Below are 56219 nucleotides of genomic sequence, written 5' to 3' on the forward strand. Positions count from 1 at the left end.
AAAAAAAATTATAAAACATAAAACAAAAAAAGGAACCACAATCTATAAAAAAAATACTCTAAAACCATGAACAAAGATAAATGCTACGCAGGAAGAACCCTGGCCGAGACTGAGTGCAAAGAGCAGGAAAAATTCTTGTAGATGGTTGGATCGAAATTCAACATATCGTGTAGAGATTCTCAGTGACACAAGCAGCACAGTGGCGCCACCTTAACCCTTTTTCCGGAACGTGCCAATGCTTCCTGCGAAGGTTTCTCTGTTTTCATGACTGACGGTGCACCGGATTGCGGCGAAAGCCCAGATATCACAGGGGATCGGCGAGAATTACGTCCCGGACTTTGAACCCGGAGCGCGCGCCCGGTAAGATGCCGGACAGAATTTTTCCACCTCGCTATTCAGGACACCCGCCATGAGCATCAAATCGGACAAGTGGATTCGCCGCATGGCGCAAGAGCACGGCATGATCGAACCCTTCGTAGAGCGCCAGGTGCGCGGTGAAGGCGCCGAGCGCGTGATTTCCTACGGTGTTTCGAGCTATGGCTACGACGTGCGCTGCGCCGATGAATTCAAGGTGTTCACCAACATCAATTCGGCGACCGTCGATCCGAAGAACTTCGACGAGAAGAGCTTTGTCGACGTCAAAAGCGATGTCTGCATCATCCCGCCCAACTCCTTCGCCCTGGCGCGCACCGTGGAATTCTTCCGCATTCCGCGCAACGTGCTGACCATCTGCCTGGGTAAAAGCACTTACGCCCGTTGCGGCATTATCGTCAACGTGACGCCGCTTGAGCCCGAGTGGGAAGGCCACGTGACCCTGGAGTTCTCCAACACCACCACTTTGCCGGCGAAGATCTACGCCAACGAAGGTGTGGCACAGATGCTGTTCTTCGAATCCGACGAAGAGTGCGAAGTCTCCTACAAGGACCGTGGCGGCAAGTATCAGGGCCAGCTCGGCGTCACCCTGCCGCGCACCTGAGCCATTCATCTGGCAGGTCGCGGGAATTCTTGAGCGGGTAGACACTCTATTGGGTGTACTGCCCGGTTCGCGTACAGCGGACGGGGCCATCGCTCAGGAGTGCTTTATGAAGATCGATCCGCGAATAAGTGCCGAACTGGCAAGGCTTGAGCCCAATCAGATTGGCGTCTTGGCCTGGTCCTTGTTGGCACATCCAGCCATCAGCATGGCAGGGGGCATCCCCGGCCAGCCTGATCCCGATACCCCCAACGAACAGCCTACCGAGCCCGGTGAACCCACCCTGCCGGATGAGCCGCCTCCCGCGCCCGTAGCCTGATCAGCGCAAAGATCTGTAGGAGCGAAGCTTGCTCGCGAAGGCGGTGTGTCAGCCAACATCATCCTTACCTGACCACCGCCTTCGCGAGCAAGCTTCGCTCCTACACGCTGACTGGCCATATTTCGTTGTCGCCGATGACAAATATCCTGCAGCTGTCGTCCCGTCCGACCTGATAACCACCGGTAAACGCGCCGAAGGCCGGGAGCAGGCTGATGTCCTCTCCCAATCTGAAACACGCCAGGCGCAAACGCTGCCGACCTTTGCCGTTCAGCCGATACACCGGATGCACATGCCCGGCGAGTACATGCCGGTGCGGATGCGGGTCGGGCTCATGCTGCAAGGCGAACGGCCCGAGCAACAACGGCTCAGGCACCACGCGTATGTTTAACGACGCCGGCGGGTCCCCGGCGCGTTTGTCGTGGTTGCCGCGGATCAGCGTCATCGGCAGATCCGGGTGCCGCGCTCGCCACTCAGCCAGGGCGCTTAACGTGCTGGAGGCATGGGAGCCAGGCGCGTGCAGAAAGTCCCCAAGGAAAATCAGCTGCCGACAGGGCAGGGCGGCCAACAACCCGTCCAGTACAGCGACATTGCTGGCGGTGGTGCCATGGGGCACTGGTTGGCCCAGGCTTCGATACGCCGCCGCTTTACCAAAATGCACATCGGCGACCAGCAGGGCTTGTTGCGCCGGCCAGTAAATGGCTTTTTCCGGCAGCAGCCACAGTTCTTCACCGGCCAGTCGCACGGGATAGGGCGTACTCATCAGGTTTTCCCGGTTTCAGCGGTTTTCTCAAGGTCGGTGACCATGCGTCGGATACGGTCCGCGAGTTTTTCCGAACTCATGCTTTCCCGCATGCGCTCAACCAACAGGGGAAATCCCAGCGGTGTAGGACGTTTGATCTGATGCAGGTCCAGTTTCAGTCGATTGATGCGCGCCAACGTCTGTTCCAGACGATGAATATCCAGTTCTTCCCGTAGGACTTCTTCCCCGGCCTGGGCCAGCAACAGATTCCCGGCGTCGTACTGCTTGAACACCTCGAAGAACAGTCCGCTGGAAGCTTGGACCTGTCGTGTGCTTTTCGGTGCGCCGGGGTAGCCGGCAAACACCAGTCCGGCAATTCGCGCGATTTCCCGAAAGCGCCGAAGCGCGAGTTCGCCGGCATTCAAGCTGGCGAGTACATGGTTCAACAAGTGCTCGGGACTCAGCAGGCCAGGGTTCAACACCTGCGACCAATCCACTGATGTGGCGCTGAGCAACTCCAGCCCGTAGTCGTTGACCGCAATGGAAAACGTCACCGCCTGCTGCTGGCTGACCCGCCACGCCAGCAAACTCGCCAATCCCAGATGCACCTGACGCCCGGCAAAGGGGTACAGGAACAGGTGCCAGCCTTCGCGGGATTTCAGTGCTTCGGCCAGCAACGAATTTGAGGTCGGCAACCCGGACCAGCGTTGCTGCACCTCCAGCAGCGGCCGCAGTGCGCGCATTTCCGGGCCGATAAACTCGCCTTGCTCCGCCGCACTGAAACGCGCGACCACCGCCTGCGCCAGTTCGTTGGAAAGCGGCATCCGTCCGCCATTCCAGCGCGGCACCGCGGCTTTTTTCGCGGTGCTGCGTTTGACATAAGCGGTCATGTTTTCCACCCGCACCAACTCCAGCAAGCGGCCCGCGAACAGAAAACCGTCGCCCGGTTTGAGTCGCGCAATAAAACCTTCCTCGACACTGCCCAGCTGCTTGCCGCCGCCGCCCTTGCTCCAGAACTTCAGCTGAATGCTCGCATCGCTGACGATGGTGCCGATGCTCATGCGATGTCGCCGCGCCAGCCGCGCATCCGGTACACGCCAGACGCCAAGCTCGTCAGGCTCGACCCGGCGGTAATCCGGATAGGCTGTCAGAGAAAGCCCTCCGTGGCGTACGAAAGCCAGTGCCCAGGTCCAATCCTCCACGGTGAGGTCTCGATAGGCCCAGGCTCCACGGACTTCTTCATACAACTCATCGGGTAGAAACCCACCGCCCAACGCCATGCTGACCACATGCTGAACCAGCACATCCAGCGGTTTGTGCGGTGACTCGCGGGGCTCGATACGGCGTTGCGCCACGGCGTCTTGAGCCGCCGCCGCTTCGATCAGCTCCAGGCTGTGAGTCGGCACCAGCGTCACCCGTGACACACGGCCCGGCGCATGACCGGAACGCCCGGCCCGCTGCATCAGGCGCGCCACGCCTTTGGCCGAGCCGATTTGCAGCACCCGTTCCACCGGCAGGAAATCCACCCCCAGGTCCAGGCTTGAGGTGCAGACCACGGCTTTGAGTTGGCCTTCCTTCAGCGCTCGCTCGACCCAGTCGCGGGTGTCGCGCGACAGTGAGCTGTGGTGCAAGGCGATCAGCCCGGCCCAATCGGGGCGCGCGTCCAATAAAGCCTGATACCAGATCTCGGATTGCGCACGGGTGTTGGTGAACACCAGGCTGCTGGGGCTGGAGTCTATTTCGGCGACGACTTGCGGCAACATCGTCAACCCAATGTGCCCGGCCCAAGGAAATCGCTCGATGGCGGGCGGCAGTAGGGTGTCGACTCGCAGTTCCTTGGAGGTCTGGCCTTGAACGCTGATGCCGCCACCCTGTGGGATCAATACCTGTTCGGCGTGGGTCTGATTACCCAGCGTTGCGGAAACGCCCCACACGATCAGATCCGGATTCCATCGGCGCAAACGGGCGAGGGCCAGTTGCAGCTGCACGCCACGCTTGTTGCCGAGCAGTTCGTGCCATTCGTCGACCACCACCATGCGCAAGGTCGATAGCGCTGTTTGCGCATCGGCGCGGGCGAGCATCAGGGTCAGGCTTTCGGGGGTGGTGATCAGCGTGGTGGGCAGGCGCCGGCTCTGTCGCGCACGTTCGCTGCTGCGGGTGTCGCCGGTGCGCAGGCCGACGCTCCAGGGGATCTGCAGGTCGTGCAGCGGCGCTTCCAGGGCGCGAGCGGTGTCGGCAGCCAAGGCACGCATCGGCGTTATCCACAGCACCGTCAGCGGTTCTGTCAGCGGTTTTCGTTTGCGAGGGTTTTCAACGGGCGCAATCGACGTGGCGAAGCGATTGAGCGCGGCAAACCAGACTGCATAGGTTTTACCGGCACCAGTGCTGGCGTGCAGTAATCCGGACTCACCGCGCTTGACGGCCGTCCACACTTGTTTCTGAAAGGCGAATGGCTTCCAGTCGCGGGCGCTGAACCATTGTGTTGCGTAGTCGGTGGAGGATCCCATGCCGGCGGTGTGCGCTCTGAAAGTCTTCTTTCAGTGACCGCGACGCGGGTGAACAAGTTTAATTGCAGTACTGCCGATCGACACCTGAACCCTGTAGGAGCGAAGCTTGCTCGCGAAGGCGGTGTGTCAGCCGACATCATCGTTGTCTGACACACCGCCTTCGCGAGCAAGCCTCGCTCCTACAGGTTTTGCTGTGTTACTTGAGGTTGCCGCTGAGGAACTGCTTCAGCCGCTCGCTCTTCGGATTGCCCAGTACGTCTTCCGGCGCGCCTTCTTCCTCAACCAGGCCCTGATGCAGAAACAACACCTGGCTCGACACTTTGCGGGCGAAGCTCATTTCGTGAGTCACCATGATCATGGTCCGGCCTTCTTCAGCCAGGCCCTGAATCACTCGCAGCACCTCACCCACCAGCTCCGGGTCGAGTGCCGAGGTCGGTTCGTCGAACAGCATGACTTCCGGTTCCATGGCCAATGCGCGGGCAATCGCCACGCGTTGCTGCTGACCGCCGGAAAGAAACGCCGGGTATTGATCCGCCACCCGCGCCGCCAGCCCGACCTTGTCGAGGTAACGCCGCGCGCGGTCTTCGGCTTCCTCTTTGCTGCAACCCAGCACCCGGCGCGGGGCCATGGTGATGTTTTCCAGCACGGTCATGTGGCTCCACAGGTTGAAGTGCTGGAACACCATGGCCAGGCGGGTGCGGATTTTCTGCAGTTCATCGGGGTTGGCCACGTGCATGCCGTGGCGATCCTTGACCATGCGGATGTTCTGGCCATCCAGGGTCATGGCGCCGTCGTTGGGTTGTTCGAGAAAGTTGATGCAGCGCAGAAAGGTACTTTTGCCCGAGCCGCTGGCGCCGATCAGGCTGATGACGTCGCCGGTGTTGGCCTTGAGTGAAACGCCTTTGAGCACATGATGATCGCCATAGCTTTTATGCAGGCCTTCGATGGTCAGTTTGTACATGGGGCATGCATCCTCAAGGCGAAAGTAGGTAGCCGCTGCGATAGGCTTCGGTGCCCGCGACATGCGCGATCACCATGCCGGCAGTGGCCATGCGCCGCAGCGAACGGGCGTACATCAGGCCGGCGGCGGTGCAATGAACGGGGGTGACGCGATCGTTGATCGGGTCAATGATTTCGGCGATCAGCTGCCCGGCTTCGAGGTATTCCCCCGGCAGCGCGGTGAACACCAGCAGGCCGCCCACCGGTGTCGACACCGGCTCGACGCCGGCCAACGGTGTGGCCGGGTAGGGCAGCTCGGGCAATGGCGCCGCTTCGCCGGCAATGGCGCCGAAGTGAATCAGGTAATCGATCAGCGCCTGGCAGTCGAGGCTGGCCAACGGGTGATTGACGTCACCCTGGCCGCGCAGTTCGACGGTGACCGAGAAACTGCCGAGCGGAATGTCGAATTGTTCGCCGAAGCGTTCTTTCAACTGCCACCAGAGCAAGGTGAAGCATTCATCGAACGACTGCCCGCCAGAATCGGTGGCCAGCAGGCTGGCTTCGGCACCGATGTACCGCGCCAGAGGTTCGACCTGGGGCCAGGCTTCGGGTGTGGTGTAAAGGTGGGCGACCGCTTCGAAATCGCAGTGCAGGTCCAGCACCATGTCCGCATCACAGGCCAGTCGTTGCAGGGTCAGGCGTTGGGATTGCAGTTGCGTGCTTGCGGTCTGCCTGGCGAGGGCGTTGCGCAGGCTTTCGCGGATCAACTCGAGGTTGCGCTGCGGATCATCGCCGAGCTGGCCTTCGAGCTCGTTGCCGACCGCTTCGCTCAAATCAACGAACCAGCGATTGAAGTTCTGCCCGCTTTCCAGCTCGTAGCGGCCCAGCGGCACATCCATCAGCACCTGTTCCAGGCCGACCGGGTTCGCCACCGGCACCAGCACGATTTCGCTGCGCAGGCGGCCAGCGGCTTCAAGTTCCGCCAGACGCTGCTTGAGGTGCCAGGCCACCAGCATGCCGGGCATTTCATCGGCGTGCAGTGACGACTGGATGTAGATCTTGCCTCTGGCCGACGTTGGGCCGAAGTGGAAGCTGTGAATCTGTCGTGCGGTCCCCGGCAGCGGGGCCAGCAAGTCATGTATCTGGTGGCGCATGTTTGTCTCTTTATCCCTGAAAGCGGGTCCTAGTGGGTCGGCCCGAGGAAGGCCAGCCATCGGCGTTCGGCGAGGCGGAACAGGCCGACCAGCGCAAAGGTAATGGTCAGGTAGATCAGCGCGGCGATGCCGAACGACTGGAAGGTCAGGAAGGTCGCCGAATTGGCGTCCCGGGCGACTTTCAGGATGTCGGGGATGGTCGCGGTGAAGGCCACGGTGGTCGAGTGCAGCATCAGGATCACTTCGTTGCTGTAGTAAGGCAACGAACGGCGTAAGGCTGACGGCATGATCACGTAGGCATACAGCTTCCAGCCTGTCAGCCCGTAAGCCTTGGCCGCTTCGACTTCACCGTGGGCCATGCTGCGGATCGCCCCGGCGAAAATCTCCGTGGTGTAGGCGCAGGTGTTCAGGGCGAACGCCAGGATCGTGCAGTTCATCGCATCGCGAAAGAACGCATCCAACACCGGTTGGGCGCGCACGGCGGCCAGGCTGTAGATGCCGGTGTAGCAAATCAGCAACTGGATATACAGCGGCGTGCCGCGGAACAGGTACGTGTAGAACTGCACCGGCCAGCGAATGTAAAAGTGCGGCGAAACCCGAGCGATGGACAGCGGGATCGACACCAGGAAACCGATGAAGATCGAGGCGCTCAGCAGCCACATAGTCATGGCCAGCCCGGTGATGTTGTAGCCGTCGGTATAAAGGAAGGGTCTCCAGTATTCCTGCAAGAGTTCGATCATCGTACAGCCTCCCGGGAACCGGCGGCGTAGCGGCGTTCGAGCCAGCGCAGGACGAAGTTCGAGGCACTGGTGATCACCAGGTAAATCAACGCAGCAAGCACCAGGAAGTAAAACAGCTGATAAGTGCTTTTACCGGCATCCTGGGCCGCCTTGACCAGGTCGGCGAGGCCGATGATCGAGACCAGCGCGGTGGCCTTGAGCATCACCATCCAGTTGTTACCGATACCCGGCAGGGCGAAACGCATCATTTGCGGGAACACCACGATTCGAAAGCGCTGGCCACGTTTGAGGCCATAAGCGGTGGCAGCTTCGACCTGACCCCGAGGCACGGAGAGAATCGCCCCGCGAAAGGTTTCGGTGAAGTACGCGCCATAAATGAAGCCCAGGGTGATGACCCCGGCACTGAACGGGTTGATCTCGATGTATTCCCATTCCATGAAATCGGTAAACGACGTCAACCAGGTTTGCAGGCTGTAGAAAATCAGCAGCATCAGCACCAGGTCCGGTACGCCGCGAATCAGCGTGGTGTAGATCTGGGCCGGAACCCGCACCAGTTTGACTTTTGACAGTTTGGCAGTGGCGCCGAGCAGGCCGAGCAATACGGCCACCAGCAGCGACAACGCCGATAATTTGATGGTCATCCAGGTGCCTTCCATCAGCAACGGACCGAAGCCCTTGAGGCTGAAGGCTGAGAGCCCCAGGTTTTGTAATAGGTTTTCGAACATAAATCAGCAACCTGATCGGATGAAAAAAGCGCCCATCGCGAGATGGGCGCCGGGCATTATTTGCCGCTGTACAGATTCAGATCGCCAAAGTGTTTCTTCTGAATGGTGGCGTAGGTGCCATCGTCGTGTAACGCTTTGATACCTTTATTCAAAAGCTCTTTGAGGTCTTTGTTACCTTTAGAGATACCGATAGCTGTTTTGGCTGGCAGCAATTCGCTGTCAACCGGCTTGCTGACTTCGTAGCCTTCGCCCTTTGGCGACTTCAAGAAGCCCAGTTCGGCTTGCAGCATGTCCTGGATCGCAGCGTCGAGACGACCCGACATCAGGTCGGAATACACCTGATCCTGGTTCTGATAGGCCTGGGTTTTCACGCCAGCCTTGTCCAGCACGGCCTTGGCGTAGGCTTCCTGGATGGTGCCTTGCTCGTAACCGACAGTCTTGCCTTTCAGCGAAGCGGGGTCTTCGCTCAGGCCGGAACCTTTCTTGAATACGTAGGCGGTTGGGCCGGAAAACAGCTCTTCGGAGAAGTCGATGACTTTTTCGCGGGCCGGGGTGACGGTCATCGAAGAGATCACACCGTCGAATTTATTGGCCTTGAGGCCCGGAATCATGCCGTCGAAATCGCTTTCGACCCATTTGCACTTGACCTTCAGCTCGGCGCAGATCGCGTTCCCCAGATCGATGTCAAAGCCCACCAGGCTACCGTCGGCCGCTTTCGACTCGAACGGAGCATAGGAAGGGTCAACGCCAAAACGCAGTTCTTTGTATTCCTTTGCCATGGCGGAGCCAGCAGCCATGCACAACGCCAGTGCAGAAAGGGTCAGCAATGCTTTTTTCATTATTCAATCCCTAAGAACCAATATGAGCGCTTGTGGCGCAGAATTATTGTTACTGGAAAGCGTAAGACCCATTGAAAGTAGCAATTTCCGAACCAGAGTCCCGAACAAGCGTTTTAAAAGGTGATACAAGAAGTGGCAACAGGGGATTTGTGCACGAAATCGGGCGTCGGAAAAAAGGTGCACCAACTTGGTTCAGATTGGCACAAATCCATGTGGGAGTGAGCCTGCTCGCGATAGCGGTGTATCAAGAAACACGTTACTGCCTGACACTCCGCTATCGCGAGCAGGTTCACTCCCACAGGGAATTTGGTTAGCCCAGTAAATCCTGCAACGTGCCGAGGTTGTCTGCTTCTTCCACCGACTTGTCCTGCCGCCACCTCAACATCCGTGGAAACCTCACGGCAATCCCGCTCTTGTGGCGTTTCGACAGGGCAATGCCCTCAAACCCCAGCTCAAACACCAGACTCGGTTTCACGCTGCTCACCGGCCCGAATTTTTCTACCGTGGTCTTGCGCACGATGCTGTCGACCTGGCGCATTTCCTCATCGGTCAGCCCTGAATAGGCTTTGGCGAACGGCACCAGGGTTCGTTCGCTGGCGTCCGGCGGGCCGTCCCAGACCGCGAAGGTGTAATCACTGTAGAGACTCGCCCGGCGCCCATGGCCGCGCTGCGCATAAATCAGCACCGCATCGACGCTGAAGGGGTCGACTTTCCATTTCCACCAGACGCCCATGTCCTTGGTCCGGCCGACGCCATACAGCGCATCCCGGGCCTTGAGCATCATGCCTTCGACGCCGAGGCTGCGGGACGCTTCGCGTTGCCGGGCGAGGTCGAACCAGTCTTCGCCGGTCAGCACCGGTGAAGGGAGTAACACCGGGCTGTTGCAGGTGGCGATGAGCTGATCCAGCTGAGCGCGGCGCCTGGCCTGAGGCTGGCTGCGCCAGTCTTCGCCTTGCCATTCCAGCACATCGTAGGCGAGCACCACCACGGGCACTTCTTCGAGAATTTTCTTGTCCAGGGTTTTGCGGCCGATTCGCTGCTGCAACAGCGCGAACGGCAGCACCGCTGGAGCGGACGGCGATTGCGGGTTGAAAGCATCGTCAGTGCCGGGTCGAGGGGCTTTCCAGGCGACGATTTCGCCATCGATCACTGTCCCGTCAGGCAGGCCGTGCAAGAGGCTGTCGAGTTCGGGAAAGCGCTCGGTCACCAGTTCTTCACCGCGCGACCAGATCCACAGTCGCCCTTCACGCTTGACCACTTGCGCGCGGATGCCGTCCCACTTCCATTCCACTTGCCACTGGCTCGCCGGGCCGAGCACGGCTTCGAATTGCTCGACCGGTTGGGACAGGGCATGGGCCAGGAAAAACGGGTAAGGCTGGCCACCTCGCTGGGCATGTTCGTCGGACGATTCGGCGGCGATCAATTTCAGGTAACTGGCGGCGTTCGGGCGATTGGACAGGTCGGTGTACCCGACCAGCCGCTGGGCCACGCGTTTGCTGTCGAGCCCGGCCATGGCCGCCAGGGCTCGCGTCACCAGCAGCTTTGAGACGCCGACGCGGAAACTGCCGGTAATGAGTTTGATGCAGAGCATCAGGCTGTGACGGTCCAGTTGTGCCCAGAGTGCGGGCAATCGCGCTGCGAGGACTTCCAGGGATTCGCCACGCAGTGGCAGCAGCTTGTCTTCAATCCACACCGCCAGTCCGTCGGTGGAGCTGTGCAGGGTTTCGGGCAGTACCAGCGAAATGGTTTCCGCCAGATCGCCGACCGCCTGGTAACTTTCTTCGAACAGCCAGGGCTCAAGGCCGGAAAACTCGACGGCCAGTTCACGCAGTACGCGCACCGGCACCAGCTGCCGAGGTCGCCCACCGGACAAAAAGTACACCGCCCACGCCGCATCTTCGGGTGCAGCCTGGGCAAAGTAGGCCTGCATCGCGGCAAGTTTGGCATTGCTTGAAGTGGTGGCGTCGAGTTCGGCATACAGCTCGGCGAAGGCCTTCATGACGCCACCTCGAGGGGCTCGGGTTCGGCGGCGTTGTCTTCCTCATCGTCGCCGTATTCGGTGCTGAAACCCATGGCATCAAGGCCCTGTTCGCGCAGATGCCGCACCAGCACGGCCACCGAACTGTGGGTGACCATGACCCGTTCGGCGCCGGTCTGCTCGATGGCCCAGAGCAGGCCGGGCCAGTCCGCGTGGTCGGACAGTACAAAGCCACGGTCCACACCGCGTCTGCGCCGCGTGCCGCGCAATCGCATCCAGCCGCTGGCGAAGCCGTCGCTGTAGTCGCCAAAGCGGCGCATCCAGGTGCTGGCGCCAGCCGAGGGCGGGGCGATGACCAGCGCCTTGCGCATCATCGGGTCGCTCTTTTGCACGTCGCCGACATAGATCGTCGGCGGTATATAAACGCCGCTCTCGCGATACACCCGGTTCAGCGGTTCCACCGCACCATGCACCAAAATAGGGCCGAGACTGGCGTCGATGCCGTGGAGAATCCGCTGGGCTTTGCCGAAGGAATAGCAGAACAGCACGCTGGTTTTGTCGGCGGCGGCATTGGCCTGCCACCACTGATTGATCTCGTCAAAGATCTGCGCCTGGGGTTGCCAGCGATAGATCGGCAGGCCAAAGGTCGACTCAGTGATGAAGGTATGGCACTGCACCGGTTCGAACGGCGCACAGGTGCCGTCCGGCTCGATCTTGTAATCCCCCGAGGCGACCCAGACTTCGCCGCCGTATTCCAGGCGCACCTGGGCGGAGCCGAGGACATGCCCGGCGGGGTGAAAACTCAGGGTGACACCGTGGTGCCGCAAGCGCTCGCCATAGGGCAGGGTTTGCAGGTTGATGTCCTGGCCCAAACGCGCCCGCAAAATCCCTTCGCCGGGCGCGGCTGCCAGATAATGCTGGTTGCCGGTGCGGGCATGGTCGCCGTGGGCGTGCGTGATGACCGAACGCTCGACTGGCCGCCACGGGTCGATATAAAAATCGCCGGCGGGGCAGTACAAACCTTCAGGACGCGCGATAACAAGATCCATGTTGTTACCAAAATGGGGGGACTTGTTAGCTATGAGGTTTGCGGCAGGCGAGAAGTTCTATCGATTTTCGCGCGCTGATCGTTCCCATGCTCCGCGTGGGAATGCAGCCCGTGACGCTCCGCGTCACTGGACGCGGAGCGTCCCTAGAGGCATTCCCACGCAGAGCGTGGGAACGATCAGTAGCGAAAGGGGTTACTTGCCAGGTGTCAGGGTCAACCGCGTCTTGCCGTATACCTTGTCAAAGTTTTGCGGTTGCATCGGCAAACTCATGTATTGCCCCTTCAGCCATGGATCAATGCTGTCGAGGTAGTGCGGGCTCGCCGGGTTGCCGGACTGGCCGGTGCTGTTCTGCCCCATCAGCGGTTCCGTCTGGCTGAAGTCAACGATAAAGCGCATGGCCGGCGCCAGCGTGGTGTTGAAGTCCTGGCCCCAAGTGAAGGCCGCAGTGTTCAGCGTCGTGTGATCGCCGCCGGCTGCGAGCGGACCGCGAACGGTCTGGCCGCTGGCATTCTTCCATTCATAGCGGTGCAATTTGCCCCACTGCCAGGCTTTGTGATCGCCGCCCAATTGACTGTCACCGGCGCTGATCGCTGCCGCCAGACTGCGGGCGAGGATCGCCGGCTTGTCTTCTTTTTGCGACGTGCGAGCGTCATCCCAGAACGGACTGTCCTCGCGGCCCAGCAAGTGATCGGCCTGAGCCGCGTAAGACAACTTGCCGTTGGCGATAAAGGCTTTCCACGCCGGGCTGCTTTCCGGGCCCAGTTCGTCGAGGAAAATCTGTTTGGTGCTTTCCTGCAGGAACAGCTCGTAGATCGCCGCATCCGCGGAGGTCGGGCTGAGTTTGCCGTCGAACGCCATCAAGCGGGTAAACGCCTCGCGAGCCTTGCCGCGATCGGCCACCGGCAACGCTTCGATGGCCTGTTTGAGCGGCTGGGCCATGCCCGGCGCTTCAAACATTTTCTTCAGTTTGGCGGCGAACGTCGTGGTCTGGTCGTATTGCATCGCGATCACGCTGCGCGTGTCGTGTTTGCCCACACCCGCCAGTTCGGCCAGGCGTTCGCCACGTTCCGGCGCCGACCAGGAATTGGACAGTTGCATGCCGTAACCATGGGGAATGACCCGCTGGTTGGCGGTGCCGAGCCAGCCTTGGGCCGGGTCCTGATCATACGGGTGGAGCATCGGGTCGGCGTAACCGTCCCAATCGTAGCGACCTTCCCAGCCCGGCGACGGCAGCAGGCCTTCGCCTTCGCGACGGTTCGGGTAACGCCCGGTGACTTGCCAGCCGATGTTGCTGGCGTCGGCAAAGACCAGGTTCAAGGCGATGGCGCGGATTTCACGGCTGGCGTCCGAGGCTTTCTCGACGTTCTGCGCCCGGGACAGGTCGAAAAACGCGTCCAGGGTTTTGTCGTCCGTGAAGTTCGGCGTCTGCAAGGCCAGGCCGAAACCATTGGCCAGCGTCGTGCCTTGGGCGCTGTTGAGCAAAGGACCGTGTCGGGTTTCGTACACCACTTCGCGAATCGGCCGCTGGCCTTTGACGAAGTAGGTTTCGTTGCGCACGATTGCCGGCTGCCATTTACCGCCGACTTCATAGGTCAGGCCGTTGCCTTGGCGTTTGATTTTTTCCAGGAACAGGTCCTGGTTGTCGCCCATGACCGAAGTCATGCTCCACGCCACTTTGCCGTTGAAACCGCCGAGCACCATGGGCAAACCGGCAATCGTCACGCCAGAGGCCTGGTATTTCGGTGCGCGAATCTGCACGTAGCTGAACAACGATGGCACGCCCAATGGGCCATGGCTGTCGCTGGCCAGCACGCTTTTGCCGCTGCGACTGCGTTGCGGGCCGATGGCCCAGTTGTTCGACGAGGTGGCGCCCAACAGGTTCAGGTCGGACAGTTGCGCGGTGGCTTTGCTGATGTCGGCCAGGCCCGGGATGGCGCCATTGAGCTTGATGCCCTGAAGTTTTTCGGCTTCGGCCAGCGGCAGTTTTTCGTCGGGGGCGGACGGCGTCAGCCATCCGAGTTTGTCGGTGGTGACGGTCTGGGCCAGCATCAGCGCGTTGATTTCTTCCGGCAGGTTGGCGGACTGACTGAAGTTCAACAGGCAGAAAATCAGCGCCGAATCTTCCGGTTGCCAGTATTCAGGCTTGTAACCGGTAGCGGCGAGGTCGACCGGCAGCTTGTCGCGGAAACGGAACAGGTAGGCGTTGACGCCGCGGGCATAGACTTCGAAGAAGCGTTTGAGGCGCGGCGATGAAGCCTTGTACAGCTCGCCGGCGCTTTTCTTCAGGTTGACGGCGCGCATGTAGCGGTCGGCGTCCAGCAGGTCCGAGCCGGACATCTCCGACAAACGGCCCTGGGCCAACAGGCGCAAGGTGACCATTTGCGTGAGGCGGTCGCTGGCGTGGACGTAGCCGAGGGCGAACAGTGCGTCGTGGAAGCTGTTGCTTTCGATCAGCGGCATGCCCATGGCATTACGACGCACCGAAACGTTCTGCGCCAGGCCCTTGAGCGGCTGTACGCCGGTGGTCGGCGGGAGGGTGTCCTGGGTGTTCCAGGTCTGACAACCGGTCAGGCTCAAAACACCGGCCACTGCTGCGGCAACGCCGAACCGGGGACGAAAATGTGTAAGGGCTGGCGAGGCCATGGCAAAGCTCCTGCGGGGGGTAGCGTCATTAAAGGCGCTACGTTAGTGAGCAGGAGGAGGGCGCGCAAGCGGCGGCGGGGTTATTTCTTCTCGATGATCGTTCCCACGCTCTGCGTGGGAATGCAGCCCGGGACGCTCTGCGTCCCAAAAGCGGACGCGGAGCGTCCGATGAGGCATTCCCACGCAGAGCCTGGGAACGATCCTGGGTCAGGGTTTAGGCGGGTTGACCTTGGCCGCCAAGGCATACGCCTTCACCGTCGCCGGGCGGTTCTGGATGTGGTTGAACCAGCGCAGCACGTTGGGGAAGTCTTCCAGGTTCTGGCTCTGCCACTTGTGGGAAACAATCCACGGGTAGATCGCCATATCGGCAATGCTGTATTCGTCACCGGCGACAAACTCATTGTTGGCCAGTTGCTTGTTCAAAACCCCATACAGGCGGGCGGTTTCATCAATGTAGCGTTTGATCGCGTAGGGGATTTTCTCCGGTGCAAACTGGCTGAAGTGATGATTTTGCCCCGCCATCGGCCCCAGGCCGCCCATCTGCCAGAACAACCATTGCAGCGCTAGCTGGCGACCGCGCAGGTCCTTGGGCAGGAACTGGCCGGTTTTCTCCGCCAGGTACAGCAAAATCGCCCCCGACTCGAACACCGACAACGGCTCACCGCTATCGACGGGCTCGTGATCGACGATGGCCGGGATTCTGTTGTTCGGGGAAATTTTCAGGAAGTGAGGCTGGAACTGCTCGTTCTGGCTGATGTTGATCGGGTGCACGTTATACGGCAGGCCGGCTTCTTCCAGGAAGATCGAGATTTTGTGGCCGTTGGGGGTGGTCCAGTAATACAGGTCGATCATGAAGTGCTCCACATAAGAGACGTCGTTAGGGTCGGACAGCGACCGCGGGCATCAGGTCGTCCTGTTTGCGTTCGATGGCTTGCCTGTAAGAGGAGGTGATGCTGAAGTGCGTGAAATTCAATGACCTCGTGTGAGAAAAGTCGGCATGGAGCTCAAGAGCAGCGCAGCACTGATCATCATCGACCAACAAAAAGGCATCCTGCTGCCCAGACTCGGTCGGCGAAATAATCCTCAGGCCGAGGAACGGATTCTCGATTTGCTGGCGTATTGGCGGCGAACCGGGCGGCCGGTGATTCATGTTCAGCACCTGTCCCGCTCAGCGGATTCAGTGTTCTGGCCGCAGCAATCGGGCGTTGAGTTCCAAGAGCGTTTCCAGCCGTTGGCCGGCGAGCAGCTGATTCAGAAGCAGGTGCCGGATGCGTTTTGTGCGACCGGGCTGGAAGCGCATTTGCGCGAGGCGGGGATCGAGCAGTTGATCATCGTGGGCGTTGCCACCAACAACTCGGTGGAGTCCACGGCGCGAACGGCCGGGAACCTGGGGTTTGACGCCTGGGTGGCGGAGGATGCGTGCTTTACGTTCGACAAGGCCGATTATTTTGGCCATGCGCATTCAGCCGAGGAAGTGCACGCGATGTCGCTGGGGAATCTGCACGGGGAATATGCGACGGTGGTCAGCACTGCACAGATTTTGAAACCTGACTGAAACCCTGTAGGAGCGAGGCTTGCCCGCGAAAGCGGTGTAACCGACACATTGATAGTGAATGTGCCGACGTCTTCGCGGGCAAGCCTCGCTCCTACAGGGTTATGTGCGCACAGAACCAATGTGTGCGAGCCTGCTCGCGATGGCGATTCAACTGGCGAAAAAATTATCCGCCGCAAGCATCAAGCGCCGTGGCACTTCTTGAATTTCTTGCCGTTGCCGCATGGGCAAGGGTCGTTGCGGCCGACGTCTTTCAAGGCGTTGCGCACCGGTTCCTGGTGGGCGTGGCCGCAGTTCGGGCCGTGGACATGGCCATGGTCGTGATCATGGTGGTCGTGAGGCTCATGATCGTGGTTGCAGTCAGGGCCATGGACATGGGGTTGTTGGGTCATCGGTTTTGCTCCGGAATTAAATCGGCGGGGATTATCACGCCATTGCGCGCCAGGTGCACGTAGTGCGCGATGAATAAACCGGTTTCCATTTCACCTTCCAGCCGATAAGGGATGGGCTGATCGGGTTTTTTCAGCATTTTCACCACGTCCCGTACCTTGGGCCACAGATTGGTACGGATCGGCACCTTGAAATAGGCACTGCGTTTTGGGCCGACGGTGAACCAGTGTTCATGCTCGCCTTCGGCCAGCAGCAGGTCGCCCAGGTGAATGCGGTACTCAAGGCCGCGCACTGTCAGGTCGCTGTCGTTGGGGTTGTCGACGCGAAAGTGCAGGATGAATTTCTGCTCCATCAACTTGGCCCGGACCACTTCGACCTTGACCAGATGCACTTGCGGATCCGGCAGATCGTCACCGAACCAGGACGCGCAGCCGCCGAGCCCGAGAAACAGGAGCAGAGTGAACAGACAGAGTGCGCGTCGCCGGGTGATCATGGTTCACCTCAACTGCCGAAATACCCCGCACAACACTTCTTGAATTTCTGCCCGCTGGCGCACGGGCAGGTATCGTTGCGTCCAGCCTTGAGTTGTACGGTGGGGTCGATGAAGTACCAGTGCCCGGCGTTCTGCACGAACGAGGAGCGCTCGCGGTGGCTGTGTTCACCGCCACCGTCATGCCAGCGTGCGGTGAACGTGACGAATGCGTGTTCTGGTTGACCGCCCAATACCTCGGAGCTTTCCACCTCAAGTCCCAGCCAGGTGCTTTTTGCGCTCCAGTCGCTGATGGACTGCCGATCCAGGTCAGCCTGTTGCGCGGGCAGGGTGGTTGCCACCAGATAGTCGATCAGCCCCAGCACATAGGCGCTGTAACGCGAGCGCATCAAGGCTTCTGCACACGGCGCCGGATGCCCGGCATGGTAATGGCCGCAGCAGGCGTCGAGCAGGGTGCCGCTGCCGCAAGGGCAAATGGATGTACTCATTGCATTACCACCAGTATTTCCCGAAGTTTTCCGGATTGGCCCAGAACCGCGAGTTGAGCCAGTCGGGCACCTGTTTATAGTCAAGCAGATCGTAGGTGAACAGCGTCAGCACTTGATCGTCGCGTTGGAAACGTTCACTGGCCTGCAAGGCCAGGGAAAAGAAATCCGTCTCCTGCCAGCCGCTGGCCGGCAAATCCGCCAGCACCGCAATGCGGCTGGCGTTGAGATTACGGATCCCGCCTAACAAATTCAGACCGTCACGCTTTGGCAGGTGTTCAAGGCAATCGACCACCAGCGCCAGGTCAAAGCGGCGCGCCGCCAGTTCGGCCGGCAACGCACCCGGTGCCGCATGCGCCACGCAGCTGTCCGGGTGCGCGAGCTTGAACGCCTCAAGTGCGGGGAACTCGCTGGCGCCGATCAACAACAGGCGCGCGGGGGCGTATCGATCCAGCAAAGCGGCCAACGCCTGCTGGGGCGTGCGCGAAGAAATACCTGCAATCATTAGAGTTCCTCAATCAGAGCACCAAGACTAGCCTGCCCAAACGTCCGGGCCTAGAGCGGGTTTGCGCCAAAATCGGCGAACTGCCGTGAACACAGGGCAAAACAGCAATTGTCTATTGCTGGCGGAGATTAAAACTCCGGTCTTTACTCCCTGAATCGGTTCTAAGCCGATCCCTCAGGAGAAAACTAGATGAGCATAGTTCGGACAGCATTACCCTTGGTTCTGCTAACCAGTGTGTTGACTGGTTGCGCAGGTTTGCAGAAAACCGACTGGCCGACCTGTGCGGCGGTCGGTGGTGTCATCGGTGCAGGTCTCGGCGCGACCGAGAGCTCGGCATGGGCGGGCTATGGCGCGCTGCTCGTTGGCGGCACGGCAGCGGCCTATTGCTGGGTTCACGGTGATGGCGACGAAGACGGCGACGGCGTGCCGGACAGTCGCGACAAGTGCCCGGGTACGCCTAGAGGCGTGAAAGTCGATGCCGATGGCTGCCCTCCACCGGTGCCTGCGCCAGTGGTCGAAGAGGCCGCGGTGGTCAAGGAAGAAGTCATCGTTATTCGTGATGTTCACTTCCAGTTCGACAAAGCCACACTCACCTCTTCTGACAAAGAGGTACTCAACACAATCGCCACGCGCCTGAAGCAGGAGTCCAGCACTGCCCAGTTAACCGTGACCGGTCACACCGACAGCGTGGGCAGTGATGCCTACAACCAGAAACTGTCGGATCGCCGTGCGCACTCGGTGGTGGAATACCTGATTTCCCAAGGCGTGCCACGCAGCAGCTTCGTGTCTGTGGCCGGTGCCGGTGAAAGCCAGCCGGTGGCCGATAACAAAACCGCTGACGGCCGTGCCCTGAACCGTCGCACGGAAATCAAAATCAACCGCTAGACCCCATCCGCTCCGCGGCTTGTGCAGTCGCGGATGCGGGTCTTTACTCCTGTGTAACCGGTATGGGCCGGTAACACAGGAGCTTTCCATATGAGCGTTCTCACACGGACCGTCTTGCCGGTTCTGCTAATAGGCAGCCTGTTGACCGGTTGCGCAACTCACAGCGATGGCACCGCCCCCCTCAATCAACGTACCTGGCCGATCTGCAGCCTCATCGGCGGACTGGTCGGCGGAGGCCTGGGCGCGATTGAAAGTGCCGGCTGGGCAGGCGGTGGAGCAGCGCTCGGGATCGTGACGGGCGGCTTGATCTGTTATGCCCAGGATGGCGATGAGGACGACGACGGCGTTTTCGATCGGCGTGATCGTTGCCCCGATACGCCGGCCGATACGCCTGTCGAACACCACGGTTGTCCGTTGCCGCAGTATCCGGCCAGCGTGAAACCTGCCGAACCTGTGCAACCCGAAGTCATCACCCTGCCCGGCGACGTGCTGTTTGCCTTCAACAAGTCTGACCTGAGTCCCTCCGCGCAGAGTCAGCTGGATGCGCTGATGAGCAAACTGCAAAACGCCGATGTGGTGAGCATCAAGGTGATCGGCCACACCGACGGCGTGGGTTCGGATGAATACAACCAGGCGCTCTCGGAGCGTCGTGCCAGCAGCGTCGCGGCCTATCTGTTGAGCCAGGGCCTTGCGCCGAACAAACTCACCAGTGAAGGCAGGGGCGAAAGCCAGCCGATGGCCGACAACGAAACGGATGAAGGACGCGCGAAAAACCGTCGAGTGGAGTTGCACATTAATCGCTAAGCCCCGAACTAGAGCCGTCGGACAACATTTACGGTTGATCCGACGGCCATTCGGCGGCCTTCATGAAGAATTTTCTGTTGCCCTCTGGCTTATCCCTCGCGGAAGCCGTTACTGTGCGCGCAAAGAATAATTCTCAACGGGGGGCGTATGAAGGTGATTTGGGGGCTGGGGAAGTTGTTGACCCTGCTGTTCTGGCTGGTGGTGCTGGTCAATCTGCTGATCCCGTTTGTCAATCCGCTGCACCAGTTGGTCGATCTGGCTGGCGGCGTGTTGGCGTCCCTTCATCTGCTTGAGGCGGTGTTCTGTTTCCGCAGCCTCAGGGGTCGCGCCCACCCTTGGCGTGATCGCTTGAAGATCCTGTTCTTCGGCGTATTCCACCTGCAAACCCTCCCGGCTCCGACCGCATCGAAGGCTTCCCATGCGTAAACTCTGTCTGCTCGCCACACTCATCAGCCCATTGGCCTGCGCTCAGGTAGTCAGTGTCGAAACCAATTCGTTGATGCGCCTGCCCAACACCGCCAGCACCTTGCAGCTTGAACGCCTGGAAGTCGCCGACTACGGCACCTTGTTGATTCCTTCGAATGTGACCGAAGTGACCGTTGGCGAATTGCATCTGGGGCGTGAGGCGCGAATCGCCATCGTGCCAAGTGAACAGGCGCTGGAATTGAAAGTCAGCCGTGCCGAGTTGTCTGAAGGCAGCCAGATCACGGCTCGCGGGGCGCCGGGGACTTACCTCAAGGCTGCCCGCTCGGGACGCAACCTGAATTTGCAGATCAAGGCACTGAATGCATCGCAGTTGTCGGTGGACGCTCGCGGTGGCGCGGGCGCGCCAGGTTTTGTCGGGCTCGACGGGGCCAACGGTCAGGCACCGGGTTGCACCTGGGGCCAGGCCGGTCGCGGTGCCGATGGCAGCAATGGCAGTGATGGCCAGCCGGGCGCGCCCGGTGCGCTGGTCAGACTGGAAGTGCCACGTGATTATCCGGTTGAACAGATCAAGGTTCAGGTGGCGGGCGGTGCCGGTGGCATTGCGGGGCCTGGCGGTAAACCGGGTGCGGGCGGCAAGACCAAGGGCTGCCTCGTTTACGAGGCCGATGGCGGCAAAAGCGGCCGCCCTGGGGTTGATGGCCAGCCGGGGCCTGCGGGCGCGGCGGGTTCGGTAACCGTACAGCGGTTGTAAGAGTTGTCCGATAGTTCCCACGCTCTGCGTGGGAATTCAGCCCGTGACGCTCCGCGTCACTGGACGCGGAGCGTCCCTTGAGGCATTCCCACGCAGAGCGTGGGAACGATCACGGTCTGGCCGCAGCAATCGCCACCAGCACCAGCCCGACAATCAAATTGATCCCCACCAGTTTGCGAATCTTCCCCAGCGTCGCCGCCCCGCTCGGCCAATCCTGCGCGTCCACCGCCGTGCGCAACTCCGGCAACAGCAACGCCTGAATCCGGATAAACAGCGCGGTCATCACCACGTACAGTCCCATCATCACCTGCACATACCGCGGCGCGGCCTCAAACCCGGCGTATTGCAGATGAATCATGCCCACCCCGCTGACCGGTAACAGCACCACCGCGACCCAGACCCAGCGGAAAAAACCTTGAAACACTTCCACCCACAGCTTCAACCGCGCGGGGCCTTCCAGGGCCTTCATCGCCGCGGGCCGCAAGATCATCCAGGCGAAAAACATGCCGCCCACCCACACCAGGGCGGACAGGACATGCAGGGTGTAAACGATGCCAAAAGGTGTCATTGAGGTACTCCGTTCTGCGCGGGATTAATTAGCGCGGTATGATAGCCGCCGAACCGAACCACTGAAAATTTATCCAGCGTTTTTTGCGCCCGACAATCCATGATCAGCACCGAACTCAAAACCACGATCCAGGGCGCCTACTCGCGTTTTCTAGAGGCCAAGAGCCTGAAACCGCGCTACGGCCAACGCCTTATGATCGCCGAAATTGCCAAAGTCCTCGGTGACATCGACACCGACGACGAAGGCCGGCGCAGTGGCGACCCCGCGATTGTCGCGGTGGAAGCCGGCACCGGTACCGGGAAAACCGTGGCCTACAGCCTGGCGGCGATCCCCACCGCCAAGGCGGCCGGCAAACGCCTGGTGATTGCCACGGCCACCGTGGCCCTGCAAGAGCAGATCGTCTACAAGGATTTGCCCGACCTGATGCGCAACAGCGGGCTGAATTTCAGCTTCGCCCTCGCCAAGGGTCGTGGGCGCTACATGTGCCTGTCCAAGCTCGACATGTTGCTCCAGGAAGGTCACGCGCAAACCGCCACGGCGCAGCTTTTCGAAGAAGAAGGTTTCAAGATCGAGGTCGATGAGGCCAGCCAGAAGCTCTTCACCAGCATGATCGAGAAGCTCGCCGGCAATAAATGGGACGGCGACCGCGACAGTTGGTCCACCGCCCTGGAAGACGCCGACTGGGCGCGCCTGACCACCGATCACAGCCAGTGCACCAACCGTCATTGCCCGAACTTCGGCCAGTGCGCCTTCTACAAGGCCCGCGAAGGCATGGGCAAGGTTGACGTGATCGTCACCAACCACGACATGGTCCTGGCCGACCTGGCGTTGGGTGGCGGTGCCGTGCTACCGGACCCGCGCGACACCATCTACGTGTTCGACGAAGGCCACCACTTGCCGGACAAGGCCATCGGCCACTTCGCCCATTACACGCGTCTGCGTTCCACCGCCGACTGGCTGGAAACCACCGCCAAGAACCTCACCAAACTGCTGGCCCAGCACCCGCTGCCGGGTGACCTGGGCAAGTTGATCGAACAGGTGCCGGAACTGGCCCGCGAGATCAAGACCCAGCAGCAGTTCATGTTCACCGCCTGCGAGCAGGTCGCTGATTTCAAACCCGGCGAAGACGTCGAGGGCCGCGAGCGGCCGCGTCATCGCTTCGTCGGTGGGGTGATTCCCGAGCACATGCGCGAAATGGGCATCGAGTTGAAGAAGGGCTTTGCCCGACTGACCGACCTGTTCACCCGGCTCACCGAACTGCTCAAGGAAGGCATGGACGGCGAGGTCAACATCGGCATCGCCAGCAACCAGGCCGAAGAGTGGTATCCGCTGTTCGGCAGCCTGTTGTCCCGCTCTTCGGGCAACTGGGAATTGTGGGTCGCGTTCACCGCTGAAGACCCGGAAGACAACCCGCCCATGGCCCGTTGGCTGACCCTGGCCGAAAGCGGTTCGCTTTTCGACATCGAGGTCAATGCCAGCCCGATCCTGGCGGCGGAAATGCTCCGTCGCAATCTGTGGAACGTGGCCTACGGCGCGCTGGTGACCTCGGCAACCCTGACCGCACTCGGCACCTTCGACCGTTTCCGCATGCGCGCTGGCCTGCCGAAAAAAGCCGTGACCGCCGTGGTCCCGAGCCCGTTTCATCATGCTGACGCTGGCGTGCTGCGAGTGCCGGACCTGAAGGCCGATCCGCGTGATGCGCCGGCCCACACCGCAGCGATCATCCGCGACTTGCCGGCCTTGGTGGAAGGTTCGCGCGGCACCCTGGTGCTGTTCTCCTCGCGCAAACAGATGCAGGACGTGTTCGACGGGCTGGACCGCGACTGGCGCAAGCAAGTGTTCATTCAAGGCAACCTGTCGAAACAGGAAACCCTGAACAAGCACAAGGCCCGTGTCGATGGTGGAGACTCCAGCGTGCTGTTCGGCCTGGCGAGTTTCGCCGAAGGGGTCGACTTGCCCGGTGCCTATTGCGAGCACGTGGTGATCGCGAAGATTCCATTCTCAGTGCCCGACGATCCGGTCGAAGCAGCACTGGCCGAATGGATCGAAGCCCGTGGCGGCAATCCATTCATGGAAATCTCCGTGCCGGATGCCTCGCTGAAACTGGTCCAGGCCTGCGGTCGCTTGCTGCGCACCGAGGAAGACCGCGGCACCATCACCTTGCTGGATCGGCGCCTGGTCACCCAGCGTTATGGCAAAGCGATACTCAACGCATTGCCGCCTTTCCGTCGCGAAATTTCCTGAAACACCGGTGGGCTTTTTAGCCCGCCGCGTTGTCTATCGTTCAGTCATCACTTTTCCATTGGCCCATTTGGTCGTTAGGGAGAACCACGTTCCTATGATTCGCCGTTCGTTGCCTGCTGTATTCGCCTTGATCTTTGCAGCCCCTTTGCTGGCAGCCCCTGCCGGCCAACAGACGCTGTTCAACTTTGTGCGCCCCGCTGACGTGGTTCAAGTGGCGACTCAGGATGCCAGCCTGCCGCAATCCAATGCGGAGCAAACGGCCGAAGGCGAAGTGTTGCGTCGGGTGACGTTCAATCCGGTGGCGCAACCGACCTTGCGTCTGACCCCGCAAACCGGGGCCTGGGACTGGTCGCAGTCAGGTGTCATGAGCTTGCGCATCCAGAGCGCGATGGACTGGGCCGTGACCCTGTACGTGAAAATCCAGAGCAACGATGGCAAGACCCTGATCAGTCGGGTCGATTTGCCGGCCGGACCGGCTCAGACCCTGCTGGTGCCACTGCAACCGAGCTCGCCGCTGAGCCAGGGCATGAAGGCCGGGCCGCCGATGCCGATGACGTTTGACGGTCAACGCGTCTTGCTGGCCAGCAGCGCCGGTGAGCTGGACCGCAGCCAGGTGGTGTCGGTGACGTTGTCGATGGATCAGCCAAAAGTGGCCCAAAGTATCCTGCTTGAGCGCTTCGGCGTGCAGGACGGTGAAGCGGTGACCAAGGCGGCTTATGGCGGCCTGGTGGACGTTTACGGTCAATCGAACCGGGCCAAATGGCCGGAGAAGGTGAGTAGCGATGAGCAACTGAAGAGCGCCGCCGCCAAGGAGCAGCAACAAACCAACACCTGGCTCGCCGAGCGCGCGAAGTTGTCCCTGGACAAGTTCGGCGGCTGGAACAACGGCCCGGCGTTCAAGGCCAGCGGTTTCTTCCGCACTGAAAAGCGTGACGGTCGCTGGTACCTGGTGACCCCGGAAGGACATCCGTTCTATTCGCTCGGAGTCAACACCGTTACCCCGGACGTCAATCAGACCTACATCGCCGGCCGCGAGTGGATGTTTGAATTCCTGCCAAAACCGGAAGAACCGTTAGCCAGCCATTATGGCGAAGGCGACAACCGTGGCGGCAACGGCGCCGATCAGGGCCGTGGCTATAACGCCGGTCGCTGGTACGACTTCTATGGCGCTAATTTGCAGCGCCTGTATGGCGCACCATGCGGGCTGGGCAGCGACACCAAGGCGGGCGTTGCCGAAGCGGCCAAGGCTGACGCGGTCGAGGCCACGGCCGACAAGGCCGCCGAGCAACCTGTCGCGCCTACGACTGCCGAATCGGGCGTCGCCGAAGCCGCCAAGACCGGTGCGGAGGAAGCGACCGTCGCGAAAGCCGCCGAACAAGCCCCCACCGAACCCTGCAAAGCAGTGGTAGATGAAAAACGCTGGGCCAACCACACCCTCGATCGCCTGCAAGCCTGGGGTTTCAACACCGTCGGCAACTGGAGCGCCCCGGCGCTGGCCAATGCTGACCGTGTGCCGTACACCTTGCCGCTGTCGATCGTCGGCGATTACGCCAGCATCAGCACCGGTACCGACTGGTGGGGGGGCATGCCCGACCCGTTTGATCCGCGTTTCGCCATGGCCACCGAACGCGCCGTGGCCATCGCCGCCCGCGATCATCGCGACGATCCCTGGCTGATCGGTTACTTCGCCGACAACGAACTGGCCTGGGCCGGTCCCGGCGACGATCCGAAAGCCCGTTACGCGCTGGCCTACGGCACCTTGAAAATGACCACCGACGTGCCGGCCAAACGTGCGTTCCTCAAGCAATTGCGCGACAAGTACCGCAATCAGGCCGGCCTTTCCAAGGCCTGGGGCATCGACTTACCCGCCTGGGAATTGATGGAAGACCCGGGTTTCGTGCCGCCGCTGCCGAGCGCCGAACACCCGGAAATCGAGGCTGATTTCAAATACTTCCAGAAGGTCTTTGCCGATACCTACTTCAAGACCCTCTCCGATTCGCTCAAGTGGCACGCGCCAAACCAGCTGTTGCTGGGCGGTCGTTTTGCCCTCAGCACCCCGGAAGCCGTTGAGTCCTGCGCCCAGTATTGCGACGTCGTGAGTTTCAACATGTACACGCTGAAACCGCAGGATGGCTATGACTTCGCCAAATTGCGCAGCCTGGACAAACCGGTGCTGATCACCGAGTTCAATTTCGGCTCGGCGGATCGCGGCCCGTTCTGGGGCGGCGTAACGCAATTGGCCAAGGAAGAAGACCGTGGCCCGGCGTATGCCAACTTCCTCAAACAGGCTCTGAGCGAACCGTCGATTGTCGGCGTGCACTGGTTCCAGTACCTCGATCAACCGGTGACTGGCCGCCTGCTGGATGGCGAGAACGGTCACTTTGGCCTGGTGGGCATTACCGATCTGCCGTTCCAGGGCTTCGTCGACACCGTGCGCAAGAGCAACCTGGCGACCCTCGATCAGTTGGGCAAGGAGGCCGAGAAGGCCAAGGCGGAAGCGGACAAAGCCAACCATGAAGGCGAGGGCGGCAAAAAAGGTGATGCTGGCAAAGGCGCAGGACAGGGTCCTGGCCATGCGGGCGGGCATTCGGCCAACGGCCACTGAGTCCTGCTGGACCGCGTTATCGTTCTTCGCGGGCAAGCCTCGCTCCTACAAGTGCACCATCGAACCTGTAGGAGCGAGGCTTGCCCGCGAAGGAGCCCTCAAAGGGACAACAAATTTCTGCTCCAATCCATGGGCAATCGACCGCCCAGCCCACACCTGTTCCCAAATCCCCCAAGGGCTGGAACAATGCGGACCACTTTGTAGATTTCGGGGAGTTGCGGGTGCAGATTCAGGGTCATTACGAGCTTAAGTTCGAAGCAGTACGCGAAGCGTTCGCGGCGTTGTTCGACGATCCTCAAGAACGTGGCGCGGCGTTGTGCATCCGGGTCGGTGGCGAAACTGTCCTCGACCTCTGGGCCGGTACCGCCGACAAGGATGGCCTTGAAGCCTGGCACAGCGACACCATCGCCAACCTGTTCTCCTGCACCAAGACCTTCACCGCCGTCACCGCCCTGCAATTGGTGGCCGAAGGCAAGCTGCAACTGGACGCCCCGGTTGCGCGCTACTGGCCCGAATTCGGCGCCGCCGGCAAAGAATCCGTCACCTTGCGCCAGTTGCTCTGCCATCAGGCCGGTCTACCGGCGCTGCGCGAGTTGCAGGCGCCCGAAGCGCTCTACGACTGGTACACCATGGTCGATGCCCTGGCGGCCGAAACGCCGTGGTGGACACCGGGCGAGGGCCACGGTTACGCGGCGATCACCTATGGCTGGCTGGTGGGCGAGTTGCTGCGCCGTGCCGACGGTCGTGGGCCGGGCTCATCGATTGTGGCGCGGGTCGCGAAGCCTTTGGGACTGGATTTCCATGTCGGCCTGGCTGACGAAGAGTTCCATCGCGTGGCGCACATCGCCCGTGGCAAGGGCAACGTGGGCGATGCCGCAGCCCAGCGCTTGCTGCAAGTGACCATGCGCGAACCGACCGCCATGACCACCCGGGCCTTCACCAACCCGCCGTCGATCATGACCAGCACCAACAAACCTGAATGGCGCCGGATGCAACAACCCGCCGCCAATGGCCACGGTAACGCCCGTAGCCTCGCTGGTTTCTACGCAGGCCTGCTTGATGGCAGCCTGCTGGAAAGCGAAATGCTCGAGGAGCTGACCCGCGAACATAGCGTTGGCGAAGACAAGACTTTATTGACCCGGACCCGTTTTGGCCTGGGTTGCATGCTCGATCAACCGGATGTTCCGAATGCGACCTATGGCCTCGGCCCACGGGCATTCGGCCATCCGGGCGCTGGAGGCTCCATCGGTTTTGCTGACCCGGAACATGATGTGGCCTTCGGTTTTGTGACAAATACACTGGGGCCTTACGTCTTGATGGATCCGCGCGCGCAAAAGCTTGCGCGGGTGCTGGCCACTTGTCTGTAAAACGCACTCTCGGGCTCCAGGGCCGGAACCCGAAGGCCTTTATGTTTTCCAAGCGTCTGTTTATCCGGGTCACGCCGGCCTGATTTTTTATGACTTCATTTTTGTGGATATCCAATGTCATTCAATAAAACCACCCTTGCCTTGGCCCTGTGTGTCGCTATCACCGGTTGTGCACAGACTCCACAAAGTGATTCGGATGGCAGCAGCTGGTGGCCGTTTGGCTCCTCCGACAAAGTCGCGGCGAAAGAGCCGACCCCAACTCCTGCCCCAACTCCTGCTCCAGCCCCTTTGAAAACTGCCGCCGCTGCTCCAGTGGCCAAAGCTGAAAGCTCCAACCCATGGTACTGGCCGTTTGGCTCCGATGAAGTGCTCGAAAAAAAGCCGGAAGTAAAACCCGAAGCCAAGCCTGTTGAAGTGGCCAAGGCTGAAGCTGATGCCGGTGGCAAATGGTGGTGGCCGTTCGGTGGTAAAGATCAACCGACCGCCAAAGCCGTGCCGATGCCGGATCCAAAAGTCACTCAAGCCTGGCTCGACGATTACGAGCCACGTCTGCGCGAGGCCATCAAGGACAGCAACCTGCAACTCGAACGCCGTGAAAACGTGTTGGTGGTGACCGCGCCGGTAGAAGGCTCGTTCAACCCGGACCGTCCAGCGATGTTGCTGCCGGTGACCCTCGGCCCGTTCACTCGCGTCGCGAAAATCCTTGAAGTCGATCCAAAGACCGCTGTATTGGTCCTGGGTCACAGCGATACTTCGGGCGCCGCACCGGCCAACGTAAAACTGAGCCAGGAGCGTGCACAATCCGTGGCCGCGATCTTCCGTCTCAGCGGTTTGCAGCGTGATCGTCTGATGCTGCGCGGCATGGGTGGCGAAGCCCCGCGTGCTGCCAATGACAGCAATGAAGGACGTGCCTTGAACCGTCGCGTGGAATTGCTGGTCACTCCGCAGAACACCATGGTCGCGCTGCTGAGCAAGTACAACATGCCGGCTCCTGCGCCAGTGAAGATGGTCGCTGCCCAGGACGTCAAGCCAGTGGTCAAGCCGGTTACCCCTGCGCCAGCCGCGAAGAAAGCGGATGTACCTGCCGCGAAAAAAGCTCCGGCCAAGAAAGCCGCCAAGGCTCCAGCCAAGAAAACACCGGCTAAAACCGCAACCCCGGCGAAGAAGACTGCGCCAGCCAAAGCCGCTGCCGCTGACAAGAAAGTCGTTGCCGCCGATGCGGTCAAAAAGTAATTCGTTAACCAAAAGGAATGCGCCATGACCCAGGGCCTGGCTGATATGCGTCGCGACTACACCCGTGATGGCCTGACCGAGGCGCAAGCCCCGGCCGAGCCGTTCGGGCTGTTCCATCAGTGGTTTGCCGACGCGGTGAAAACCGAGCAACCGCCGGTGGAGGCCAATGCCATGACCCTGGCCACTGTCGATCAGGACGGTCGGCCGCATTGCCGCATTCTGCTGCTCAAGGGCCTGGACGAAGAGGGCTTCACCTTCTTCACCAACTACGACAGCGCCAAAGGCCAGCATCTGGCGGCGAACCCGTTCGCCGCCATGACGTTCTTCTGGCCGACCCTGGAGCGCCAGGTGCGCATCGAAGGGCAGGTGGTGAAGGTCACGGCTGAAGAGTCCGACGCCTATTTTCAGGTCCGCCCGCTGGGCAGTCGTCTCGGTGCCTGGGCTTCGCCCCAGAGCCGGGTGATCGCCGATCGCGCTGAACTGGAAGCGCTGCTCAAGAACACCGAGCAGCGTTTCAGCGACACTCAACCGCACTGCCCGGAACACTGGGGCGGTTATCGCTTGCTACCCGAGCGCATCGAGTTCTGGCAAGGCCGTTCGAGCCGCCTGCACGATCGCCTCAACTACCGTCTGCAAGGCGCCGACTGGATTCTTGAACGTCTGGCACCTTAAGCAGTCTACCGATCGGGATAGCTCGCCGCAGCGGCTTCAAGCCACTGCGGCAGGTCCCGGCGCTTGATCTTCTGCGCCTGAGCGCTTGCCAGTTGCTGGAGCATGAACGCTTTTTTCTGCTCGTCTTTACCCGCCAGTGCCAACGCCAGATCGCGGTCCATCCAGCGCTTGATCCGCACGTACAACCACCAATGGAAGTACAAACCGGCGACCGTGGTGACGACAATGATGAAGTAATCCATGAAAATCCTTGGGTCAGTGGCGCAGATTTTTCAGTTTGCCGCTACTGTGTGGTGAGTTCCGAGGCGCCTGTACCGGGCCTGAATGAAACCAATTTTATCCGGGCGATGCCGTGACAGGCGTCAAGCTGCGGAGTTTAATGAATACCTGTCCTTTGGAGTTGATGCTATGCGTAAGTCTGTTCTGCTGGTTGCTTCCTTTTCCACGATGGCGATGTTGCTCACTGGCTGCCAATCGAGCCTGACCGGTGACTCCTACTCCCGTGACGAAGCGCGTCGTGTGCAGACGATTCGCATGGGCACCATCGAAGCGTTGCGCCCGGTGAAAATCGAAGGCACCAAGACCCCGATCGGCGGTGCAGCGGGCGCAGTCGTCGGCGGCGTCGGCGGTAGCGCCATCGGCGGCGGTAAAGGCAGCATCGTCGCTGCGGTCATCGGCGCCGTCGCTGGCGGCCTGCTTGGTTCGGCCACTGAAGAAGGCCTGACCCGCACCCAAGGCGTGGAAATCACCGTGCGTGAAGACGACGGCAGCATGCGCGCCTATGTGCAGCAGGTTCAGGAGAATGAAGTGTTCCGTGTTGGCGAGCGGGTGCGGATTGCTACTGTGGATGGTACGAGTCGCGTTTCGCACTAAGCGGGAACGAGCGGTAAAAGAAAACCCCGATCAGGTGACTGGTCGGGGTTTTTTGTGTCTGCTGCCTTTACCCATTGCCGCCAGCGTACTTGTTCGATTACCAATTTTCGCGGTAGTCAAAAGAGATTTGGTAGTCAGAGTCGGTGATTTCAATCGTGTGGCGAAAGTAAGGTTGGAGAATGGCGACCCATTGGCTACCAACATTAAAACCTCCGTTGTTAATGTTGTTCTCTACAGGGATTCCGAGGGCATTAAGTACTGATTCATCATCGCCCAGATCATCAGAAAACTCTTCGCCCTGAAAATTTTCCGTCTGCTTGTCAAACCATTCCAGCCTTAGTTTTAATCCCATCGTCGTCTCACAAGTATTTTTTAGGAATGTTTCGTTTAGATTGAGCATCGTCGCGTCGCTCACCTGTTACAGGATCAAACGCTCCCAGGTGGCTGCCGTCACTTGCGCGATACTCCTCCAGCTCGCCATGCATAGAGTCCCACTCATAGATCTTTTTACCTTTTGCATCTGTCCACCGCGGCCTTAAGCCCCCACCTCCTTGTACAGGGTTCATTTTCTTGGCTGTTTTAAGGCCAGGAAATGCAATGATTTCCTCTGTCTTCGGTACTGGATGGTAGCTGTGACCTGCAGCTGGCAAACCTTTACGAGGAGTACTGAGGACAATATAAACCGGCTTCACCCCCGAATTCGCCGGAAACACAAGAATGAAATCCTTGTAATCAGGCGGATACACCGGATTCACAATAATCCCGTCAGCCGCTTTCGTCGGCGGATACACCCAAATATGCGGCGCTTGCGGAGCAGCTTCCAGCGCTGGAATCCCGAGAATGTCTGACCCATCCAAGGCCGGCGTCCATATCAACTCAACCCCGTCTCCCAGATCCGCCACCTGCTGGCTGCCGCGCAACGTGAATTGCGCAACATCGACCATTTCCCAATCGCGATTCTTACCCGTGTAGAAGCCATACCCTTTGAGACGGCCATCAGCCTGTTGCTCGACTTGCAGGCGAACACGGGTCCTGGCCAGTTTCAGGCTGCGCAATTGATCTTCGGTATAAAGCGCGCTGTCGCCCAGGCTTGGCGTCCAGAACAATGCGACCACTGTGGCCAATGCGGTGGCCCCGGCAGCGCCGATTGCTGCGACCGGAGCCGCGAGCGCCGGAGCACTCAGCGCAAGTCGGCCAATGCCGAGGGAGAGGGTGCTGCCGCTGATGGTTTCGAGATTCAGCAGCCCGGCATCGTCCGCTTCACGGGCGCCGAGCCAGGCGATTTCCCCGTAGTCCTTGAGGCTGTCGGTGGGCACCATGCCCGAAGGGTTCGAGTAATCGATGATGGCGTCCGGCAGTTTGCAGGACTTGGCGAAGACGCATCCGGCACGAACGGATGGGTCTTTTTTTGCGACGACCTCACGGCTGCGCTCGAAAGCGTCTTGCCGCGCAAGCATGGCGTCGTAAGCGTTTTGTCGGGCGTCCCGCTCGGCCAGTTCGGTGGCCGTCATGAAGCGGTGGGTGAAGTGATGTCCGTCGCCGGACGGCGGGTTTTTAACCCTGGGGACTTCCTTGTTTCCTGCCACTGATCTTCCTTGCGTTCGTACATCGACAGCCCCGAACAAGGGGCTGTGCGACGTTAACGAACGAGGTCAAACGTGGCTGTAGGACGAATCCTGATTGTCGCTAAGAGGGTTCTCTTTCGCTCAGGATGGCAGCGCGGTGCGCTTGCGACTCGCTGCCGCCGTCACCGCATAACCGATCAATGCCGCCAGAATCGAACCGGTCAAAATGCCCATCCGGTCCATCCCGGCGTATTCACTGACACCCGGCTCGAAGGCCAGGGAGCCGACAAACAGGCTCATGGTAAAGCCGATCCCGCAGAGGATCGCGACACCCAGCACCTGGCCCCAGTTGGCACCTTGGGGCAGGGCGGCGATGCCGATTTTCACGGCCAGCCAGGTCAGGCCGAACACACCGAGGGTTTTGCCCAGCAGCAGGCCCACCGCAATGCCCATTGGCACGTGGTGGGTGAAGCTTTCCATGGTCACGCCGCTGAGTGACAGGCCGGCGTTGGCGAAGGCGAACAGCGGTAGGATGCCGTAGGCCACCCAGGGATGCAGGGCATGTTCGAGGGTCAGCAACGGCGACGGTTCGGCATTTTTCGTGCGCAATGGAATGCAGAACGCCAGGGTCACACCGGCCAGTGTCGCGTGGACCCCGCTCTTGAGCACGCAGACCCAGAGGATCAAGCCGATGATCATGTACGGCCCGAGCTTGACCACGCCGAGCCGATTCATCGCGATCAAGGCGACGATGCACGACGCGGCCAATGCCAGCGAAAGCGTCGACAGCGTGCCGGAGTAGAAGATCGCAATGACGATAATGGCGCCGAGGTCGTCGATGATCGCGAGGGTCATCAGGAACAGCTTCAGCGACACCGGCACACGCTTGCCGAGCAGGGCGAGGACGCCGAGGGCGAAGGCGATGTCGGTGGCCATCGGGATGGCCCAGCCGCTCAGGGCCGCCGGGTTGTCACGATTGAGAAACCAGTAGAACAGCGCCGGAACCACCATACCGCCAATTGCAGCCGCGCCGGGCAGGACGATCTGCGAAGGCTTCGACAACTGACCGTCGAGGACTTCACGCTTCACTTCCAGGCCGATCAGCAGGAAGAACAGGGCCATCAGGCCGTCGTTGATCCACAGCAGCGCCGGTTTGGCGATTTGCAGCGCACCGACCTGCGCCACCACCGGCGTGTCGAGGAAACTGCTGTACAGCCACGACAACGGGGAGTTGTTGATGATTAAAGCCAGGGCTGCCGCGGCGATCAATAACAGACCGCTGGCAGCTTCCAACTGAAAGAAACGCGTGAAAGTGCTACGCAGAGGCAAGGTCGCTCTCCATCGAATAATCAAAAAGGTGGCACACCCTAACCCGTACCGTTAGTTGTTAAAACAAAAGTTATATTCTTTTTTGTTATATGCCGTTACAACGCGAAGGGCCGGCACGGACCTGAGCCTAGCAGTTGCCAGACGTATTGGGCCTCAGCTGTATCTGTGCGTAGTGTGGGATTTTTCCTAAGCTTATGGGCTGAGCCTTGCACGAAGGCCGACTCAACGAGAAAACCATCATGAGCGACAACCGACAGTGGGCCCGCGAAGCCATCCGGATCATCGAAGCTGATTTCCAGCGCAGCGCCGACACCCACCTGATCCCTTTGCCGCTCCCGGGTTTTCCGGGCATCGAGCTGTATTTCAAGGATGAGTCCAGCCATCCCACCGGCAGTCTCAAGCATCGGCTGGCGCGCTCGTTGTTCCTCTATGCCTTGTGTAACGGCTGGCTCAAACCCGGCGCGCCGGTGATTGAAGCGTCCAGCGGTTCGACGGCGATTTCCGAGGCTTACTTCGCCAGGTTGCTGGGATTGCCGTTCATTGCGGTGATGCCGGCGACCACGTCCAAAGAGAAGATCGCGCAGATCGCTTTCTACGGCGGCAAGAGTCATCTGGTCGACGATCCGACGCAGATCTACGCCGAGTCCGAGCGTCTGGCTCGCGAACATGACGGGCATTTCATCGACCAGTTCACCTACGCCGAACGTGCCACCGACTGGCGCGCGAACAACAACATTGCCGAGTCGATCTTCCAGCAAATGCGTTTCGAACAGCATCCTGAACCGAGCTGGCTGATTTCCAGCCCCGGCACCGGTGGCACCACCGCGACGCTGGGCCGATACGTGCGTTATCGCCAGCATTGCACCCGCGTGTTGTGCGCCGATGCCGAACGTTCGGTGTTCTTCGATTACTACAAGACGGGCGATGCCACGCTGCGACTGGATCACGGTTCGCGAATTGAAGGCATTGGCCGGCCACGGGTCGAAGCGTCGTTCCTGCCCAAAGTGATTGATGCGATGGTCAAAGTGCCGGACGCGTTGTCGCTGGCGGCCATGCATTACCTGGCGCAGCACTTGGGACGGCGTGTCGGCGGCTCGAGCGGGACCAACCTGATCGGCGCCTTGATGGCGGCCGGGCAGATGGCGGCGGCGGGGGAGTCGGGGTCGATCGTGGCGATTCTGTGCGACGGCGGCGAGCGTTATGAGACCAGCTATTACGACCAGGATTGGCTCAAGGCCCAGGGGTATGAGTTGAGCGGTTTGATGAATGTTGTCGCGGCAAGTGTCGAGCGCGGTGAGCCGCTGCCGGCCACCGTGCTGCGCGCCAACATCTGACCCCAAACACCGCCCCTGTAGGAGCGAGGCTTGCCCGCGAAGAACGATAATGCGGTCCTTCAGAAAGACCGCGTCAATTTCTTCGCGGGCAAGCCTCGCTCCTACAGGGGCGTGTGATCGGTTCCTTAGGCCTCGAGGCCGAGGATGTCGCGGGCAACCGCTTCCGCAATCCGAATCCCGTCAACACCCGCCGACAGAATCCCGCCCGCATAACCCGCGCCTTCACCCGCCGGGAACAGACCTTTCACGTTCAGGCTCTGCATCGACTCGTTACGGGTAATCCGCAGCGGCGACGAGGTGCGTGTCTCGATCCCGGTCAACACCGCGTCGTGCAACGAGTAACCGCGAATCTGCTTTTCGAACGCCGGCAGTGCTTCACGAATCGCTTCGATCGCGAACGCAGGTAGAGCCAACGCCAAATCACCCAAGGCAACCCCCGGTTTGTAGGACGGTTCAACGCTGCCCAACTCGGTGGACGGCTTGCCGGCAATGAAATCGCCAACCAGTTGCGCCGGCGCTTCGTAGTTGCTGCCGCCCAGCACATAGGCGTGGGATTCCAGGCGTTCCTGCAACTCGATACCCGCCAGCGGGCCGCCCGGGTAGTCGACTTCCGGGGTGATCCCGACGACGATTCCAGAGTTGGCATTGCGCTCGTTACGCGAGTACTGGCTCATGCCGTTGGTGACCACGCGGCCTGGCTCGGACGTCGCCGCCACCACGGTGCCGCCCGGGCACATGCAGAAGCTGTAGACCGAGCGGCCGTTCTTGGCGTGGTGCACCAGTTTGTAGTCGGCAGCCCCGAGTTTCGGGTGGCCGGCGTATTTGCCCAAGCGTGCGCGGTCGATCAGCGACTGCGGGTGTTCGATGCGGAAACCCACCGAGAACGGTTTGGCTTCCATGAACACGCCACGGCTGTGGAGCATGCGGAAGGTGTCCCGGGCGCTGTGGCCCAAGGCAAGAATCACGTGTTTCGAATGGATCTGCTCGCCGCCGTTGAGCTCGACGCCGACCAGTTGGCCGTCCTCGATCAACACGTCGGTGACCCGCTGCTGGAAGCGCACTTCGCCGCCCAGCGCGCGAATCTGCTCACGCATGTTTTCCACAACGCCGGTCAGTCGAAATGTACCGATGTGCGGTTTGCTGACGTAGAGGATTTCTTCCGGCGCGCCGGCCTTGACGAACTCGTGCAGGACTTTGCGACCGATGAATTTCGGGTCCTTGATCTGACTGTAGAGCTTGCCATCGGAGAACGTCCCCGCGCCACCTTCACCAAATTGCACGTTGGATTCAGGGTTGAGCACGCTTTTACGCCACAGGCCCCAAGTGTCCTTGGTGCGCTGACGCACTTCGGTGCCGCGTTCGAGGATGATCGGCTTGAAGCCCATTTGCGCGAGCAGCAGCCCGGCGAAAATCCCGCACGGACCAAAACCCACGACGACAGGACGTTGCTCAAGATCAGCCGGCGCCTGGCCGACCACTTTGTAGCTGACATCCGGCGCCACATTGACGTTACGGTCATCGGCGAACGTGCGCAGGAGCGCGGCCTCATCCTTGGCGGTGAGGTCGATGGTGTAGATGAAGCACAGTTCAGAGGACTTTTTGCGCGCATCGTAGCTGCGCTTGAACAAGGTGAAATCGAGCAGGTCATCGCTGGCGATGCCCAGGCGCTGCACGATGGCAGGGCGCAGGTCTTCTTCGGGATGGTCGATCGGCAGCTTGAGTTCGGTGATTCGTAACATGACAGGATCCGGTTCGCGGGGCGCACAACTGCGCCAAGGCGTTTGAAGCCCGCGATTATAAGCCTCAAAGAATGATTCCCGTGAGGCAAAAACGATCAGTCGTTACGCGAGCCGCCGAAATACCCGCAACCGCGTTGCACCTGACCATCGATGCGCAGTTCGGCGCTCATGTGCTGGACGCTGCCGGTGCTGCTGTCGACGCAACGTTGCGGCGCGACCCACAGTTCGATGTGCTGGTTATTGGCTTCGGTGCTGAGATTGAACCGGCCATCGCCCAGTTGCTCTTCAACGTACGGCACGGCCAGGGGCGGCTGGCCGGCGCGGTCGATGACCATGCCTTTGCCGCTGACCTTGACGTTCCACTCGGGCGAGTGACCGGCGGCGCGCAGGATCAGCAGTTTGAAATTGGGATCGTCGCAGGCGGCGCCGGAGCGTTCGACGCGGTACAGCTGCTCAAGATCAAGGCGGCTGTCGACGATTCGCCCACGCACGTCGGCGAATAGCTTGCCCTGGGCATCGGCGAGGGTCGCGGCCTCTTGCAGGACGCTGGTGCCGCCGGTGTCGTTGACCACATAACTGCGCTGCTCATTGCACGGTTGGAACAGCAACTTGCCGTCCGCCGCCGTCAACTGGCCCTGCAGACGGGTCTGGCCCACGTGGGAGGCATTTTCGCGCGGGCCATCCAGCAAACTGCAGGCAGCGAACAACGGAAGCAGGGCAACAAGGACTAAGGAACGGGCAACACGCATCTTTGGCTCTCCAGACAAGTGCCGCCACGTTACGCAGCCTGACCGTTCATCACAAGGGTTTAGCCCACGTGAAAGGTCTGACCTGTTTGCAAGCCTTCGACACTTTTGGCGTAGGCCAATGCCACATCTGCTGCGGGAACCGGCTTGTAGCCTCGGAAGTACGGCGCGTAACTGCCCATGGCTTCGAGCAGCACGGTCGGGCTGATCGAGTTCACTCGCAAGCCGCGAGGCAGTTCGATGGCCGCCGCACGCACAAAGCTGTCCAGCGCACCGTTGACCAATGCCGCCGAGGCGCCGCTGCGAATCGGGTCGTGGCTGAGCACGCCAGTGGTAAAGGTGAAAGAGGCGCCATCATTGGCGAATTCACGGCCGATCAGCAGCAGGTTGACCTGGCCCATCAGCTTGTCTTTCAGGCCCAGGGCAAAGCTTTCTTCGGACATTTCATCCAGCGGCGCGAAGGTGACGTTGCCGGCGGCGCAGACCAGCGCATCGAATTTGCCGGTTTGCTCGAACAACTTGCGGATCGAGGCGCTGTCGCTGATATCCACATTGAAATCGCCGCTGTTACGGCCGATGCGGATGATGTCGTGGCGCTGGGACAGTTCCTTGTCGACTGCTGAACCGATGGTGCCGCTTGCGCCTATCAAAAGAATTTTCATCGTGCTGTTCCTCGAAGTGGTTGAACGAGGTTGCAGTCTAGAGTGGTTTTTTCCGTTGATAAGCGCGCTAATAGGCAACCTTTGGTTTTCAAATGGAAACAATCCATGAGCGAGATGGATGATCTGGCAGCGTTCGCGGTGTTGATCGAAGCCGGCAGTTTTACCCTGGCGGCGCAGCAGTTGGGTTGCAGCAAGGGGCAACTGTCGAAGCGCATCAGCCTGTTGGAAACACGGTTCTCCGTCGTTTTGCTGCAACGCACCACTCGCCGTTTGAGTTTGACGGCGGCCGGCGCGGCGCTGTTGCCACAAGCTCAGGCGCTGGTGGTACAAGTTGAAAAGGCGCGTCAGGCGTTGGCACGGTTGAAGGACGACATGGCCGGGCCGGTGCGTATGACGGTTCCGGTATCGTTGGGGGAAACCTTCTTCGATGGCTTGTTGCTGGAGTTTTCCGGCAAGTATCCCGACGTGCAGATCGAGCTGGATCTGAGCAACAGCTACCGTGATTTGTCCCGCGATGGTTTTGATCTGGCAGTTCGCTCGGATGTCAGTAATGACGAACGCCTGGTTGCCCGACCGCTGTTGGCCTGGCACGAAATGACCTGCGCCAGCCCGGCATATCTCGAACAGTACGGTGAGCCGCAGACGCCCCAGGCGTTGGCCGAACATCGCTGCTTGCTCAATAGCCATTACAGCGGTCGCGAAGAGTGGCTCTATCACCAGCAGCATGAGTTGCTGCGGGTGAGGGTGTCGGGGCCGTTTGCCAGCAATCACTACAGCCTGCTGAAAAAAGCGGCTCTGGCGGGAGCCGGCATTGCGCGGTTGCCTTCGTACCTGCTGCAAGCGGAATTGGCTGACGGGCGATTGCGCTGGCTCCTGCGCGATTATCAGACGCGGAGCATGCCGATGTACCTGGTGCATCCGTATCAGGGCGGCCTGCCGAAACGCACGCAGGTGTTGGCGGACTACTTGATTGATTGGTTCAAACGCAGCGGCGAGGCCTTGGCGCGTCTCCAGCAATAGCCGCTAACCCCCCTAACCCTGTGGGAGCGAGCTTGCTCGCGATAGCGGAGTGTCAGTCAACATCTATGCTGAATGTCACCCCGCTATCGCGAGCAAGCTCGCTCCCACAGGGGACTTCATCGTTCTGGAGTTCTAGTGGGCGTAACGCCTGGCGATCAGGTGATCAATCGACAACTTGCCCGGTCCGGTCGCCATCAAGTACAGCAACACCGCCGCCCAAGTGCCATGGGTCGGGTAGGCGTCGGGGTACACGAACAGTTGAATGGTCAGGGTCATGCCCAGCAGGGCCAGCGCTGAAAACCGAGTAGCGAAACCGATCAGGATCAGCACCGGGAAAAAATGCTCGGCGAAGGCGGCCAGGTGCGCCGCCAGTTCAGGTGACAGCAGCGGCACGTGGTACTCGCTCTGGAACAGCGGGATGGTCGAGTCAGCCAGATGCGGTACGCCAAGCTGGAAGGAGCCGTCGAACAGGTCGATGGCCAAGCCTTCGACCTTGGTTTGCCCGGACTTCCAGAACACTGCCGCGATGGAGAAGCGCGCGATAAAAGCGATCAGACTGTGGGGAATCATCTCCAGCAGCGCGATGGCGCGAACGATGGGGTTCTGTGATTCGATCCGGACGTTCATGGCGATACCTTGTTGTTATGCAAGTGAGTAATGGCGTTGCGGCTGATCAGCAGCGCCAGGGTTTGGCTGAGATCGAAGGCGGGGGCTGCTTCCAGCGCCTGCATCAGTGACTGGCCGTCTTGCAGGTTCTGGATGAACGCTCTGGCACCTTGATCGATGGCGAATACTTCAACGTCCAGGCCGTTGCGCAAAACCAGCGCGTGTTGTTCCTGGTTCAGGTCAATCCCCGCCAGCGTTGTTTCCTGTTGATGCGCAGCCCAGATCGCGACCACGGCGAAGGCAGAACTCAGCAGGTTGAGGGAGGGATGAAGTTCGACGGTTATCTCGCTCAGGGCTTGCGGGTCGGCGAGTGCTGCGGCGATCTGCTCATGCTCCAGGGGCTGCGCATCGGCCGCGTGATAGGCCATTACTCGCAGGCGCTCCAGCCGGGCGACATCCGCCAGATAAGGCACGCTGTCAGCGGGCGCAAAGCCTTCGATGAAGTCTGCGAAATCATGACCGTAGCCATTCATCAAAGGGCTGCGGGGCGGGGTGTTTTGCACATAGATCCCGGCCATGGCCCGGAAGAACTCCTCACCGACCAATTGCACAACCACGGGGTAACTGTCCGCGAGCGCGTTGATCAGCGAGCCCTGCACATTGTTGCGATACACCGCGAAACGGCTGGAGGGATCGGCGCCATTTGGGCTGAATAATCCGTCGGGGCAGGGCTGCTCCGGATCGAGCAGGGCGGCCGCGAACTCGGCGTGATTGCTCATGAGCGAACCTCGGCGCACTGCAACAACTCATCAGCCTGACGCGCTTCGGCGTGCAACACGCTGAAGGCTGGCAGTTGGTTGTCGCGTTCGATCAGCGTTGCCATTGGCCCGATGCGCTCCAGCACTTGCACGTACAGCGCCCATACGGCGTTGTCGATGGGCGCGCCGTGATCGTCGATCAACAGTCGGTTACCGAGGCTGTCGGTGTCTTCGGCAAATCCGGCGAGATGAATTTCACCGACGGCGTGAAGGGGCAGGGCATCGATGTAGGCCAAAGGATCGCGTTGATGATTGATGCTCGACACATAGACGTTGTTCACGTCCAGCAACAACCCGCAGCCCGTGCGGCGAATGATTTCGCTGATGAAGTCGGCTTCATCGATCGTCGAACGTTTGAACGCCAGGTACGTCGCCGGGTTCTCCAGCAGCATTGGGCGTTTGAGCGTGGTTTGCACCTGATCGATGTGTTCGCAGACGCGGTTCAGCGTGGCGTTGTCGTAGGCCAGCGGCAGCAGGTCATTGAGGAACACCGGGCCATGACTGGACCAGGCCAGGTGTTCGGAAAAGGAGTGGGGTTGATAGCGCTCGATCAGCTCGGCAAGGCGTTGCAGGTGTTGAATGTCCAGCGGACTTTCGGCACCGATGGACAGGCCAACGCCATGCAGCGACAGCGGATACTGCTCGCGGATCAACCCCAGATAGTGATGAAAAGGGCCGCCGGCCACCATGTAGTTTTCGGCGTGGACTTCGAAGAAGCCGATGTCCGGTTGTGAACCGAGCACTTCACGCAAGTGCCCGGTCTTGAGCCCCAGCCCGGCGCGGGGCGGGAGCCCGAACGGTGAATGGTTCATGGTCGACACTCAGGCTGGGAGGCGGATCAGGCTTTGGCTTTGAAGGCTTCCATCTGACCGAAACCGGTCGGCGAAGTTTTGCTTTCGGTGGTGGCGCAGGTGCCTTTCGGAACGAGTTTCCAGGCGTTGGACTGGTAGTCGGTTTTCGCGGTGCCTGCGCACGTGGTGCCAGCGCCAGCTGCGCAATCGTTATGACCTTTCATGGCCACGCCGAAGCATTTTTCCATGTTGCTGTTGTCGGCCGCCTGGACGGTGGAGACAGCGGCCATGCTCAGCGCAGAACCAAGGGCCAGAACGAGAGCGGTGGCGGACAGGGTGCGGGTGGTAGCAGTCATGATGTTTCTCCGTTGTTTGAGTTTTGGTAAGCCGCGTTTGTGCTGGCTTACCCCTCTAGAGAAAGGTCATCGCGATGCGTTACAGCCCAATGCAAAACTTTTTAAAAACCTCAAAAAACCACAATCCCTGTGGGAGCGAGCTTGCTCGCGATAGCGGTGGGTCATCCAACATCTTTGGTGAATGTGATATCGCATCGCGAGCAAGCTCGCTCCCACAGGGGATCTTCATAGTTAGCGAGTTTGTGTCGGGCACAAAAAACGGCCCGAAGGCCGTTTTTTGTTTACCGCAAAGACTCAACCACCCAGATACGCTTCGCGCACTTTCGGATCAGTCAGCAGCGCTTCACCGGTGCCGGTCATCACCACCCGGCCGTTCTCCAGAACGTACGCACGGTCGGCAATTTTCAGCGCCTGGTTGGCGTTCTGCTCTACCAGGAACACGGTCACGCCATCCTTGCGCAGCTGTTCGATGATGTCGAAAATCTGCTGGATGATGATCGGTGCCAGGCCCAACGATGGTTCGTCGAGCAGCAGCAGTTTGGGTTTGCTCATCAGCGCACGGCCGATGGCGAGCATCTGCTGTTCGCCGCCGGACATGGTGCCGCCGCGTTGGGCAAAGCGTTCTTTCAGGCGTGGGAAAAGTCCGAGAACCTTGTCCATCTGTTCCTGATAGTCGCCCTTGTTGGTAAAGAATCCGCCCATGGACAGGTTCTCTTCCACGGTCAGTCGGGCAAACACCCGACGACCTTCCGGCACGACCGCAATGCTTTTACGCATGATCTGCGACGAGTCCTGGCCGACGAGCTCTTCACCCATGTAGCGGATGCTGCCACTGTGGGCCTGCGGCGAACCGCAGAGGGTCATCAGCAGGGTCGACTTGCCGGCACCGTTGGCGCCGATCAGGGTCACGATCTCGCCCTGTCGGACTTCGACGTTGACGCTGTGCAGCGCCTGGATCTTGCCGTAGAAGGTGGAAACGTTTTCGAATTGCAGCATTTACGCTTCCCCCAGGTAGGCTTTGATCACTTCAGGATTGTCGCGGATCTGTTCCGGCGTGCCGTCGGCCAGAGGCGTGCCCTGGTTGATCACGACGATGTGGTCGGAAATGCTCATGACCAGTTTCATGTCATGTTCGATCAGCAGCACGGTGACGTTGTGCTCTTCACGCAACATGCTGATCAGCGCCTTGAGATCCTCGGTTTCCTTCGGGTTCAGGCCGGCGGCCGGTTCGTCGAGCATGAGGATCCGCGGGCGGGTCATCATGCAGCGGGCGATTTCCAGACGACGTTGCTGACCGTAGGCCAGGGTGCCGGCCGGGCGGTTGGCGAATTGCGTGAGGTTGACCTTGTCCAGCCAGAACTCGGCGAACTCCATGGCCTCGCGTTCGCTTTTGCGGAACCCCGGGGTCTTGAACAGGCCGGACAGGAAGTTGGTGTTCAGGTGACGGTGCTGCGCGATCAAGAGGTTCTCGACCGCGGTCATGTCCTTAAACAACCGCACGTTCTGGAAGGTGCGCACCACGCCTTTGAGGGCGATCTTGTGGCCCGGCAGGCCTTCGATCGGCTCGCCGTCCAGCAGGATGCTGCCGCCACTCGGCTTGTAGAAACCGGTCAGGCAGTTGAACACCGTGGTTTTGCCGGCGCCGTTGGGGCCGATTAACGCAACCACCTGTTTTTCCTTCACGGTCAGGGCCACGCCGTTGACCGCCAGCAAGCCGCCGAAGCGCATGCTCAGATTTTCGACTTTAAGGATCTCGCGGCTCATTTGCGCAGCTCCATGTGAGGACGTTGCATGGGCAGCAGGCCTTGAGGACGCCAGATCATCATCAGCACCATCAAGGCGCCGAACATCAACATGCGGTACTCACTGAACTCACGCATCATTTCAGGCAACAGGATCATCACCACGGCCGCGAGGATCACGCCCAGCTGCGAGCCCATGCCACCCAATACGACGATGGCGAGAATGATCGCCGACTCGATGAAGGTGAACGACTCCGGTGTCACCAGGCCCTGACGGGCAGCGAAGAAGCTGCCGGCAAAACCGGCGAATGCCGCGCCGAGGGTGAAGGCCGACAGCTTGATCACCGTAGGATTGAGACCCAGCGCACGGCAGGCGATTTCGTCTTCACGCAACGCTTCCCAGGCACGACCCAGCGGCATGCGCAGCAAACGGTTGATCACGAACAGTGCACCGAGGGCCAGCAACAGCGCAACCAGGTAGAGGAAAATCACCTTGTTGATCGAGTTGTATTCCAGGCCGAAGTACTCGTGGAACGTCTGCATGCCTTCGGCCGCTTTACGTTCGAAGGTCAGGCCGAAGAACGTTGGCTTCTCGATGTTGCTGATGCCGTTCGGGCCACCGGTGAGACCGGTCAGGTTACGCAGGAACAGACGGATGATTTCACCGAAACCCAGGGTCACGATCGCCAGGTAGTCACCGCGCAAACGCAATACCGGGAAGCCGAGCAGGAAGCCGAAGGTGGCCGCCATCAGCCCGGCGATCGGCAGGCAGATCCAGAAGCTCAGGCCGTAGTAGTGCGACAGCAGCGCATAACTGTAGGCACCGACGGCATAGAAACCGACGTAACCGAGGTCGAGCAGACCGGCCAGGCCGACCACGATGTTCAGGCCCAGGCCGAGCATCACGTAGATCAGCACCAGGGTGGCGATATCCACCGCACCGCGAGAGCCGAAGAACGGCCAGACCAGGGCGCCGGCGATCAACGCAATGATGATCCAGCGCTGGGTGGTCGGCAGGGTCAGGAAGTTACTGGCCTTGGCCGGAATCAGCGGCATGTTGGGCGAGGAACGCCAGGCCGAGCTGATCTGCTGATCGAACAGCACACGCAGGAACATCAGGACCGAGCAGACGGCGATGGTGATCAGCGTTGCAGTGCTGGTGCCATGGACTTCGAGGTTGATGCCGACGATGGTCAGCTTCAGACCCAGTACCGGGTAGGCAACCGCCCACACCAGCAAGGCGCTGAACAACGCCTGTTTAAGATTCCTAGTCATACTTTTTCAACCTCCGGACGGCCCAGCAGGCCGGTTGGCCGGAACAACAACACCAGAACCAATAAGCCGAACGCCACGACGTCCTTGTACTGGTCGCCGAAAATATCGGCACCGAACGCTTCCGCGACACCGAGCACCAGCCCGCCGAGCATGGCGCCGGGGATGCTGCCGATACCGCCCAGTACCGCTGCGGTGAAGGCCTTGAGGCCGACGAGGAAACCGGCGTTCGGGTTGATCACGCCGTATTGCATGCTCAGCAGCACAGCCGCGATGGCTGCCAGTGCGGCACCGATGACGAAGGTCAGGGCGATGATGTTGTTGGTGTTGATACCCAGCAGGTTGGCCATCTTGATGTCTTCGGCGCAGGCGCGGCAGGCACGACCCAGGCGAGAGCGCGAGATGAACAGCGTCAGGCCGAGCATGGCGAGCAACGTCACCACGAACACCACGATTTGCATGTAGGAAATCAGCACTTCATGTGCGCCACCTGGCCCGAAAGCAATGTTGCCCGGAATCAGGTTGGGGATGGATTTGTCCTTGGAGTCTTGCGCCAGCAGAACCGTGTTCTGCAGGAAGATCGACATGCCGATGGCGGAGATCAGCGGGATCAGACGGTTGCTGCCGCGCAGGGGGCGGTAGGCGATCCGTTCGATGCTGTAACCGTAGGCACTGGTCACGACGATGGTCGCGAGGAAAGCGGCGGTCATCAACAGCGGAACACTGTCGAGTCCCATCATGGTCAGCCCGGCGATGGCGATGAACGCCACGTAGGAGCCGATCATGTACACCTCGCCGTGGGCGAAGTTGATCATTCCAATGATGCCGTAAACCATCGTATAGCCGATGGCGATCAGGGCATACGTACTGCCAATGGTCAGACCATTAACCAGCTGTTGGAAGAAGTGATAGATGTCAGGCATTACAGCGCTCCTAAAAACCTGATACGCATTTCACTGGTGGAGTCATTTTCCCGCTCGAGCCCCGTGGATCTGCATCCACTTCGAACGCGAGGTTTGCCAGCGAACCGCTGATGACGGTTTTGAGATTTTCAGGTGGGGAGACTGGCGGATCACGCCAGCGCGGCCCTATACATTCGTAAAACAAAGCCCACGGCACGCCGTGGGCTTTATTGGCAGTCAGTCAGGCAACGCCTTACTGAGGCTTGGCTTCAGTTTTTGGTTTGCCGAAGTGCCACTCGTAAACCACAAATTTGAAGTCTTTCAGGTCGCCCTTGTCGTCGAAGCTCAGGTCGCCGGTAGGCGTCTTGAAGGTACCTTTGTGGATGGCTTCAGCCACTTTGGCAGTGTCTTCGGACTTGGCAGCCTTGATGCCGTCGGCAATCACGGTCACCGCCGAGTAGGCCGGGAACACGAACGGACCGCTCGGGTCTTCTTTCTTGGCTTTGAACGCGTCAGCCAGGGCGATGTTGGCCGGATCCTGGTCGAAGGATTTCGGCAGGGTTACCAACAGGCCTTCGGAAGCGTCTTTGGCGATCTGCGAAATGGAGTCGTTACCCACACCTTCCGGACCCATGAACTTGGCTTTCAGGCCTTTTTCCTGTGCTTGACGCAGGATCAGACCCAGCTCCGGGTGGTAGCCGCCGTAGTAAACGAAATCGACGTTGGCTTGCTTGAGCTTGGAAATCATCGAAGAGAAGTCTTTGTCGCCGGCGTTGATGCCTTCGAACACGGCAACCTTGACGTTTTTGCCTTCCAGGGTTTTCTTCACGGCGGTGGCGATGCCTTCACCGTATTGCTGTTTGTCGTGCAGGACAGCAACGATTTTCGGTTTTACGAAGTCGGCAATGTAGTTACCGGCGGCAGGGCCCTGGGCGCTGTCGAGACCGATGGTGCGGAACACCATTTTGTAACCACGGGCGGTGATGTCCGGGCTGGTGGCAGCCGGGGTGATCATGATCACGCCTTCGTCTTCGTAAATGTCCGAAGCCGGTTGGGTGGAGCTGGAGCACAGGTGACCGACCACGAACTTGACGCCGTCGTTGACGACTTTGTTCGCGACCGCTACCGCTTGTTTTGGATCACAGGCGTCATCGTATTCAACGGCGACCAGTTGCTTGCCGTCTACGCCGCCTTTGGCGTTGATCTGTTCGATGGCCATTTTGGCGCCACTGAACTGCATGTCGCCGTATTGGGCTACAGGGCCGGTTTTAGGGCCGGCGATGCCGATCTTGATGGTGTCAGCTGCGAACGAATGGCTGGCAACCCCGGCCAGAACCATAGCGGCAAACAGTTTGGAAATCTGCTTAGTAGCCTTAGTCATAGTGCTCCACTCTTACTGTTGTAGTTTTTATAGTCCTGGCGCCGTAGCAGCAGAACCGGGTCAGATATCTTCGATATCCTCCGGAAAATGCCCCCGGCAACTGTACCGGTACAGTGTAGAGCGCCAATTGTTAGCCTGGGAAGCTGGCGCCGGGGGGCAAAACCTGAGGGTGTCGCTTTATTGAAAGAAAAAGACAGAATAGCGGCGGGATGTTAGCTGGCTAATTGCTTGATTCAGCAGCATTCCCTGGCTTTCCTGCTCTTTTCATTCGGTAACTCAATTGCATCCGGGTTTTTCTGCCAGACCACCGACGTTATCATTCGCGTCGATTTCTTTTCCGGACAGCGCCCATGAATCAAGAACCTAGCACCCTCTATGCCAAGCTGCTTGGTGAAACCGCATCTATTACGTGGAAAGAGTTGGAGCCCTTCTTCGCCAAGGGTGCCCTATTGTGGGTCGACCCCGGCCTGGATTTGATCGCCGCAGCGGAGGCGGTGGCGACGGACGAAGGCGAGAAAGTGGCTGCCTGGCTGGCTGCCGACAAGGTCGCCAAGCTCTCTGAAACACGGGCGCTGGATCTTTTTGAGCGCGACCCGCAGCTGTGGGCCGTGGTGGTTTCGCCGTGGATTCTGATCCAGGAAAGGGCGACGAGCTGACTGCGCGCACTTTATTGGTGCGCCGCGCGAGCGACTAAAAGTGTGTAGGTGAGTAGCGTGATGGCACGTTGCCGTAGAGAAAGGCCACAGAAGGGTCTTGGCGAGGGTGACGTAAACGTAACGGGAACAGTTTATTGGGCAGCCTTCGGGCTGCTTAATTGTTTCTGAATATGATCGTTCCCACGCTCTGCGTGGGAATGCAGCCCGGGACGCTTCGCGTCCCAAAGCGGACGCAGAGCGTCCATGGAGGCATTCCCACGCAGAGCGTGGGAACGATCGACAGTAGGTGAATTAAGCAGTTCTACCGGTATGGTTATTCAGCGAAATAACCTTGGTCTTGCCAATCCGGTGACGGTAGATCTCGCGCAGGTACTTGATCGCCTTCTTCACGCAGTCGCGCGACAGGCGAATGTCGTTGATCGAGACGAATTTGTCCTTGTCGTTGATCAGCTCGCGGTACTTCTTCTCGTACATCGGTTTGATCGCGTACCAGTTGGTGTCGAGGATCTTCGCCGGGTTCTCGAACTCGTTCAGCAAGTCGTCGATCAGGTCTTCGTCGAAGTCTTCATTGATGATGAAGTCCAGGATCGAGTTATCCAGGGTGTCGTCGAAGCGGTACGGGTTCTTCGCGAAGCAGCGCTTGATGAAGGCCACGATCAGCGTCAGGAAGTCGTCCGACAGGCACGGGCTCTTGGCGATCAGGGTGGTCAGCGACAGGTTGGCCGATGCACCGATCACCAGCGCATAACGCTTGAGCGTGGTGTTCGGGAACAGGCTGTTGAGGTGGGTCTTCAGCCGGTTCAGGTCCATGTAGGACAGCTTGTAGTCTTTCGGCAGCGAGACAATCGACACCACCGACGAGCAGTTCTTGAAGAAGTGCAGGTCGTGCAACGCAGCCGCGTCGTAACCGGAATTCTTGTACTGCTCCAGCGAGGCGCGATAGCGCTTGGACTCGATCGGCAACAGGCTGATGCCTTCGATCGCCTGGGTCACTTTGTTGAAGTGCGGCAGGTCGATGGAGCGGAAGAACAAGTCGTCGATGTTCAGACGCTGCGGCTCTTTCTCGAACACCTTGAACTTGTCGCTGCTCGGCGGCGGGGTTTCCGGCACCACGGACTCGGCGTAGGCAATCGCCACCGGGCCAGCCAGGCTCATGAACAGGTCGTTGGCGTCCAGGCGAATGGTTTCGCCGATGTCGATGCCCGCGCGACGGAAGTAGTTCTGGTCGTAGTCAGTCGTGACCGCCTGCGCCGTCAGAATGTTGAAAATCTGCTGCGAGATGTATTGGTTGGCGTGCTTTTCCATCGCGTTGACGTCGATGTTCTGAATGTTGCCGTCATCGCTTTCTTCGGCATACCGCATGATGTCGTTGGAGATCAGCATCATGGCGTTCCATGGGCGGATCCGGCCCATGACGCTGGCTTCGCTGCTGTCTTCGTTGGCGAAGTTGTAGGAGAAGTCCCACTCTTCCGACAGGTATTTGCACAACAGGCGACCGGCGTTGATGTGCAGCGCCTCGGACATTTCGCTGCGGTGATCGGAAATGTTCGGCAGCACGCAGATGCCGCTGGTGAAGATCGGCTCGAAGACGAAGGAGTGACCGCTCTTGCCGTCGTGTTCATCCATCGGCTTGGTGTCGAACGTCTTGTTCATGTACGAGTGCTGCTGGGCCAGGCCGAATTCCGAGGCCATGCCCGAACCGGTACCGCCGCCGGCGCTGAAGATCGAGAAATACAGGCGCGACTGGTTGGCCTTGATCCCGCAGCTGTCGATCAGGTACGAATGAATCATCTTCCAGTCCGGGCTGGAGAAACGCTGGGTGTCCTTGTTCAGGATGATCTTGGCCAGGTACTGACCGAGGATCGGCGCGTTACCGGCGCCACCGGCGTGGACTTCCGACAAGTCCATGATTTTCATTTTGCTGTAGTCACGCAGGAAGCCGCTTTTTTCACCTTTTCGCGAGAAGCGGATGCGACCGGCAATGTCTTTGTCCAGGTCGCCGAGCATCACCAGTGGCTCGACCAGGAACACCGGTTTGGTGGCCTTGTTCGTACCCAGACGCAGGTTGTTGCGGATCCACTGCGCCGGGCTGTAACCCTTTTCGGCGTAGCGTTTGTCCGGCGACAGACGGTCTTCGTTGTTGAATTCGTTGAGGTAAAACTTGCGGGCGTTGTACACCAGCTCCGCGACGTCCAGCGCAATGTTCGATCCGCAACGTCCCAGGCCGATCAGGCACACCGAAGGGAATTCCTGTTCGTTGTGCTGTTCGTTGTCGCCTTCTAGGTGCGGTGGGCGCGGAAATACCATGTCGCGCAGGCCATCGAGGTTGTCGAGGATGCGGTCGGTGTTGGTTTCGGTGAAATACAGGTATTGCTGACTGGCCAGCGGACGTGACGGGATCAATGGCTTCGACGATGAGGGGCTGTTTGCCGCAGGGCTCAGTGTCAGATCGGAAACCGCAGTGGCCGGATTATTTTTAGAAGTCATTGGGCGCCATGTACCTGGGCTGGTTGGCTCGGCGACACGGTGTCGTCGAACCTTCACGGAATAGGAACTCGCGGCTTTATTCAGCGCGTATTTTGCCCAAGCGACAGGGACAAAGCCTGAGCGTCGCTCGGGGGAATCCTTTCCTTAGTCATGATGAATCGGCCAATATTCGGCGATCTTTAATCAAAAGAAGGCTAAATGATGTCAACGCTACCTTCGTTGAGTTTTGCTGGAATCGGCCTGATGGGCTTGCCCATGTGCCGTCGCCTGTTGGCGGCGGGGTATCCGCTGACGGTCTGGAATCGCAATCCGGCCAAATGCGCAGCGTTGGTCGAGGCCGGCGCCCGGCAAGTGGCGACGGCGGCTGAACTGGCTCAGCACGCCGATGTGGTGATGCTGTGCCTGGCGGACACGGCGGTGGTGCGCGAGGTGGTGTTCGGTCCGGCCGGCATTGCCGAGGGGGCGAAACGTGGTCAGTTGCTGGTGGACTTTTCCAGTCTGGAACCGACTGCGACGCGGGACATGGCATCGGCGCTTGTCGGCCAATGCGGCATGCGCTGGCTGGATGCGCCGGTGTCCGGTGGGGTCGTCGGCGCCGAGGCCGGCAGTCTGGCGATTATGGTCGGCGGCGAAGCGGCAGACCTTGAGCGAGTCAGGCCGGTGCTGCTGAACCTCGGTCAACGGGTGACTCACATGGGCGGTGTCGGCGCCGGGCAGGTGACCAAGGCCTGCAATCAGATGATCGTTGCCTGCAATGCATTGGTGATTGCTGAAGTGGTGGCACTGGCCGAGCGTTCCGGCGTCGACGCCAGCCTGATCGCCGAGGCGCTGGCGGGAGGCTTCGCCGATTCAAAACCGCTGCAGATCCTCGCCCCGCAAATGGCCGAGAGTCGTTTCGAACCAGTGAAGTGGCACGTGCGCACGCTGCTCAAAGACCTCGACACCGCGGTGAAATTCTCCCGCGAACAGGGTTCGGCCACGCCGATCAGCGGATTGGCCGCACAACTGATGCGCCTGCATGGGGGGCAGGGCTTTTTGGAAAAGGATCCGTCGACGTTAGTGCGGATGTACCGTAAGCCAGATTCAAGGGACTGACGATGCGCAGGTATTTGCGCTGGTTGATTTCGTTCAGCACCCCAGGCAGTTCGGTCAGAGGCACCGGACGGCTGAGCAGATAGCCTTGAACAAAGTCGCAGCCCAGGCGTTTGAGGAAGTCATATTGCTCGATGGTTTCGACGCCTTCGGTGACCACCTGCAGATGCAGGGTGTGGGCCATCATGATTATGGCCTGGACGATTTCCATGTCCTGGGTGGCCTTGGGAATGTCCTGGATGAAAGAGCGGTCGATTTTCAGAGTGTTCAGGGGCAGGCGCCGGAGGTAGGCCAGGGATGAATAGCCGGTGCCGAAGTCGTCGATCGACAACGAGACTCCGAGGGCGCGAATCTGCCGCAACAGCACCAGGGTCTTGGTAAGGTTGCCCATCAAGGCGTTTTCGGTCACCTCCACTTCCAGCCGTTGTGGTGCCACCCCGGCGACGCGCAGGGCGTGCTCGATTTCATCGGCCAACTCTTCGCGCGCAAGGTTCAGGGTCGAGCAGTTCACGGCGATCTTGAGGTCTTCGCACCCCTGGCGGGACAGTTCGCCAAGGTCTTCGCAGGCCTTGCGCAAAACCCAGTTGTCCAGTTCGGCGATCAGGCCGTTAGCCTCGGCAATCGCAATGAATCGATCCGGTGTCAGCAGCCCGTGAACCGGGTGTTGCCAGCGAATCAACGCTTCGAGTTTGGAGACCTGGCCGGTTTTCAGGTCATAGATCGGTTGGTAATACAGTATCAACCCGTCGTCTTTGCGCAGTGCGTCGCGCAATTCTTCTTCAACTTGCAGTTCCAGTGTGGCGCGGGTTTTCATGTGCGGACTGAAAAAATGCAGCCCGTTGCGCCCGCTACCTTTGGACTGATACAGCGCCAGATCGGCGTTTTTCAACAATTCTTCGCAGGTCTTGCCGTCCTCCGGGAACAGGCTGATGCCGATGCTGGTGGTCATGACCATGCTGCGGCCGGCCAGCTCGATGGGCTCTTTCATTTTCAGCATGATGCGCTGGGCCATGTACCGCGCTTCTTCACGGTCATTCAGGCCGATGAGGATGCAGAACTCGTCTCCACCGAAGCGCGCCACCACATCGTCGTGGCTGCGCACCGTGCCCTTGATGTGGCTGGCCAGGACCTTGAGCAATTCATCGCCGGCGTCATGGCCGAGGCTGTCGTTGATGCGTTTGAAATGGTCGATATCGAGGAACATCACCGCCAGCATGCCGCCTTCGTTGGTCTTTTCGAGCAGTTTTTCGGCGAAAATCTGATTGAAGCCACGGCGGTTGATCAGGTTGGTCAGCGCGTCGTAGTGCGCCACCTGTTGCAGCGACAAGCGCGCCTGATCCAGTTGACTGAGCAGGGTGTTGACCCGCTTGAGGTCCGATTCCTTGTGTTGCAGCTTCTTGTCGGCCAATGCCGCGCTGATGCTGCTGCCGATGATCAGCAAGGTCATCACCGCCACCGTCAGTCCCAGTTGCAGGTGATTGTTGTCGCCGGGCAACGGCTGGACGCTATCGATGGGAAGCACCAGGTTGAGCGCCGCCATGCCGGTGAAATGCATGCTGACGATGCCGGCCCCGAGCACCAGGCTGGCGGTGTACTTGAGCAGTTGATGAGCCACGCCGCTGCCTTCGCGCAAGTGACGGGAAATCAACAGGGCTGCCAGACTGGCGCCAATCGCGATCACGATAGAGAGGGCGAACAGGGCGGGGTTGTAATAAGCCGTCGCATTCGAGCGCATGGCGGCCATGCCCACGTAGTGCATGGTCGCGATACCCAGGCCGATCCATACCGCGGCCCGCAGGGTTTGCCAGAAAGTCAGCTGAGGATGGCTGAGGGTATGCATCGCCAGCCACGAGGCCGTCAGTGCAAACAACAACGAGATCAGGGTGATGGGTAACTGGTAATGGATTTCGATCGGGACCTGGAAGGCCAGCATGCTGACAAAGTGCATGGCCCAGATACCGCCCGCCAGGCACCCGGCGCCGATCCAGCGCCAGAGTCGTTGGGACGTGGATTTTTCGGCATGGCCGACCCGTTCGGTGATGTCCAGTGTGGCGAAGCCGGTCGCACAGGCGACCACATAAGCCAGCAACACCAGAAAGGGGTTATGGGCGCAATTGAGGATGACCTGGCCGGTCTCAGGCAGTTGAGTCGTGAAATATAAAGCAGGCCACTCCATCGGACGCCTCGTATTTGTCTTCCTGCCGACACCATGAACCCTGGCGAATGTGGTGGAGTATAGAAGTCATACAAAGAGTGCAAACCGTGCTGGCACATTGCTTTGGATGATTTTGAAATTAGCTAGCCATGACTTTAGGCAATTTGCTCATAAGGGAGTTCGAACTCCGGTTGCAGCGCAGGCAGCCCAAAGGCTGCACGTGCCGCATCGCAATCCACGTTTGCCTCGCCATTGGCCCAGGAGGCGTCGAACTCGCGACAGGTGCTGGAACGCTGATCGTAAATCGAGCATTGCACGGTGCTGCCGACTTCGCCGACCAGCCCGACGCAGCGAGTGGGTTTGCAATCGGTGCCCAGCATGGCCACCCGGCTGGGGCTGATGGGCGCGACAAGCTCGTCAGGCACCGTTCCTCCGGCCGAGGTGCATTCACCCCAGAAAAAAGACACGCGAAAATGAGAACAGCAGGCACCGCAATTCAGACACGGACTGGCTTCGGACATGGGCGATAATCAAAGGAGGGATGGGGGACACGGTGGGGTGGACAAGGCCGCTATTCTAGGCTTCGCCGTGGACTAGGGAAGGGGGGCGCAAAGGTATTTTTCAGCAGCCGGTCGGCTCATGGAAAACACTACATTTCCCTGTGGGAGCAACATGCCCGCGATAGCGGCGTGGCAGTAAGCATTGATGTAACAGACCGATCGCAATCGCGGACAAGCCTGCTCCCACAGAGGGTGAGCAGGCTCGGTTGCCATGGGCTGATATCAGCATTACGAATAATTACAGACAGCTCCGGCGGGCCTGTCTAGATTGGAGGTTCCGGGGACAGCGAAGCCCCAATAACAATAAAAGAGACGGACCCCATGCAGAACTCGACCCAAGCGGCGAATGCCTGGCGCATTCTGTTCCTGCTGTTCCTGGCCAATCTGTTCAATTTCTTCGATCGCACCATCCCGGCCATCATCATCGAACCGATCCGCATGGAATGGCACCTCAGCGACTTCCAGCTGGGGATCATCGGTACTGCATTCACCATCGTTTACGCCATTGCCGGCCTGCCGCTGGGGCGCATGGCCGATACCGGTTCGCGCAGCAAGCTGATGGGCTGGGGCCTGGCGGCGTGGAGCGGCCTCACGGCGGTCAATGGGCTGGTGGGCAATTTCTGGGCGTTCCTGATCGTGCGCATGGGCGTCGGCATCGGCGAAGCCAGTTACGCGCCGGCCGCCAACTCGCTGATCGGCGACCTGTTCCCGGCTCACCGTCGCGCCCGGGCCATGGGTATCTTCATGCTTGGCCTGCCATTGGGCCTGCTGCTGGCGTTCTTCACCATTGGCGCAATGGTCAAGGCGTTCGACAGCTGGCGTGCGCCGTTCTTCATCGCGGCGGTGCCGGGGCTGATCCTGGCAATCTTCATGTTCTACATCAAGGAGCCGAAACGCGGCGCGGCGGAAACCGTGCAGGTCTCGCAAGAGAAAGTCGACAAGCCGATCCGGCGAATTCTGGCGGTGCCGACCTTTCTTTGGCTGGTCATGGCCGGGTTGTGCTTCAACTTCGCTACTTATGCCTGCAACTCGTTTCTGGTGCCGATGCTGCAGCGCTATTTTCTGATGCCGTTGCAGGAAGCGGCGGTGGCGACCGGGGTGATCGTCGGCGTGACCGGTTTGTTCGGGCTGACGCTCGGCGGCTGGGTCGCCGACAAGATTCACCAGCGGGTGGCCAATGGGCGACTGCTGTTTGCGGCGTTCAGCCTGATCGTCTCGACTGTGTGCACGGCGTGGGCGCTGCATGCCGGGCGGATCGAGATCGGGGTGTTCGTGGCGGTGTTCAGTGTGGGTTGGCTGTTCGCTTACAACTTCTATACCTGCGTTTACACGGCGATTCAGGACGTGGTCGAACCGCGCTTGCGGGCCACGGCGATGGCGCTGTTCTTCGCCGGGTTGTATTTGCTGGGCGGTGGTTTGGGGCCGGTGGTGGTGGGCGGATTGTCCGACCACTTCGCCCATACGGCGATGGTCGCGGCTGGCGCCGGGCAGATGACCGAGGCGTTCAAGGCGGTCGGCTTGCATGACGCGATGTATTTGATTCCGGTGGCGCTGTTTTTCACCATGGTGTTTCTGTTTTTGGCATCGCGGTGTTTTGTTCGGGATGCCAAGCGGATGAAGGATGGACTGGTGGCGGTGGTTGAGCCTGAGGTTTCTGTGGCGACGGCGTGATCGCCATCGCGAGCAAGCTCGCTCCCACAGGTTCAGTGGCGTTCATGGATGTTGTGCTCGACACGGACACTGTGGAAGCGAGCTTGCTCGCGATGAGGCCATCCGCAGCACCGCAATAATCAAGCATAAAAAAAGGCCCGCATCGCTGCGGGCCTTCTTTTTTAGCAGGGTGGAGCGGGGGACTTAACCCGCCACCAACACCCGAATCGCTTCCAGTCGCAACGCCGCCTTGTCGAGCATGGCCAGCCCCTGTTCGCGCTGTTTGCGCAGGGCAACCAGTTCGCTGTCGCGCACGGTCGGGTTGACCGCTTGCAGTGCGGTCAGGCGCGCCAGTTCTTCGTCGGTGTCGGCGGCCAGACGACGCTGCGCCTCAGCCACGCGCTCGGCGTGACGCGGGAAGATCTTCTCTTCACCGGCGTTGATCCGTGGCGTCAGCTGATCGCGCTGGGCCTGGATGAACTTGTTGGCGCTGGCGCGCGGCACGCTTTCCAGCTGATCGTTAAGGGTTTCGAACGACACCCGGGCCGACAGGTCATTACCGTTGGCATCAAGCAGGCAGCGCAGGGCGGCCGGTGGCAGGTAACGGCCCAGCTGCAGCGAGCGCGGGGCAACCACTTCGCTGACGTAGAGCAGTTCGAGCAACACGGTGCCAGGTTTCAGCGCCTTGTTCTTGATCAGCGCCACGGCGGTGTTGCCCATCGAGCCGGACAGCACCAGGTCCATGCCGCCCTGCACCATCGGGTGTTCCCAGGTGATGAACTGCATGTCTTCGCGAGACAGTGCCTGGTTGCGGTCGTAAGTGATGGTCACGCCTTCGTCGTCGCCCAGCGGGAAGCTGGCGTCGAGCATTTTTTCGCTCGGCTTGAGGATTAGCGCGTTT

General features: G+C 60.0%; 54 protein-coding genes (1 of these 54 running past the window's edge). 18 read left to right on the forward strand and 36 right to left on the reverse strand.

Annotated elements, in window-relative coordinates; translation table 11 throughout:
- Positions 1 to 409 precede the first annotated feature (409 nt).
- Both dcd and ACIQV9_RS04645 read left to right on the forward strand, forming a co-directional pair.
- Complete coding sequence (gene dcd / locus ACIQV9_RS04640; protein WP_007947207.1) at positions 410 to 976, forward strand: dCTP deaminase; 567 nt, start codon at positions 410 to 412, stop codon at positions 974 to 976.
- A gap of 106 nt (positions 977 to 1082) precedes the next feature.
- Positions 1083 to 1292 carry a hypothetical protein gene (locus ACIQV9_RS04645; RefSeq protein ID WP_010462659.1) on the forward strand — a complete coding sequence of 70 codons (210 nt, stop codon included), beginning with the start codon at positions 1083 to 1085 and terminating at the stop codon, positions 1290 to 1292.
- Between the two features lie 100 nt (positions 1293 to 1392).
- Here ACIQV9_RS04645 and pdeM read toward each other — a convergent pair whose 3' ends face one another.
- From pdeM to ACIQV9_RS04700, 11 genes are all read right to left on the reverse strand, one after another.
- The gene (pdeM, locus tag ACIQV9_RS04650; RefSeq protein ID WP_403098639.1) at positions 1393 to 2052 is read right to left on the reverse strand and encodes a ligase-associated DNA damage response endonuclease PdeM; all 660 of its coding nucleotides are present in this window, start codon (positions 2050 to 2052) and stop codon (positions 1393 to 1395) included.
- On the reverse strand, positions 2052 to 4538 hold the full coding sequence (locus ACIQV9_RS04655; RefSeq protein WP_403098641.1) for a ligase-associated DNA damage response DEXH box helicase: 2487 nt from the start codon (positions 4536 to 4538) through the stop codon (positions 2052 to 2054). Before ACIQV9_RS04655 ends, pdeM begins: the two co-directional genes overlap by 1 nt.
- Before the next feature lie 196 nt (positions 4539 to 4734).
- The gene (locus tag ACIQV9_RS04660) at positions 4735 to 5499 is read right to left on the reverse strand and encodes an ABC transporter ATP-binding protein (RefSeq protein ID WP_131059228.1); all 765 of its coding nucleotides are present in this window, start codon (positions 5497 to 5499) and stop codon (positions 4735 to 4737) included.
- A 13-nt stretch (positions 5500 to 5512) separates the two neighbouring features.
- Positions 5513 to 6631, reverse strand: a complete 1119-nt coding sequence (locus tag ACIQV9_RS04665) for a succinylglutamate desuccinylase/aspartoacylase family protein (RefSeq protein ID WP_403098644.1) — start codon at positions 6629 to 6631, stop codon at positions 5513 to 5515.
- A gap of 29 nt (positions 6632 to 6660) precedes the next feature.
- Positions 6661 to 7371 carry an ABC transporter permease gene (locus tag ACIQV9_RS04670; protein ID WP_403098648.1) on the reverse strand — a complete coding sequence of 237 codons (711 nt, stop codon included), beginning with the start codon at positions 7369 to 7371 and terminating at the stop codon, positions 6661 to 6663.
- Positions 7368 to 8096: an ABC transporter permease gene (locus ACIQV9_RS04675; RefSeq protein ID WP_403098650.1), complete on the reverse strand. Its 729-nt coding sequence runs from the start codon at positions 8094 to 8096 to the stop codon at positions 7368 to 7370. Before ACIQV9_RS04675 ends, ACIQV9_RS04670 begins: the two co-directional genes overlap by 4 nt.
- A 56-nt stretch (positions 8097 to 8152) precedes the next feature.
- Positions 8153 to 8935, reverse strand: coding sequence for a transporter substrate-binding domain-containing protein (locus ACIQV9_RS04680; protein WP_403098653.1), 783 nt, complete (start codon positions 8933 to 8935; stop codon positions 8153 to 8155).
- 310 nt (positions 8936 to 9245) lie between these two features.
- Positions 9246 to 10934, reverse strand: a complete 1689-nt coding sequence (locus ACIQV9_RS04685; RefSeq protein WP_403098655.1) for an ATP-dependent DNA ligase — start codon at positions 10932 to 10934, stop codon at positions 9246 to 9248.
- Complete coding sequence (locus ACIQV9_RS04690; RefSeq protein WP_403098657.1) at positions 10931 to 11962, reverse strand: ligase-associated DNA damage response exonuclease; 1032 nt, start codon at positions 11960 to 11962, stop codon at positions 10931 to 10933. Before ACIQV9_RS04690 ends, ACIQV9_RS04685 begins: the two co-directional genes overlap by 4 nt.
- 192 nt (positions 11963 to 12154) lie before the next feature.
- Entirely contained in the window at positions 12155 to 14605 is a 2451-nt protein-coding gene (locus ACIQV9_RS04695) for a penicillin acylase family protein (RefSeq protein ID WP_403098659.1), read from the reverse strand.
- Between the two features lie 207 nt (positions 14606 to 14812).
- Positions 14813 to 15457, reverse strand: a complete 645-nt coding sequence (locus ACIQV9_RS04700; protein ID WP_403098662.1) for a glutathione binding-like protein — start codon at positions 15455 to 15457, stop codon at positions 14813 to 14815.
- A 145-nt stretch (positions 15458 to 15602) separates the two neighbouring features.
- Between ACIQV9_RS04700 and ACIQV9_RS04705 the strand changes: the two genes are divergently transcribed.
- A complete protein-coding gene (locus tag ACIQV9_RS04705; RefSeq protein WP_403098665.1) occupies positions 15603 to 16160 on the forward strand; it encodes a cysteine hydrolase family protein in 558 nt (185 codons plus the stop codon).
- Positions 16161 to 16339: 179 nt separating this feature from the next.
- Here ACIQV9_RS04705 and ACIQV9_RS04710 read toward each other — a convergent pair whose 3' ends face one another.
- Genes ACIQV9_RS04710 through ACIQV9_RS04725 form a run of 4 tightly spaced genes read right to left on the reverse strand, consistent with a single transcriptional unit; the run spans position 16340 to position 18027 of the window.
- Positions 16340 to 16549 carry an SEC-C metal-binding domain-containing protein gene (locus ACIQV9_RS04710; RefSeq protein WP_403098667.1) on the reverse strand — a complete coding sequence of 70 codons (210 nt, stop codon included), beginning with the start codon at positions 16547 to 16549 and terminating at the stop codon, positions 16340 to 16342.
- A complete protein-coding gene (locus ACIQV9_RS04715) occupies positions 16546 to 17040 on the reverse strand; it encodes an LEA type 2 family protein (protein ID WP_403098670.1) in 495 nt (164 codons plus the stop codon). The genes ACIQV9_RS04710 and ACIQV9_RS04715 overlap by 4 nt, the downstream gene beginning before the upstream one ends.
- 8 nt (positions 17041 to 17048) lie before the next feature.
- Positions 17049 to 17525, reverse strand: a complete 477-nt coding sequence (locus tag ACIQV9_RS04720; RefSeq protein WP_403098672.1) for a YchJ family protein — start codon at positions 17523 to 17525, stop codon at positions 17049 to 17051.
- A gap of 4 nt (positions 17526 to 17529) precedes the next feature.
- A complete protein-coding gene (locus tag ACIQV9_RS04725; RefSeq protein ID WP_403098674.1) occupies positions 17530 to 18027 on the reverse strand; it encodes a DUF6231 family protein in 498 nt (165 codons plus the stop codon).
- 189 nt (positions 18028 to 18216) lie between these two features.
- Between ACIQV9_RS04725 and ACIQV9_RS04730 the strand changes: the two genes are divergently transcribed.
- From ACIQV9_RS04730 to ACIQV9_RS04745, 4 genes are all read left to right on the forward strand, one after another.
- Entirely contained in the window at positions 18217 to 18912 is a 696-nt protein-coding gene (locus ACIQV9_RS04730) for an OmpA family protein (protein ID WP_403098677.1), read from the forward strand.
- 90 nt (positions 18913 to 19002) lie between these two features.
- Positions 19003 to 19716 (forward strand): OmpA family protein, encoded by a 714-nt coding sequence (locus tag ACIQV9_RS04735; protein ID WP_403098679.1) that lies wholly within the window; start codon positions 19003 to 19005, stop codon positions 19714 to 19716.
- A gap of 147 nt (positions 19717 to 19863) precedes the next feature.
- Positions 19864 to 20142, forward strand: coding sequence for a DUF1145 domain-containing protein (locus ACIQV9_RS04740; RefSeq protein ID WP_403098682.1), 279 nt, complete (start codon positions 19864 to 19866; stop codon positions 20140 to 20142).
- Positions 20135 to 20893: a collagen-like protein gene (locus tag ACIQV9_RS04745; protein WP_403098684.1), complete on the forward strand. Its 759-nt coding sequence runs from the start codon at positions 20135 to 20137 to the stop codon at positions 20891 to 20893. The genes ACIQV9_RS04740 and ACIQV9_RS04745 overlap by 8 nt, the downstream gene beginning before the upstream one ends.
- Before the next feature lie 109 nt (positions 20894 to 21002).
- Here the strand turns inward: ACIQV9_RS04745 and ACIQV9_RS04750 are convergent, their stop codons facing one another.
- Positions 21003 to 21461, reverse strand: coding sequence for a CopD family protein (locus tag ACIQV9_RS04750; RefSeq protein WP_403098687.1), 459 nt, complete (start codon positions 21459 to 21461; stop codon positions 21003 to 21005).
- A 99-nt stretch (positions 21462 to 21560) separates the two neighbouring features.
- On the opposite strand from ACIQV9_RS04750, the gene dinG reads away from it, so the two are divergent.
- The 5 genes from dinG (at position 21561) to pdxH (ending at position 29582) form a co-directional block, all read left to right on the forward strand.
- Entirely contained in the window at positions 21561 to 23705 is a 2145-nt protein-coding gene (dinG, locus tag ACIQV9_RS04755) for an ATP-dependent DNA helicase DinG (protein ID WP_403098689.1), read from the forward strand.
- Between the two features lie 94 nt (positions 23706 to 23799).
- On the forward strand, positions 23800 to 26310 hold the full coding sequence (locus ACIQV9_RS04760; RefSeq protein WP_403098692.1) for a beta-galactosidase: 2511 nt from the start codon (positions 23800 to 23802) through the stop codon (positions 26308 to 26310).
- A gap of 221 nt (positions 26311 to 26531) precedes the next feature.
- Positions 26532 to 27677: a serine hydrolase domain-containing protein gene (locus ACIQV9_RS04765; protein ID WP_403098697.1), complete on the forward strand. Its 1146-nt coding sequence runs from the start codon at positions 26532 to 26534 to the stop codon at positions 27675 to 27677.
- A 114-nt stretch (positions 27678 to 27791) separates the two neighbouring features.
- Complete coding sequence (locus ACIQV9_RS04770; RefSeq protein ID WP_403098699.1) at positions 27792 to 28910, forward strand: OmpA family protein; 1119 nt, start codon at positions 27792 to 27794, stop codon at positions 28908 to 28910.
- Positions 28911 to 28934: 24 nt separating this feature from the next.
- Entirely contained in the window at positions 28935 to 29582 is a 648-nt protein-coding gene (gene pdxH / locus ACIQV9_RS04775) for a pyridoxamine 5'-phosphate oxidase (protein ID WP_403098702.1), read from the forward strand.
- Between the two features lie 5 nt (positions 29583 to 29587).
- Here pdxH and ACIQV9_RS04780 read toward each other — a convergent pair whose 3' ends face one another.
- Positions 29588 to 29824, reverse strand: coding sequence for a hypothetical protein (locus ACIQV9_RS04780; protein WP_403098705.1), 237 nt, complete (start codon positions 29822 to 29824; stop codon positions 29588 to 29590).
- 166 nt (positions 29825 to 29990) lie between these two features.
- Between ACIQV9_RS04780 and ACIQV9_RS04785 the strand changes: the two genes are divergently transcribed.
- Complete coding sequence (locus ACIQV9_RS04785; protein ID WP_008056824.1) at positions 29991 to 30455, forward strand: glycine zipper 2TM domain-containing protein; 465 nt, start codon at positions 29991 to 29993, stop codon at positions 30453 to 30455.
- Positions 30456 to 30552: 97 nt separating this feature from the next.
- Here ACIQV9_RS04785 and ACIQV9_RS04790 read toward each other — a convergent pair whose 3' ends face one another.
- From ACIQV9_RS04790 to nhaA, 3 genes are all read right to left on the reverse strand, one after another.
- Positions 30553 to 30807 carry a colicin E3-like toxin immunity protein gene (locus ACIQV9_RS04790; RefSeq protein WP_403098709.1) on the reverse strand — a complete coding sequence of 85 codons (255 nt, stop codon included), beginning with the start codon at positions 30805 to 30807 and terminating at the stop codon, positions 30553 to 30555.
- A gap of 7 nt (positions 30808 to 30814) precedes the next feature.
- Positions 30815 to 32041, reverse strand: coding sequence for a colicin E3/pyocin S6 family cytotoxin (locus tag ACIQV9_RS04795; protein WP_403098713.1), 1227 nt, complete (start codon positions 32039 to 32041; stop codon positions 30815 to 30817).
- 120 nt (positions 32042 to 32161) lie between these two features.
- Entirely contained in the window at positions 32162 to 33349 is a 1188-nt protein-coding gene (gene nhaA / locus ACIQV9_RS04800) for a Na+/H+ antiporter NhaA (protein WP_403098717.1), read from the reverse strand.
- A gap of 236 nt (positions 33350 to 33585) precedes the next feature.
- Between nhaA and ACIQV9_RS04805 the strand changes: the two genes are divergently transcribed.
- Positions 33586 to 34683: a PLP-dependent cysteine synthase family protein gene (locus ACIQV9_RS04805; protein WP_403099567.1), complete on the forward strand. Its 1098-nt coding sequence runs from the start codon at positions 33586 to 33588 to the stop codon at positions 34681 to 34683.
- A gap of 125 nt (positions 34684 to 34808) precedes the next feature.
- Here ACIQV9_RS04805 and ACIQV9_RS04810 read toward each other — a convergent pair whose 3' ends face one another.
- From ACIQV9_RS04810 to ACIQV9_RS04820, 3 genes are all read right to left on the reverse strand, one after another.
- Positions 34809 to 36422 carry an NAD(P)/FAD-dependent oxidoreductase gene (locus tag ACIQV9_RS04810; RefSeq protein ID WP_403098720.1) on the reverse strand — a complete coding sequence of 538 codons (1614 nt, stop codon included), beginning with the start codon at positions 36420 to 36422 and terminating at the stop codon, positions 34809 to 34811.
- 95 nt (positions 36423 to 36517) lie between these two features.
- Positions 36518 to 37171 (reverse strand): COG3650 family protein, encoded by a 654-nt coding sequence (locus tag ACIQV9_RS04815; RefSeq protein ID WP_403098723.1) that lies wholly within the window; start codon positions 37169 to 37171, stop codon positions 36518 to 36520.
- A 59-nt stretch (positions 37172 to 37230) separates the two neighbouring features.
- The gene (locus ACIQV9_RS04820) at positions 37231 to 37830 is read right to left on the reverse strand and encodes a short chain dehydrogenase (RefSeq protein ID WP_403098726.1); all 600 of its coding nucleotides are present in this window, start codon (positions 37828 to 37830) and stop codon (positions 37231 to 37233) included.
- Positions 37831 to 37935: 105 nt separating this feature from the next.
- On the opposite strand from ACIQV9_RS04820, the gene ACIQV9_RS04825 reads away from it, so the two are divergent.
- Positions 37936 to 38850, forward strand: coding sequence for a LysR family transcriptional regulator (locus tag ACIQV9_RS04825; RefSeq protein WP_403098729.1), 915 nt, complete (start codon positions 37936 to 37938; stop codon positions 38848 to 38850).
- Between the two features lie 132 nt (positions 38851 to 38982).
- Here the strand turns inward: ACIQV9_RS04825 and ACIQV9_RS04830 are convergent, their stop codons facing one another.
- The 9 genes from ACIQV9_RS04830 to ACIQV9_RS04870 form a co-directional block, all read right to left on the reverse strand.
- On the reverse strand, positions 38983 to 39477 hold the full coding sequence (locus tag ACIQV9_RS04830; RefSeq protein ID WP_403098731.1) for a DoxX family protein: 495 nt from the start codon (positions 39475 to 39477) through the stop codon (positions 38983 to 38985).
- Positions 39474 to 40235, reverse strand: coding sequence for a DUF2063 domain-containing protein (locus ACIQV9_RS04835; RefSeq protein WP_403098734.1), 762 nt, complete (start codon positions 40233 to 40235; stop codon positions 39474 to 39476). The genes ACIQV9_RS04830 and ACIQV9_RS04835 overlap by 4 nt, the downstream gene beginning before the upstream one ends.
- Positions 40232 to 41086 (reverse strand): DUF692 domain-containing protein, encoded by an 855-nt coding sequence (locus ACIQV9_RS04840; protein ID WP_403098737.1) that lies wholly within the window; start codon positions 41084 to 41086, stop codon positions 40232 to 40234. Before ACIQV9_RS04840 ends, ACIQV9_RS04835 begins: the two co-directional genes overlap by 4 nt.
- A gap of 26 nt (positions 41087 to 41112) precedes the next feature.
- Complete coding sequence (locus tag ACIQV9_RS04845; RefSeq protein WP_403098740.1) at positions 41113 to 41421, reverse strand: DUF2282 domain-containing protein; 309 nt, start codon at positions 41419 to 41421, stop codon at positions 41113 to 41115.
- A gap of 294 nt (positions 41422 to 41715) precedes the next feature.
- Positions 41716 to 42417 (reverse strand): ABC transporter ATP-binding protein, encoded by a 702-nt coding sequence (locus ACIQV9_RS04850; RefSeq protein ID WP_083374874.1) that lies wholly within the window; start codon positions 42415 to 42417, stop codon positions 41716 to 41718.
- Complete coding sequence (gene livG, locus ACIQV9_RS04855) at positions 42418 to 43185, reverse strand: high-affinity branched-chain amino acid ABC transporter ATP-binding protein LivG (protein WP_109628305.1); 768 nt, start codon at positions 43183 to 43185, stop codon at positions 42418 to 42420.
- Complete coding sequence (locus ACIQV9_RS04860) at positions 43182 to 44438, reverse strand: high-affinity branched-chain amino acid ABC transporter permease LivM (RefSeq protein ID WP_403098744.1); 1257 nt, start codon at positions 44436 to 44438, stop codon at positions 43182 to 43184. The genes livG and ACIQV9_RS04860 overlap by 4 nt, the downstream gene beginning before the upstream one ends.
- The gene (livH, locus tag ACIQV9_RS04865) at positions 44435 to 45358 is read right to left on the reverse strand and encodes a high-affinity branched-chain amino acid ABC transporter permease LivH (RefSeq protein WP_219096865.1); all 924 of its coding nucleotides are present in this window, start codon (positions 45356 to 45358) and stop codon (positions 44435 to 44437) included. Before livH ends, ACIQV9_RS04860 begins: the two co-directional genes overlap by 4 nt.
- A 232-nt stretch (positions 45359 to 45590) precedes the next feature.
- Positions 45591 to 46718 carry a branched-chain amino acid ABC transporter substrate-binding protein gene (locus ACIQV9_RS04870; RefSeq protein WP_403098747.1) on the reverse strand — a complete coding sequence of 376 codons (1128 nt, stop codon included), beginning with the start codon at positions 46716 to 46718 and terminating at the stop codon, positions 45591 to 45593.
- A gap of 350 nt (positions 46719 to 47068) precedes the next feature.
- On the opposite strand from ACIQV9_RS04870, the gene ACIQV9_RS04875 reads away from it, so the two are divergent.
- The gene (locus tag ACIQV9_RS04875; RefSeq protein ID WP_403098749.1) at positions 47069 to 47374 is read left to right on the forward strand and encodes a DUF2288 domain-containing protein; all 306 of its coding nucleotides are present in this window, start codon (positions 47069 to 47071) and stop codon (positions 47372 to 47374) included.
- A gap of 291 nt (positions 47375 to 47665) precedes the next feature.
- Here ACIQV9_RS04875 and ACIQV9_RS04880 read toward each other — a convergent pair whose 3' ends face one another.
- Positions 47666 to 49861, reverse strand: a complete 2196-nt coding sequence (locus tag ACIQV9_RS04880) for a hypothetical protein (protein ID WP_403098750.1) — start codon at positions 49859 to 49861, stop codon at positions 47666 to 47668.
- A gap of 198 nt (positions 49862 to 50059) precedes the next feature.
- Here ACIQV9_RS04880 and ACIQV9_RS04885 point away from each other — a divergent pair, with 198 nt between their 5' ends.
- Positions 50060 to 50956 (forward strand): NAD(P)-dependent oxidoreductase, encoded by an 897-nt coding sequence (locus ACIQV9_RS04885; RefSeq protein ID WP_403098753.1) that lies wholly within the window; start codon positions 50060 to 50062, stop codon positions 50954 to 50956.
- Here ACIQV9_RS04885 and ACIQV9_RS04890 read toward each other — a convergent pair.
- Positions 50847 to 53129, reverse strand: a complete 2283-nt coding sequence (locus tag ACIQV9_RS04890) for a putative bifunctional diguanylate cyclase/phosphodiesterase (RefSeq protein WP_403098755.1) — start codon at positions 53127 to 53129, stop codon at positions 50847 to 50849. The two genes, ACIQV9_RS04885 and ACIQV9_RS04890, sit on opposite strands and share 110 nt — an antisense overlap.
- 134 nt (positions 53130 to 53263) lie before the next feature.
- Positions 53264 to 53629: a YkgJ family cysteine cluster protein gene (locus ACIQV9_RS04895; protein ID WP_403098757.1), complete on the reverse strand. Its 366-nt coding sequence runs from the start codon at positions 53627 to 53629 to the stop codon at positions 53264 to 53266.
- Positions 53630 to 53989: 360 nt separating this feature from the next.
- On the opposite strand from ACIQV9_RS04895, the gene ACIQV9_RS04900 reads away from it, so the two are divergent.
- Positions 53990 to 55339, forward strand: a complete 1350-nt coding sequence (locus tag ACIQV9_RS04900; protein ID WP_403098759.1) for a spinster family MFS transporter — start codon at positions 53990 to 53992, stop codon at positions 55337 to 55339.
- 183 nt (positions 55340 to 55522) lie between these two features.
- Here ACIQV9_RS04900 and rapA read toward each other — a convergent pair whose 3' ends face one another.
- Positions 55523 to 56219: the end of an RNA polymerase-associated protein RapA gene (gene rapA, locus ACIQV9_RS04905; protein WP_403098761.1), read on the reverse strand. 2150 nt of this gene lie beyond the right edge of the window; only the last 697 of its 2847 coding nucleotides appear in the window; its start codon lies beyond the right edge, outside the window; its stop codon occupies positions 55523 to 55525.

Source organism: Pseudomonas sp. NPDC099000 (assembly GCF_044759925.1).
In the GTDB taxonomy this organism is placed as follows: domain Bacteria; phylum Pseudomonadota; class Gammaproteobacteria; order Pseudomonadales; family Pseudomonadaceae; genus Aquipseudomonas.

Bases quoted from the DNA above. Each gene is read 5' to 3' on its own strand.
- ACIQV9_RS04880 (WP_403098750.1), bottom strand. From the start codon at position 49,861: ATGACTTCTAAAAATAATCCGGCCACTGCGGTTTCCGATCTGACACTG.
- ACIQV9_RS04810 (WP_403098720.1), bottom strand. From the start codon at position 36,422: ATGTTACGAATCACCGAACTCAAGCTGCCGATCGACCATCCCGAAGAA.
- ACIQV9_RS04760 (WP_403098692.1), top strand. From the start codon at position 23,800: ATGATTCGCCGTTCGTTGCCTGCTGTATTCGCCTTGATCTTTGCAGCC.
- ACIQV9_RS04900 (WP_403098759.1), top strand. From the start codon at position 53,990: ATGCAGAACTCGACCCAAGCGGCGAATGCCTGGCGCATTCTGTTCCTG.
- ACIQV9_RS04815 (WP_403098723.1), bottom strand. From the start codon at position 37,171: ATGCGTGTTGCCCGTTCCTTAGTCCTTGTTGCCCTGCTTCCGTTGTTC.
- pdxH (WP_403098702.1), top strand. From the start codon at position 28,935: ATGACCCAGGGCCTGGCTGATATGCGTCGCGACTACACCCGTGATGGC.
- ACIQV9_RS04715 (WP_403098670.1), bottom strand. From the start codon at position 17,040: ATGATCACCCGGCGACGCGCACTCTGTCTGTTCACTCTGCTCCTGTTT.
- ACIQV9_RS04680 (WP_403098653.1), bottom strand. From the start codon at position 8,935: ATGAAAAAAGCATTGCTGACCCTTTCTGCACTGGCGTTGTGCATGGCT.
- ACIQV9_RS04690 (WP_403098657.1), bottom strand. From the start codon at position 11,962: ATGGATCTTGTTATCGCGCGTCCTGAAGGTTTGTACTGCCCCGCCGGC.
- ACIQV9_RS04745 (WP_403098684.1), top strand. From the start codon at position 20,135: ATGCGTAAACTCTGTCTGCTCGCCACACTCATCAGCCCATTGGCCTGC.
- ACIQV9_RS04820 (WP_403098726.1), bottom strand. From the start codon at position 37,830: ATGAAAATTCTTTTGATAGGCGCAAGCGGCACCATCGGTTCAGCAGTC.
- ACIQV9_RS04780 (WP_403098705.1), bottom strand. From the start codon at position 29,824: ATGGATTACTTCATCATTGTCGTCACCACGGTCGCCGGTTTGTACTTC.
- ACIQV9_RS04665 (WP_403098644.1), bottom strand. From the start codon at position 6,631: ATGCGCCACCAGATACATGACTTGCTGGCCCCGCTGCCGGGGACCGCA.
- ACIQV9_RS04895 (WP_403098757.1), bottom strand. From the start codon at position 53,629: ATGTCCGAAGCCAGTCCGTGTCTGAATTGCGGTGCCTGCTGTTCTCAT.
- ACIQV9_RS04660 (WP_131059228.1), bottom strand. From the start codon at position 5,499: ATGTACAAACTGACCATCGAAGGCCTGCATAAAAGCTATGGCGATCAT.
- ACIQV9_RS04655 (WP_403098641.1), bottom strand. From the start codon at position 4,538: ATGGGATCCTCCACCGACTACGCAACACAATGGTTCAGCGCCCGCGAC.
- ACIQV9_RS04700 (WP_403098662.1), bottom strand. From the start codon at position 15,457: ATGATCGACCTGTATTACTGGACCACCCCCAACGGCCACAAAATCTCG.
- ACIQV9_RS04770 (WP_403098699.1), top strand. From the start codon at position 27,792: ATGTCATTCAATAAAACCACCCTTGCCTTGGCCCTGTGTGTCGCTATC.
- ACIQV9_RS04720 (WP_403098672.1), bottom strand. From the start codon at position 17,525: ATGAGTACATCCATTTGCCCTTGCGGCAGCGGCACCCTGCTCGACGCC.
- ACIQV9_RS04850 (WP_083374874.1), bottom strand. From the start codon at position 42,417: ATGCTGCAATTCGAAAACGTTTCCACCTTCTACGGCAAGATCCAGGCG.
- ACIQV9_RS04705 (WP_403098665.1), top strand. From the start codon at position 15,603: ATGGAGCTCAAGAGCAGCGCAGCACTGATCATCATCGACCAACAAAAA.
- ACIQV9_RS04870 (WP_403098747.1), bottom strand. From the start codon at position 46,718: ATGACTAAGGCTACTAAGCAGATTTCCAAACTGTTTGCCGCTATGGTT.
- ACIQV9_RS04675 (WP_403098650.1), bottom strand. From the start codon at position 8,096: ATGTTCGAAAACCTATTACAAAACCTGGGGCTCTCAGCCTTCAGCCTC.
- ACIQV9_RS04790 (WP_403098709.1), bottom strand. From the start codon at position 30,807: ATGGGATTAAAACTAAGGCTGGAATGGTTTGACAAGCAGACGGAAAAT.
- ACIQV9_RS04750 (WP_403098687.1), bottom strand. From the start codon at position 21,461: ATGACACCTTTTGGCATCGTTTACACCCTGCATGTCCTGTCCGCCCTG.
- livH (WP_219096865.1), bottom strand. From the start codon at position 45,358: ATGCCTGACATCTATCACTTCTTCCAACAGCTGGTTAATGGTCTGACC.
- ACIQV9_RS04845 (WP_403098740.1), bottom strand. From the start codon at position 41,421: ATGACTGCTACCACCCGCACCCTGTCCGCCACCGCTCTCGTTCTGGCC.
- ACIQV9_RS04645 (WP_010462659.1), top strand. From the start codon at position 1,083: ATGAAGATCGATCCGCGAATAAGTGCCGAACTGGCAAGGCTTGAGCCC.
- ACIQV9_RS04725 (WP_403098674.1), bottom strand. From the start codon at position 18,027: ATGATTGCAGGTATTTCTTCGCGCACGCCCCAGCAGGCGTTGGCCGCT.
- ACIQV9_RS04735 (WP_403098679.1), top strand. From the start codon at position 19,003: ATGAGCGTTCTCACACGGACCGTCTTGCCGGTTCTGCTAATAGGCAGC.
- ACIQV9_RS04685 (WP_403098655.1), bottom strand. From the start codon at position 10,934: ATGAAGGCCTTCGCCGAGCTGTATGCCGAACTCGACGCCACCACTTCA.
- ACIQV9_RS04840 (WP_403098737.1), bottom strand. From the start codon at position 41,086: ATGAACCATTCACCGTTCGGGCTCCCGCCCCGCGCCGGGCTGGGGCTC.
- ACIQV9_RS04835 (WP_403098734.1), bottom strand. From the start codon at position 40,235: ATGAGCAATCACGCCGAGTTCGCGGCCGCCCTGCTCGATCCGGAGCAG.
- ACIQV9_RS04825 (WP_403098729.1), top strand. From the start codon at position 37,936: ATGAGCGAGATGGATGATCTGGCAGCGTTCGCGGTGTTGATCGAAGCC.
- dinG (WP_403098689.1), top strand. From the start codon at position 21,561: ATGATCAGCACCGAACTCAAAACCACGATCCAGGGCGCCTACTCGCGT.
- ACIQV9_RS04670 (WP_403098648.1), bottom strand. From the start codon at position 7,371: ATGATCGAACTCTTGCAGGAATACTGGAGACCCTTCCTTTATACCGAC.
- ACIQV9_RS04710 (WP_403098667.1), bottom strand. From the start codon at position 16,549: ATGACCCAACAACCCCATGTCCATGGCCCTGACTGCAACCACGATCAT.
- ACIQV9_RS04695 (WP_403098659.1), bottom strand. From the start codon at position 14,605: ATGGCCTCGCCAGCCCTTACACATTTTCGTCCCCGGTTCGGCGTTGCC.
- pdeM (WP_403098639.1), bottom strand. From the start codon at position 2,052: ATGAGTACGCCCTATCCCGTGCGACTGGCCGGTGAAGAACTGTGGCTG.
- ACIQV9_RS04860 (WP_403098744.1), bottom strand. From the start codon at position 44,438: ATGACTAGGAATCTTAAACAGGCGTTGTTCAGCGCCTTGCTGGTGTGG.
- ACIQV9_RS04730 (WP_403098677.1), top strand. From the start codon at position 18,217: ATGAGCATAGTTCGGACAGCATTACCCTTGGTTCTGCTAACCAGTGTG.
- ACIQV9_RS04830 (WP_403098731.1), bottom strand. From the start codon at position 39,477: ATGAACGTCCGGATCGAATCACAGAACCCCATCGTTCGCGCCATCGCG.
- ACIQV9_RS04885 (WP_403098753.1), top strand. From the start codon at position 50,060: ATGATGTCAACGCTACCTTCGTTGAGTTTTGCTGGAATCGGCCTGATG.
- ACIQV9_RS04875 (WP_403098749.1), top strand. From the start codon at position 47,069: ATGAATCAAGAACCTAGCACCCTCTATGCCAAGCTGCTTGGTGAAACC.
- livG (WP_109628305.1), bottom strand. From the start codon at position 43,185: ATGAGCCGCGAGATCCTTAAAGTCGAAAATCTGAGCATGCGCTTCGGC.
- dcd (WP_007947207.1), top strand. From the start codon at position 410: ATGAGCATCAAATCGGACAAGTGGATTCGCCGCATGGCGCAAGAGCAC.
- ACIQV9_RS04740 (WP_403098682.1), top strand. From the start codon at position 19,864: ATGAAGGTGATTTGGGGGCTGGGGAAGTTGTTGACCCTGCTGTTCTGG.
- ACIQV9_RS04785 (WP_008056824.1), top strand. From the start codon at position 29,991: ATGCGTAAGTCTGTTCTGCTGGTTGCTTCCTTTTCCACGATGGCGATG.
- ACIQV9_RS04890 (WP_403098755.1), bottom strand. From the start codon at position 53,129: ATGGAGTGGCCTGCTTTATATTTCACGACTCAACTGCCTGAGACCGGC.